Below are 56,942 nucleotides of genomic sequence, written 5' to 3'. Positions count from 1 at the left end.
CTGGTCCTGGCCGATCCGGAGCGGCTCGGTCCACTCGCGGCCGCCATGCTCGACGCCCCCTGGTCGGCGGGCGGCAGGGCGGTGACGCTGTCGCTGGCCACGGTGGTCTGCCCGCCCGGCAGCGTGGCCGACCACCGGCAGGCGGCGGCGCTCCTCGCCCCGCTCAAGAAGGCCGCGAAGGCGCTCACCGGGGCGAGTTGGGTGTGCGGCCAGGCGGGGCGCGAAGGTTTCGACGTGCGCCGCGGCGCTCGCGCGACCGCTGCCGCGCACGATCCGAGGGGAGCGCCGGCCACCGGTTAACCGTTGCCGTCCACGACCTTGACGCTCCAGTACGGCCGGTGAACACTTCCGGGTGTCAGTCGGCATCGCCGCAAATCGGCCCACCGCTGCTCGGGGCACCGCCTGTCCCAGGTGCGCTTTCCTGCCGGGTTGTGGCAGGTCAGGGCCGCTCCCCCACGTGTGGTTCCGACTGTGCGGGCACGCTCGTCACGGACGCCGGGCGGGGCGCGGGGCTTCCCTGCCCACGGCAGCCGTGGTTCAGAACCAGCCATGGAAACGCACCCTGCACGGAGGACCGGGGAGCACTGCCCCCGGGCGAGGGCCTAGGAGCCGCCATGAGCAACGGAGACATCTTCATCGGTGAGGTCATCGGCACCGCGATTCTGATCCTTTTCGGCGCGGGCGTCTGCGCCGCCGTCACCCTGAAACACTCCAAGGCGAGGGCCTCCGGGTGGGTCGTCATCGCGTTCGGCTGGGGCTTCGGCGTGCTGGCAGGCGCCTATACCGCCGCTCCGCTGTCGGGCGGTCACCTCAACCCCGCGGTCACCATCGGCATCGCGGTCGACACCGGCAAGTGGGACAAGGTCTGGGTCTATCTGCTCGGCCAGATGGTCGGCGCGATGATCGGCGCGGTCCTCGCCTACCTGGTGTATCTCGCACAGTTCAACGCCAACGTCGGTTCCGGCGAGGGGTCCGCGGAGGACGGCCCGACGCCGACGCTCGGCATCTTCTCGACGATCCCCGAGATCCGGAACCTGGTCGCGAACCTGCTCACCGAGATCATCGCGACGGTCGGTCTCGTCCTGCCCATCCTCGCGTTCGGGCTCACCAAGGGACTCGGCGAGTCGGGCACGCAGGTACTGATCGTGGCGCTCCTGGTCGTCGGCATCGGCCTGTCGCTCGGCGGGCCGACGGGTTACGCGATCAACCCGGCCCGCGACCTGGGCCCGCGCATCGTGCACCAGTTCCTTCCCATCCCCAACAAGGGGACGTCCGACTGGGGTTACGCTCTCGTCCCCGTCGTCGGACCGCTCGTCGGCGGCGCGCTGGCGGGGGTCATCTACAACGCAGCGTTCTGAAGCTCAGAGACACACTCGAACGTCTTCTTACGAAGGGGTAGCCATGCCCGACACTTCCGTGAAGTACGTCGCCGCCATCGACCAGGGCACCACCTCGAGCCGCTGCATCATCTTCAACCAGGACGGCGAGATCGTCGCCGTCGACCAGCGCGAACATCGCCAGATCTTCCCGAAGCCGGGCTGGGTGGAGCACGACGCCACCGAGATCTGGTCCAAGGTCCAGGCCGTGGTCGCGGGCGCGATCGCCAAGGCGGGGCTGCGCGCGGACCAGCTCAGCGCGCTCGGCATCACCAACCAGCGGGAGACGACGGTCCTTTGGGACCGGGCCACCGGCAAGCCCGTGCACAACGCGATCGTGTGGCAGGACACGCGGACCTCGGCGCTCTGCAACGAACTGGGCGGAACCGACGGGCAGGACCGCTTCCGCGACACGACCGGCCTGCCCCTGGCGAGCTACTTCTCCGGGCCCAAGGCGGCCTGGCTGCTCGACAACGTGCCGGGCCTGCGGGCCAGGGCGGAGCGCGGGGAGCTGGCCTTCGGCACGATCGACTCGTGGCTGATCTGGAACCTCACCGGCGGCACCGACGGCGGCGTGCACGTCACTGACGTCACGAACGCCGGGCGCACCATGCTGATGAGCCTGGAGACCCTCCAGTGGGACCCGTCGATCCTGTCGGCGATGAACGTGCCGGAGTCGCTGCTTCCGGAGATCCGTTCGTCCGCCGAGGTGTACGGCACGGCTGTCGGTCAGCTGGCCGGCGTCCCGGTCGCCTCGGCGCTGGGCGACCAGCAGGCGGCCGTGTTCGGACAGGCCTGCTACGACACCGGCACCGCGAAGAACACCTACGGGACGGGCAGCTTCCTGCTGCTCAACACCGGAAACCGGCCGGTGCCCTCGAAGAACGGCCTGCTCACCACCATGGGGTACAAGATCGGCTCCGAGGCGCCCGTGTACTGCCTCGAAGGGTCGATCGCGATCACGGGCGCCCTGGTGCAGTGGTTCCGAGACCAGCTCGGCATCATCAAGACCGCCGACGAGATCGAGACGCTCGCGGCGAGCGTGGACGACAACGGCGGCGCCTACATCGTGCCCGCGTTCTCCGGCCTGTTCGCGCCCTACTGGCGCTCCGACGCGCGCGGCGTCGTCACCGGCCTCACCAGGTACGTCACCAAGGCGCACCTGGCGCGTGCCGTTCTGGAGGCGACGAGCTGGCAGACCCGCGAAGTCGTCGACGCGATGTACCAGGACTCCGGCGTGCAGATCACGACCCTGAAGGTCGACGGCGGCATGACCAAGAACAACCTGCTGATGCAGCATCAGGCGGACGTCCTGGACGTGCCCGTGATCCGGCCCAGGGTCTCCGAGACGACCTGCCTGGGCGCCGCGTACGCCGCCGGGCTCGCGACGGGCGTGTGGAACGACCTGGACGAGCTCAAGGCGCACTGGCAGCGCGACGCCGAGTGGACTCCCGCGATGGACGCGGGCACCCGGGACCGCGAGTACCACAACTGGCGCAAGGCCGTGGAGAAGAGCTTCGGCTGGCACGAGGACGGAGACGGCGCGTAGGTCACATCCACGCGCGTATGTACGCGCGCGTGGTGACGTACAGCCATGCACGCGCGTAGGCGGCGGTTCACACCCCGGTCGGCGGGGGTGCGGACCGCCGCTGCACGTGCCGGGGCTCTCAGGTCGCGGCGGGCTGTCGGCGCTCGGCGGCTTCCGCGGCATGGCCGACGACCGCGATCAGCACGTCCTTCACCGATTCCTTGTCGCGCGCGTCGCACAGGATCACCGGGACGTCCGGGTCGAGGTCGAGTGCCTGGCGGACCGCTTCGGCCGGGTGGCGGTCGGCGCCGTCGAAGCAGTTCACTCCGACGATGAACGGTATGGAGCGCCGCTCGAAGTAGTCGACCGCGGCGAAGCAGTCCTCCAGGCGGCGGGTGTCCGCGAGGACGACCGCCCCCAGCGCGCCGGTCGCCAACTCGTCCCACAGGAACCAGAAGCGGTCCTGGCCCGGTGTGCCGAAGACGTAGAGCACCAGGTCGTCGCGGAGCGTGATCCTGCCGAAGTCCATCGCCACCGTGGTGGTGCTCTTGCGTTCGACGCCCACGGTGTCGTCCACGGGGCGCCCGGCCTCCGTCAGGACTTCCTCCGTGCGCAGCGGCCGGATCTCGCTGACCGCGCCGACCAGCGTCGTCTTGCCCACGCCGAAACCGCCGGCCACCAGGATCTTGAGCGTCACGGGCTCGACGGGGGCCTTACGGCGCTCAGAACGCCCGAAGATCATGACTGTGTCTCTCCTGCCTCGCTGGTGTCGCTGTCTCGGGTACTGCTGCTCGCCTCCGGCGGCCCGTAGCCGCCGCCTCCGGGCGTTTCGACGACGAGTACGTCGCCGGGGGCCACGTCGGCCGTGTCGCTGCCGTCGAGGCGGGTGACGGTGCCGTCCACGCGCTCCACGGAGTTGGCGCCGAGCGCTCCGGGGGCGCCACCCGCCATCCCGTAGGGCGGCACCCTGCGGTGCTGGGTCAGCGTGGAGACGGTCATCGGCTCCCGGAAGCGAATCCGCCGCACGGCGCCGTCCCCGCCCGGCCAGCGGCCCGCTCCCCCGCTGCCGCGCCGCACCGCGAACTCCTCCAGGAGGACGGGCAGCCGCCATTCGAGGACCTCGGGGTCGGTGAGCCGCGAGTTCGTCATGTGGGTCTGCACGACAGGCGCCCCGGGGAAGCCATCCCCGGCGCCGGAGCCGGAGGCCACCGTCTCGTAGTACTGGTGGCGCGCGTTCCCGAAGGTGATGTTGTTCATCGTGCCGGAGCCCTCGGCCTGCACGCCCAGCGCCCCGTAGAGGGCGCCGGTGATGGCCTGCGAGGTCTCCACGTTGCCCGCGACGACGGCGGCGGGCGGCTCGGGCGAGAGGAAGGACCCGGGTGGCACGACGATGTCGAGGGGCCGCAGGCAGCCGTCGTTGAGCGGGATGTCGTCGCCCACGAGCGTCCGGAAGACGTACAGGACGGCAGCGTTGACGACGGCGAACGGGGCGTTGAAGTTCGTGGCGAGCTGGTCGGAGGTTCCGGTGAAGTCGACGGTGGCGCGGCGCTGTGCGCGGTCCACGCTCACGCGCACGCGGATGACCGCGCCCGAGTCGGTCTCGTAGCCGAACTCGCCCTCCTCAAGGGTGTCGATGACGCGTCGTACGGAGTCCTCGGCGTTGTCCTGTACGTGCTTCATGTAGGCGAGCACGACGTCCAGGCCGAAGTTCTCGATCATGCGGGCGACTTCGTCGACGCCCTTCTGGTTGGCCGCGATCTGGGCGCGCAGGTCGGCGAGGTTCGTTCGCGGGTTGCGCGAGGGGTACGGCGCCTCGGTCAGCAGGCGCAGCGTCTCCTCCTCGCGGAACCGGCCGGCCTCCACGAGCAGCCAGTTGTCGAAGAGCACGCCCTCTTCGTCGATGGTGCGGCTGTTCGCGGGCATGGAACCCGGGGCGATGCCGCCGATCTCGGCGTGGTGCCCGCGCGAGGCGACGTAGAACAGGATCCGGTCACCGTCCGTGTCGAAGACCGGGGTGATCACGGTGACGTCGGGCAGGTGCGTGCCGCCGTGGTACGGGTCGTTGACGGCGAAGGTGTCACCGGGCCGCATGGTCGCGCCGCGGCGGCGGATGACCTCCTTGACGCTGGTGCCCATCGAGCCCAAGTGCACGGGAATGTGCGGGGCGTTGGCGACCAGGCCGCCGTCGGGGTCGAAGAGCGCGCAGGAGAAGTCCAGGCGTTCCTTGATGTTGACGGACTGCGAGGTCGACTCGAGGCGGGCGCCCATCTGTTCCGCGATCGACATGAAGAGGTTGTTGAAGACCTCGAGCCTCACCGGATCGAGTGATGCGTCGGCTTCCGCGCCCGGATCGGAACTCTCTGTAACCGCCGACCGTTCCATGATCAGGTGGCCGTCGTCCGCGAGGGCCGCCTGCCATCCGTCGTCGACGACGGTCGTCGAGCCGTCCTCGGCGATGATCGCCGGCCCCTGGACGGGCTCGCCGGGCGGGAGTTGGGCCCGGTGGTGGAGGGGCACATCGCGCCAGGAGCCGCCGGTGTGCAGACGGACGGTGGCAGAGGCGGTCGGTTCAGTCGGGGCAGTGGTGCGGGGTGCGAGGTGGGAGAGATCGGGGGGATCGGTCAGGCCAGTGGCTTCTACGGAGAGTGATTCGACGACGAGCGGTCGGTCCAGGGTGAAGGAGTAGTGAGCGCGATGACGTTCTTCGAAGGCGCGGGTCATGGCGTCGGGTTCGGCGAGTTCCACGGTGAGCGCGGTGTCCGTGCCGTCATAGCGGAGCTGGGCCCTGCGGACGATCCGGATGCGCTGCTCCGGGACGTCCTCGGCGCGCAGTTCCTCGCGTGCGGCGCTCTCCAGGTCGTCGGCGGTCTTGAGGATGTGCGGCATCGAGGCGGCGTCGACGGTGGCCTCGACGGACTGCTCCCGCATGGCCGTGGTGTCGGCGAGCCCGATGCCGAGCGCCGAGAGGACGCCTGCCATGGGCGGTACGAGGACCGTGCGGATGCCGAGTTCGTCGGCGACCTTGCACGCGTGCTGGCCACCGGCACCGCCGAAGGTGGTGAGGGCGTAGCGGGTGACGTCGTGGCCCTTCTGCACCGAGATGCGCTTCACGGCGTTGGCAATGTTGGCCACCGCGACCTGGAGGTAGCCCTCGGCCACCTGTTCAGAGGTGCGCGCGTCACCGGTCCGTTCGCGGATCTCGGCGGCGAGGGCGGTGAAGCGCTCGCGTACGAGAGCGTCGTCGAGCGGCTGGTCCCCTTCGGGGCCGAACACCCGCGGAAAGTGGGCGGGTTGGACGCGTCCGAGGGCGACGTTGGCGTCGGTGACCGTGAGCGGCCCGCCGCCCCGGTAGCAGGCCGGTCCCGGTACCGCGCCCGCCGAGTCGGGGCCGACCCGGTAGCGGCTGCCGTCGAAGTGCAGCACGGAACCGCCGCCCGCCGCGACGGTGTGGATGTCGAGCATGGGCGCCCGCAGCCGTACGCCGGCGATCTGCGTGGTGAGGACCCGCTCGTACTCGCCCGCGAAGTGCGAGACGTCGGTGGAGGTGCCGCCCATGTCGAAGCCGATGACGCGGTCGAAGCCGGCGCGCCCCGACATCCGGGCCATGCCCACGATGCCGCCCGCGGGCCCGGACAGGACGGCGTCCTTGCCGCGGAACTGCCCGGCCTCCGCGAGCCCTCCGTTGGACTGCATGAACATCAGCCGCACACCGGGGAGTTGATCGGCGACCTGGCGCACGTAGCGGCGCAGGACGGGCGAGAGGTAGGCGTCGACGACCGCCGTGTCGCCCCGTGGCACCATCTTCATGAGCGGGCTGACCTCGCTGGACAGCGAGATCTGCGGGAAGCCGATGCGCTCGGCGAGGGCGCCGATCGCGCGCTCGTGGTCCGGGTGGAGATGACTGTGCAGGCAGACGACGGCCACCGCCCGAATGCCGTCCTCGTAGACCCTGCGCAGGGAGACTTCGAGGGAGTCGAGGTCGAGCGGTGTGAGCACTTCGCCCTGCGCGTCGACGCGTTCGTCCACCTCGACGACGCGCTCATGGAGCAGTTCGGGCAGCTCGATGCGGCGGGCGAAGATGTGGGGCCGGTTCTGGTAGGCGATCCGCAGGGCGTCGCGGAAGCCGCGCGTGACGACGAGGGCGGTCGGTTCGCCGCGGCGCTCCAGGAGGGCGTTGGTGGCGACGGTGGTGCCCATGCGTACGGAGTCGACGGATTCCGCGGGGTCGCCCGGCCGACCACCGGACTCCGGCTCCGCGCCCTCGGCGAGGAGTTCACGGATCGCGAAGACAGCCGGGTCGGCGTAGCGCGACGGATGGTCGGAGAGCAGCTTGTGTGTGACCAGGCGGCCGTCGGGCCGTCGGGCCACGACATCCGTGAAGGTGCCGCCTCGGTCGATCCAGAACTGCCAGCCTGCCACTCGTGTCTCCCGCCGTCCGCCCCGTTCCTGTGCCTCGCAGGCTCCGCTGTCGGATCAGAGCGCTCTGAGGCCGTCGATCACGTCGCGGAGAATACTCGTGTCGGGCAGCTGGGCCGGTGGGACCGGCCGCGTCACATGGACGAGTTCGTCGTCGACGAGATCCCCGATGAGGACACGCACGACTCCGATCGGAAGATCGAGCTCCGCGGCCAGTTCGGCCACGGACTGCGGGGCGTCCTGGCAGAGCTCGACGATGTCGACGTGTTCCGGCGACAGCGTCTGGTCCTTCACGGGGTCGCCTTCGCGCTGTTCGGCGACGACGACCGCGATCAGGTCGAGCCGGTGCTGGGCCGCGCTGGTGGTGCGGCCGCGCGTCATGGCGTACGGGCGTACGACGGGACCCGCGTCGTCGTCGAACCAGTGATGCGTCTCGTGACCGTCTGGTCTCATGTCAATCCACTACCCTCCGGCGGGCAGATCCGTGCGCCTGGCCGTCCCCAGGTGCGCTCCGACGCGCTTGACCAGCAGGGTCATCTCGTAGGCGACGAGGCCGACGTCGGAGTCCGCGTCGGACAGCACCGCGAGGCAGCTGCCGTCCCCCGCCGCGGTGACGAACAGGAAGGCCTCGTCGAGTTCGACGACGGTCTGGCGGACGCCGCCCGCCTCGAAGTGCCGGCCCACCCCCTTGGCGAGGCTGTGGAATCCGGAGGCCACGGCGGCGAGGTGTTCGCTGTCCTCGCGGCTCAGGCCCTCGGAGACGCCTGTCGGCAGCCCGTCGCCGGAGAGCACCATCGCCTTGCTGATACCGGCGACACGCTCGACCAGGTCGTCCAGGAGCCAGTTCAACTCACCGACAACACCGTTGGTGGTCTGCGCATTGGCCTTCGGCGCGGTCATCGACCGTCCCCCTCAGAGTTCGTTCCTCGTGCTGTACCGTCGGCGCGCTCATCGCCCGCGGTGTTCTCCGCTCGCCCACGCCGCCAGCCGCGCTGGAGCGAGGCCATACGGCTGCGCACCTCGTCGGCGTCCCGGTCGGCGGGTTGTGCGGAGGGAGTCCTGTCCTCGGCCGGTGCCGCGCTGTCGCCGCGCAGGTCGGGGCCGTCCTTCAACTGCGGTGCCAGATTGGCCTGGCGGACGCGGCGGGGCAGTCCGCCGGGAGTGGTGCTGGGCGTGCCGTCGGTCCGCGGGGCGTCCGGCGCGGGTTCCGGGGGCTCGCTGCGCGGTGCCGGAGTCTCCTCCACCGCACGTGCGCGGCGCCTCCTGGGGAGGCCCACCGGGGCATCAGGTCGAGCGTCGCCGTTGCCGTCGCTGCCGGTGGTGTCGTCGCTGCCCTTGCCGTTGCCGCTGCTGTCGTCCCGGTCGTGGCGTGCGCTCGGTTCGGGCGCGGTGCGGTCGCCCTCGCCGGGGCGGCTGTGGGTCACGGGCCTGCCGTGCGAGCTGACGAGCTTGGGCACGCGTCGGCGCGGGAGCGGCAGCGGCCCCTCCGGAGAGGCCGCCGGATCCGGCGCATCGCGGTCCCCGGAGCGGCGCGGGCCGCCCGTGCGGCGGGAGGCGTCCGTGCCGTCGGTCCCGGCGCCGTCGTCGGCCTGCTGGTGCTGTTCGCCAGGAGGCCCGGCCACGGCGCGGCGGGGGCGGAACAGGCTGCCGCGCTCGCTGTCGTCGTCGCCCAGGGCCCCGGGGAACCGGGTCATGTCGGAGGTCGTCAGCGGGGCCTCGAGCTCGACGGGGCCGTCGACCACGGAGGCCGGCAGACCGGGCAGCCCGGCCACGGTGCCCGGCTGCGCGCGGGTCGCCGAAGGGGCCGTGCGGCGGAGCGCGTTGGGCCGGTCGAGACGGAAGCCTGCGCCCTCGGTGTCGGGGGCGTCCGTGAGCAGGGAGTCCGGGATGAAGACGACCGCGGTGGTGCCGCCGTAGGGCGACGGCTGGAGGGAGACGCGGATGTTCTGCCGCTGGGCGAGGCGGCTGACCACGAACAGACCGAGCCGGTCGGTGTCGGAGAGCTCGAACTCCGGTGTCTCGGCGAGGCGCAGGTTGGCGTCGAGCAGCGCGTCCGGGGCCATGCCGAGGCCCCGGTCGTGGATCTCCAGGGTGAAGCCGTTCGCGACGCGCTCGCCGACCACCTGCACGGCCGTGTGCGGCGGCGAGAACACCGTGGCGTTCTCCAGGAGTTCGGCCACGAGGTGGGTGAGGTCGGCGACGGCGGGACCGGTCACGGCGATCCGCGGCAGCCGCCGTACCTCGATGCGCTCGTAGTCCTCCACCTCGGCGACGGCGGCCCGCACGATGTCCATGAGCTGGACGGGTCGGCGCCACTGCCGGGACGGGGCGGCGCCGGAGAGGATCACCAGGCCCTCCGCGTGGCGGCGCATCCGGGTGGTGAGGTGGTCGAGGCGGAACAGGTCGGCGAGTTCGTCGGTGTCCTCGGTCCTGCGTTCCATGGTGTCGAGCAGGGTCAGCTGCTTGTGCAGCAGGACCTGGCTGCGCCGGGCGAGGTTGACGAAGACCTCGGAGACGCCGCGGCGCAGCTCGGACTGCTTGACGGCGGCTTCGACGGCGGACCGCTGCAAGGTGTTGAGCGCCTGGCCGACCTGCCCGATCTCGTCCTTGTCGTATTCGAGGCGCGGCGCCTCGGTCTCCACGTCGACTTCGTCCCCGGCGGCGAGGCGTCTCATCACTCCGGGGAGCCGCACGCCGGAGGCCTCGTGTGCCTCGAGGCGGAGCCGGCGCAGGTCGCGGACGAGCCCGCGGCCGATGCGTACGGACAGGTACAGGGAGAAGAGCAGGGCGAGCAGGCCGAGCACTCCCGCGACGCCTGCCCGGACCAGGACGTCGATGGCCTCGGGGCGAGCGCGGTCCTGGTAGCGCTCGGTCGCGGCGGTGTCCCGGTCGACGAGGTCACCGAGCACCGACTGCGACGCCTTGTCCCAGCTCCGCGCGGTGACGCCCCGGGGTGTGCCCGGGGAACCGTTCACGACCGCTTCCTCGGCGGTGCGCAGCGGGTTGGTGTCCGGGCTCTTCCAGTACCGCTGGTAGCTGGAGCGCTCGGAGTCGGGCAGGAGCGCGAGATTGCTCTCGTAGAGGAGGGAGCGCTGGGCGAGGAGGTCGGAGACCTGCCGCAGTTCCTGCTGGGTGAACCGGCGGGCGACGAGACCCGAGCCGACCACGGCGTCCTCCTGGGACAGGAGTTCGCGTGCCTTGAGTACGCCGACGAGGGCGCGTGCCTGGCGTTCCACCTTCGCGTTGTCGAGGGCCGTGAGGTCGAGCAGGAAGTCGTAGGTCGGCGCGACGAGCCGGTTGTAGAACTCGAGGGCCTGGGCGCGGGTCACGGTGCCTTCGTCGACGTTACGGCGCAGCGACGCGATGCCTTCCAGGCCCTCGACGGCGGTATCGAGGGAGGCCCGGGCGTCGCCGTCCAGGTCCTCGCGGACGGCGCTGTCGCGCACCTTCTCCTTGATCCGCGTGATCGACTCGTCGGCCGCGGTCCGCTTGGCCCGCAGCGCCGACTGGGCGTCGGAGGCACGGGGGTCGGCGAGGTACACGAGCGTCTGGCGGCGTTCCGCCTGCAAGGTGCGGCTCGTGGCGACCAACGGGTACGCGACCGAGTCGATCGCCTGGCCCGCGGTGATCAGCTGGACGGCAGCGCGGCCCGTAATCACCGTGGCGAAGGCCCAGATGGCCGTCAGGGACAACAACGGCACCAGCAACAACGCCACGATCTTCCGGCGGATGGACTTCCCGCGAAAGCGCATGGCCTCCCCCAGATCGACCCCTCTGCCTTCAGGGGCACACATGTGCGTCAACAAACGGCGCGAGCCTACTACTGAGACGGGAGCAACTCGAAGACCTGTCCGGATGACGTCCGGATGAACTGCGGTGCAGAGATCATGAGTTGTCCGGCATTGCGGGAGATTCCCTCCACCCTGGACCGGCCTCCACGTCGATCACAACCGGCGCGTGCGGCCGAAGAGTTGGCCGGAATCCTGCGCACCGCCCACCCGGAACAGGCAAGTTCGCCGGATCGGGAATCTTTCCGCCCCGCCGTTCGTCTTCATCAAGGGCAGACGACTCGACGGCGTAAAGCACGGCAATTCGGGCAGTCACTGTGCAGTGCCGGTGCGGGGGCATCGGCTTGAGGGTCGTTGAGGACCCACGAGCGGTGGGGAGTGACGTGGCGATGGGCACGGCGGATCGAAAAGGACTGTGGGTCGAGGAGCCGGCGCGACGGCGCCGCATGCCCGATCCCGTACGGACGTCCGCGGTGCGGGCCGTCCTCATAGTCGCGCTCACGCTGATCCAGGCCATGATCGCCGTGCTCTGCACGCTGACCGACTCCTGGCTGGCCTTCCCCATGGTGCTCAGCAGCGTGGGGAGCACAGTGGTGGCGACGTGGGGCGTCCTGGACGTCTGGGTGACCCGCCAGGTGTGGAACCAGCGGCACGGCGTCGTCTCGGTCCCGGCCAGCACGGCCCGGCAGCTGCGCAAGGAGCGCCGCCGGGCCCGCCGCGCCGCGAAGTCGCGGAGCGGCGGCGTCGCCCGGCCCGACTCGGTCGGCATACGCCGACGCGGCAGGTCCGGACAGCTGACCCACACCTGAGCCGCCCGCCCCGCAGGGGCAAGCGCCCGCCGCCCGGGCAGCCGCCGCCCCGCCGCGCGCTCCGGCGTCAGCCTTCGGCAGGCCGCTTGTACATCCGCGTGGCCGTGATCTCGCCGTGCACCGTCTCCCCCTCGGGATCCTGCTGCGGCAGCCCCGGACGCAGGTGCTCCTCCACGCTGATGTATTTCAGGCCGGCCCGAAGGTCCGCGTCGTTGCGCATCCGGATCACGAGGGGGAACTCGGCGAGTGCCGTCGTGTCGAACAGGCCGGTGGTGTAGAGAAGCTGGACGCCCAGTGCGTCGGACACCGCTCGCTGGAGTTCCAGCAGGTACGTGGCATTGGCGCGGCCGATCGGGTTGTCGAGGAACAGCGTGCCCGCGTGCCGGTGCTTGTCGCGGCCCCGGTCGTTGGAGCGCAGCGCGGCCATCGTGCAGTACAGGGCGATGGCGGCGGTGAGCAGCTGACCGCCGGAGAACACATCGCCCATCTGTCCGACCGGGACGCGCTCGGCGCGCAGCACCGCGTCCGGCTTGAGGATCTCGACGGCGACGCCCTTGGGCTGGAGGGCCGCGCTGACGCCGCGCAGCAGCAGGGACATTCCGTCGCGGCGCAGGTCGGAGTTCTTCTTCACGGCCGCGCTGGTCGCCTCGTCGATGACCTCGCCGAGCCGCTCGATCAGTGTGGCCTGGTCGGGCTCCTCGAAGCGGATCCGCAGGAACTCCTGTCCTGACCACTCGCCGAGCCCCTCCGGCAGCCGGGACAGGCGCTGGGCGGACCGCAGCGTGGCGAGCGAGGACTCCACGAGGCCGCGCAGCCGGTCCACGATCGAGTCGCGGTTGCGCTCCAGCTGGACCAGCTCGTCGGTGAGGACGCGCAGCCGGGGCGCGAACGCGTCGGCCCACTTCTGCGCGTGCTCGGGCAGGGCGGAGGCGGGCAGTTCGCGAATCTGCTGGCGGGCGGGCGTGCGCACCTGCTCGTAGCGCGTCGAGTTCGCGTGCCGTACGAGGATGTCGCTTGCCTCTCGGACGGCGGCCTCGGCGGCGGACAGGTCGGCGGCGCAGCCGCGCAGGGAGCGCCGGGTCTCGGCCGCGGCCTGGCGGGCCTCCTCCAGGGCGCCGGGGTAGGACTCGGTCTCGTCCTGCTCGTCGGACGGGTCCGCGTGATCGCGCAGCAGGTCGCGCAGGAGCGCGGCCGTCTCGTCGAAGCCGCCGGCCCCGTCCTCGGCGGCACGGTGCGCGTCGAGGAGCTCCGCGTGGGCGGCACGGGCGGTGCTCAACGCGTCGGTCCGGACGGCGAGTTCGGTGGTGGCCGTCCGCAGCAAGGTCTGCGCGTGCTCGGTGTCGGACGGGACGAGGTCCTCGGGCAGTTCGGTGTGCGCTTCGCCTTCCTCGGGCGCGTGCCGCTCGGCCTCGCCGCGCAGCCGGCCGAGCTGCTCGCTCGCGGTGGAGGCGCGGGTCTCCAGGAGCTGGACGAGTTCCTCGGCGCGGGCGGCGGCGGCCTGCCGGGAAGGCCCGTCGGCGCCTTCGGAGGTCTCCAGGAGGGTGGCGGCGCGGGTGCGCACCTTGTTGCTGAGCCGGTCCAGTTCGGCGAGTGCCGCCGATTCGTCGGACTCGGCACGGGCCTGCTCGGCCCGCAGGTCGGCACCGACGCCCACCTTCTCGTAGACCTGGGACGCGGCCCGGTAGGCCTCGCGCAGCGCGGGCAGCGAGGCCTGCGGAGGCGCGCCTTCCGGCATCTCGTCGGGGGCGCCCGCGATCTCGGCGCGCTCGGCGCGCAGCGTGCGGGCCGTGCGCCGGGCGTCGTCGGCGGAGCGCTGGGCGGCCCGGCGGTCCTCGTCGGCCGAACGCGCGTGCTCCAGGCAGGACTGGGCGCGGGCCTCCGACTCGACGGCCTCGTCGGCGAGTTCGCGGACCTTCGCCTGCCAGCCGGCGCGCTCGCGCAGGCGGAACGCGAGCCCGGCGAGCGCATCTGCGGCGCGGCGGGCCTTCTGCGCCGCCTCCTGCCGCTCGTCGCGCACACGGGTCGCCTCCGCGGCGGACTCGTCGGCCTCGGCGCGCACGGTGCGCGCCTCGGCGAGCTCGGCCTCGGACTCCTCGGCGAACGCGCGGGCCTCGCGGGCCACGGCGGCGAGTTCGGCAAGGCGGCCCGTGGGGCAGCCGGAGCGCCAGGAGGTGAGCCGCGCCGCCAGTTCGCGGTCCTTGGCGAGGCGCGCGGCGAGCGCCCGGATCTCCTCGTCGCGCCGGGCCGCGCGTTCACGCAGCGCCTGCCGCTCCTCGTCGGCGGCGTGCTCGTCGTGCATCGCCGGGTTCGGCGGTACGAGGAAGACGTCCCCGTCCGACGCGTTCTCGGCCGGGGTCGGGGCGAGCAGCGCGGCGGCGGTGCCCACGGCGACGGCGGAGCGGGGCAGCAGGGCCGCCCCGGCGAGCGCCGCCCGGGCCCGCTCATGGGCCGCCGAGTCGGTGATCACGACGCCGTCGACCAGCTCGGGCCGGGCGGCGAGCACGCGCGCGTGGTCGGTCGGATCGACGGACTGGGCGAGGTAGCGCCAGCCGGGCAGCGCCGGGATGCCGTGCTCGCCGAGAAACTCGACGGTGGCCAGCACGTCGGGGCCCGGCGGGAGCAGGCCGCCGTCACCGAGGGCGCCCAGGATCCGGGAGTCGTCGGCTGCGGCCGTGCGCAGTTCGAACAGCTGCCGCTCGGCGGACGCCACGGTGTCGTCGAGCAGCGTCTTCAGGTCGTCGGCGGCACGGTCGAGGTCCTCGGCGGTCAGCGCGCCCTCGGACGCGGCGGCGTCCTGCGCGGCTCCGCCGGATTCCCCGGCCTCGGAGGCGGCGGGCAGCCCGCCCGCACCGAGCAGTTCGGCGAGCCGTTCCTCACCTGCGAGGGCGGCGGCCGCCCGCTCCTCCGCCTGGTACGCCTGCTCCGCCGCGCTCGCGGCGTCGGCGGCGCGGGCCGCCGTCAGCTCGGCGCGCGCCTCGACGGAAGCGGCCTCGCGCGCGTGCTCGGAGGCCCGGCGGGCCGCCTCGCGCGCGGTGTCCCACGCGGCAACGGTGGTCTTCTCCGCGTCGGCCGCGGCCAGCGCGGCGCGTGCCGGGTCGGCGTCGGGCGCGCTGTCGTCGATCCACCCGGCGCGCACGGCCTCGGCGGTCTCCTGCTCGACCTCGGTCAACCGCTGGCGCAGGTGCCCGAGTTCACTGCGGGCGCGCTGCGCCTCGGTGGCGGCAGCCGTGGCGTCGCGGTGCGCGGTCTCGCCCGCCTCCTGGAGGACGGCCGAGCGCTCCTCCCCCTCGTTCGCGTGGGCCTCGGCCTGCTCGGCGGCGCCGTGCAGCGCCCGCACGAGCTCGGCCGCGGCCTTGGCGCGGGCCGCGAGCGCGGGAGCGGCGTCGCGCTCGGCCTCGCGGATGGCGACGGCCACGCGCGCGGAGCGGTCCGCGGCGGCGCGGTGGCGCAGGACGGCCTCGGCGGCCTGCCAGGCGGCGTGGAGGTTGCGCGCGTCGGCCAGCTCGCGCTTCTGTGCCGCGGCGGCCTTCTCGGCGCCGGCGAGCGCCAAGGAGGCGTGCCGGTAGGCGAGTTCGGCGGCGATCAGGGAGCTGCGCTCGCGCGCCGACTCCGCTTCGGTGACGGTGTGCGCGGCGGCGGTGACCTGCTGGGCCAGCTCCCCGGTGCGGCCGCGCTCGACGGCGGCGCGGGCCGACAGACGGCGGGCGAGCGTGCGCGTGCGGCGCTCGGCCGCGGCGTGGATGTCCCGCGCGCGTGCCCGCGTGTCGGCGGCCTCCACGATGCGGGTGAGCAGGTCGACGGAGCCCGCGGTGAAGTCGCGCTCGGCGATCAGCTCGGCGCGCCGTCCCAGCTTGTTCCCGAACCCGCTCACCAGGTCGGCGAGGCCGTCCGTGTCCCGCGTGTCGGTGACGGCGCGCAGCAGCAGGTCGGTGAAGTCGGAGTCCTTCTTGACGGCGAAGAGGCCCGCGGCCTCGCCCTCGTCCGCGTTCATCTCCCGCTGGTAGCGGAAGAGTTCGGGGTCGAGGCCCAGGTCACCGAGGTGCTCGTTCCACCGGTCGTGGATCTCCTCCCAGTGCACCTCGAGGTGCGGGTAGACCTTGACCGCCTCCATCAGCGCGTCGCGGAAGCCCTTCATGGTGCGGCGCCGCCCCCGCGCGCCCGAGGCGCCCTCGGCGGCGGGACGTACGGCGCTGGACTCGGCGACCGGCAGCGAGTCGAGGCTCAGACCGGGGCCCGGCCGGAAGGAGTACCAGGCCTCGGCGAACTTCCGGGGGTCGTTGGAGACCTGGCGCCCGCGCCACTCGCTGACCTTGCCGACGACGACGCACTCGCCGGTGAGCGTGTGCTGCCACTCCAGGGCGACGTGTCCGCAGTCGTCGGCGAGGAGGAACTTGCGCAGCACGCCGGAGCTGGCGCCGCCCAGCGTGTTCCGGTGGCCGGGCAGCATGACCGAGAAGATCAGCTTGAGCAGGACCGACTTGCCGCCGCCGTTCTCCAGGAAGAGCACACCGGCCGGCGCGGGGCGGCGCGGCGGGCCGACGGGCTCGTCCTCGAAGAACTCCGCCTGGGTGGGCGCGGGGTCGGGCACGGGCTCGCCGACTCCGCGCAGGTCAAGCACGGTGTCGGCGTAGCGCGCACCGGCGGGCCCGATGGAGTAGAGGCGAACCCGGGACAGCTCGTACATGGCGGACTCTCGTGGTAGGTACGGAAGTTCGAAAAGATCAGGAGTGGAACGGCAGGCCCGCGTCGGCGGCGAGCTCGGCGGCTTCCTCGTCCATCGGCGGCACCAGGCTCGCGGACCCGTCGGTGACGGGGACGACGCCCAGCTCGAGGAGTTCGGCCATCGCGGCCGTGCCGGCCATGTCGCGGACCTGGAGCTGGTAGCGGGCGGTGGTGCGGTACGTGCCGCCCGAGTCGTCGCCGGTTCTCTGCAAGAAGCCGGAGTCGGTGAGGAAGGCGACGGCCTTGCCGACGATGCCGGTCGTCGAACTGGCGAGTCGGCGCGTGTCCTTGGTGGCTCCCGTGGAGCTGCGCCGCGCCCAGATCCGCCAGGCGGCTTCGAGCCCGGGGGCCCCGGTGGCCGGGTCGGTGTTCTCGCCGGTCTCCTCGGCCCGCTCCTCCAGCTTCCGGCAGGCCTGCCGGACGAAGGCGTCCACGCCGTTGACGCTCACGCGGCCGATGTAGCCGTCGTCGGCGAGGTCCTCGGGGCGCGGGAAGGCGAGCGCGGCGACCGCGAGATGGGCGAGGCCGTGCAGGAAGCGGTCGGTGGAGTCGGTGGCCGCCTTGCGCGCGTAGTCGCCCATGCGGACCGCGAACACGGAGTCCTCGGCTGCGGTCACGGCCATCCCCGCGCGCGGGGACACCTCCAGGACGACGAGGCCGAGCCCGGTGGCGACAGCGTCGGCGAGCCGCGCGAAGGGCGGGTCCTCACGGTAGCGGCGCAGCAGCTCGCCGTACTCCTGGTCGCGGGACGGCTGGAGCTTCGGCTGGAGGCCGAAGGAGACGAGCCGGGCCGCGTCCGCGGCGTCGGCCGGGGTGACGGGCGCCTGGGCCCTGGCCGAGCCCGAAGCGTCGGGCTCGCCCCGCTCGGCGTGCTCTTCGGCGTACTCGGTCACGGGTGGTGCTCCTTCGTGGGTTCTGCGTGCTCTGCGTGCTCTACGGGGCCGTGGGTCGGCATCACGCGGCCTCCGTCCGGTCCGTGGCCATGCCGACCGCGTCGAGCAGGGCCGTGCCGACGATGAGGTCGGCGCCGCCGAACTCCGGGTCGTCGAGCTCGGTGCCGTCGTCCACGGCGAACAGCAGCTTCTCCTCGCCCTGGCGGTAGGCGGTGCCGACCGGCGGGCTCGCGGCGTGCACCGCCAACAGGGCGACCAGGTACGGCAGTTCGGCATCGCGCTTGCGGGCGTCGGCGAGCAGCCCGGACAGCCGGCGCGGCGCGTCCGACGGCAGGTCGAGCAGTTCCATGGCGCCCGCGAGCTGCTCGTCGCTGAACCGGCTGTCGTCCGGCGTGGCGATGAGGTCCGGCTCGGGCATCTCCGCGCCGAGGTGCTCGCGCTCCTGGGGAGGCGTGAGCAGTATGTCGACCAGGTCGCCGACGCGGACGGACACGGGCGTACGGAGCCCGGTGCCGCGCGCGAAGAACGCATCGGTCACCCTGCTCGCGCTCTCCACCGGAAGCGGCAGCAGTGGCGCGACGAGCTGCCCGTACAGGTCGAGGCCCGCGCGCGCGGAGGGTGCCGTGAAGGCCTGCCGGTCCTGCTCGGCGCGGAACAGCGGTCCGGCCTCCAGGAGGCGGGACTGCAACAGCGTGTGCCGTCGGATGCAGTCCTTGACGATGTCGACGAGCTCGGCGGCGCGACGCTTGTGCTCCTGGTCCTCCGACTCGTCGCGCGCCTTGCGGATGTTGGTCAGGATCGCGTTCTCGTGCCGGTAGCGGTCCGCCACGTGGTCGAGCGCCTCGGCGATCATGTCGGGCACGGCCTTCAGCCAGTCCACGGCGCGCACATTGCGCCGCGTCGCGTCCAGGGCCTTGCGGAGCGTCTCCGAGTACTGCACGGTCCGGTACCTGGCCTGCTCGGCGGCGAGCTGCGCGTCCGCGAGGCGGCCGCGGCTGATCAGCACCTCCAGCTTGACCTCGGCGGCGATCTGCGCACTGGTGACGTCCGTGTCGAGGGCGCCGACCAGCACGTTCACCGCCTCGTCCGTCGTGCGGAGGTAGACGCTGCCCCCGTAGCCGGGGACCTCCTCGATCAGCTTGAAGTCGTAATCACGCCGTACGTAGGAGCCGTCCGGCGCGAACGTGCCGTACACGGCGCGGAAGCCGCGGTCCACGCTGCCGACGTTGATCAGGTTCTCCAGGACCCAGCGGGCCACCCGCTCGTGCTCCGCGGCGGGCCGCTGCGGTGCCTGTGCCGCGATGCGCGGGACGAGCCTGGCCACTATCTGCTCGTGGTCGGCGCCCGTGTCGAAGTCCATGTTCAGGGTGACGAGGTCGATGGCGGACAGCGCCACCTCCGCCATCCCGTACGTCGAGTACTCGCCCGCGAGATTGGCCTTGCGCACGTCCAGGTCGTGCAGCGGCGCGGTGCACGCGAGCGCGCGGAGCCGCCGCGCGAGCCCCTCGTCGGCGGCCGGGCCCGGTGCGGGGCGCGGCCCCGCGCTGAGCTGGGGCGGAACGGATTCCGTGCTGGCAGGCGAAGTCACGGAGCACAGGGTATGCGCTGGGTCTGACAACGGTCGAAACGGCGCAGATGCGACGGCTTTCGGGCCCGCCCTCGACGGGCCCCGGCCGGCCGCTATCCGTCCTGCGGCATCCGCTGGCGGTAGGCCTCGACGAGCCCCTCGCGGGAGTCGTCGAGGTACTCGCCGAGCAGGGTCTCGGCCGTGTCCCTGCGCCCCTCGCGCAGCATCTCCACGATTTCCAGGTTGCGCGCCAGGTACGGCTCGTGGAGGCGCCGCGGATCGTCCACGACGTGGAAGGCGAGCCGCAGCTCGGCCAGGACACTGCGCATCAGTTCGTCGGTGCGCTCGCTGCGGGCCAGGGCGACGAGTTCGCGGTGGAAGTGGATGTTGGCGGTCGAGACGCTCTTCCACTCGCGGAGCTCGGCCGCCCGGTGTCCGCCGGCGACGGCCTCCGCGACCCGGTCGAGCGCGTACGGGGGATCTCCCAGGGACCGCACGACGGCGCACTCGACCATGCGCCGGGTCCGGTAGATGTCCTCGACGTCATCGACGCTCAGGACACGGACGAAGACCCCGCGGTTCAGCCGGTGTTCGAGCAGCCGCTCGTGCGTGAGCAGCCGGAACGACTCGCGGAGCGTGTTGCGCGACACCCCGAGGGCGCCCCCGATGCTGTCCTCCGACAGCCGCGTCCCGGGCGGGAAGTAGCCTTCCGCGATCCGGCTCCGCAGGATGTCCGCGACGCGCTCCGCGGTGCTGGTGCGTCCCAGCAGCGCGCGGTCGTCCGCGAGTGCGTTGAGTTCGTCCATGGCCACGGGCCGAATTCAAGCGCAGTTCCGGGAACGAGACAACGTAGGTATCGACGGATCGTTCAACGAGGCCTCCGAACGTCTCAGGACCCGAACCTCTCAGGACACGACCGCCTCAGGACACGACCGCCTCCAGGGCCGTGAGCAGTCGCTCGACGTCCTCCGCGCTGCTGTACGGGGCGAGGCCCACCCGGACGCCGCCCGCGTCCCCGAGGCCGAGCCGCCGGGAGGCCTCCAGCGCGTAGAAGGAACCGGCGGGGGCGTCGATGCCGTGGTCGGCGAGCCGCCGGGAGATCTCGGCGGGGCTGTGGCCCTCCACGGTGAACAGGAGGGTCGGGGTGCGCCGCTGCGCGCGCGAGTAGCGGGTAACGCCGTCGAGATCCGCGAGCCCCTGCTCCATGCGCCGACGCAGCGCGTCCTCGTGCTCCTCCAAGGCCGCGAAGGAGGCGACGAGGCGCTCCCTGCGGCTGCCGCCCGCCCCCGCGCCCAGGTCCGCGAGGAAGTCCACGGCGGCCCGCGCACCGGCCAGCAACTCGTAGGGAAGGGTGCCGAGTTCGAAGCGCTCCGGCACGGCGTCACTGGACGGCAGCAGCTTGTCGGGGCGCAAGGAGTCGAGCAGTTCGGCGCGGCCGGTGAGGACGCCCAGGTGCGGGCCGAGGAACTTGTACGGCGAGCAGACCAGCGTGTCCGCGCCGAGCGCCGCCAGGTCGACCGCTGCGTGCGAGGCGTAGTGCACCGCGTCCACGTGGAACAGCCCGCCCGCCGCGTGGGTGAGGGCGGCCAGGGCCGGCAGGTCGGGACGCGTGCCGATCAGGTTGGAGGCGGCCGTCACGGCCACCAGGCGGGTGCGGTCCGAGAGCACCGCTTCAAGGTGCTCGGGCCGCAGCTCCCCCGTCTCCGGGTCGAAGTCGGCCCACCGTACGGTGGCGCCCGCCGCCTCGGCCGCCTGGATCCACGGGCGGATGTTGGAGTCGTGGTCGAGCCGGGTCACGACCACCTCGTCGCCGGGCCGCCAGGTCTTGGCGAGCATCCGGGACAGGTCGTAGACGAGCTGTGTGGCGCTGCGCCCGAACACGACGGTCCCGGGTGTGGTGCCGAGCAGGTCGGCCAGCGCCTCGCGGGCCCCGGCGACGATGTCGTCCGCGTTGCGCTCGCCCTCCGTGGTCCGTCCGCGGTTCGCCAGGGGGCCGCTCAGCGCGGCGGCCACGGCGTCGATGACCGGCGCGGGGGTCTGGGTGCCGCCCGGGGCGTCGAACCGGGCCGTACCCGACTTCAGGGCGGGGATCTGTGCGCGGACGGCCGCGATGTCGAGGGCCATGACTCAACTCCTATGGTGCGTAGGCGGTGCGAGGCCGCCTCCCGGTCAGGGCAGACCGGTCAGGGCAGACCGGTCAGGGGCAGACCTCGCACGGCTGGCTCGTACCCGGAGCCGCTCCCGCGGCTCCCGTCACATGATCGCAACCCCGAAGCGGCACCTCCAGACCCGGGACCGAGGCGAGCGCCGCCGCGACACCGGCCGAGGCCCGCAGGTCGAGCCGGGAGCCGGTGCCCCGCAGGTCGTGCCGCACCTCGTCCGCGGCGAGCGCCAGGAGCTGGGGCAGCAGGTCGGCGCAGCGGCGCGCGACCCAGCCGGTGCCCGCCGTGGCGAGCCACCACAGGCCCGCGGCGCGGGTCGGCCCGGGCCGTTCCGGTTCGACGTCGGGCGCCGGGCCGCGCGCCTCCCCGGTGGCGGCGAGCACGGCGTGGAAGCGGGCCGCGAACCGGCGGTGCCCCCGTTCGCCGGGGTGCAGCCGGTCCGCGCTCCACAGGGAGCGGTCGGCCACCCAGTCGGCGTCGGCGGCGTGCAGATGGGCGGCTCCGTGGCGTTCGGACAGGGCGTGGACCACGGAGTTGACCGCGCGCTGGCGACGCGCGAGAGGACGTGCCAGGGCTCCTGGCAGGCCCAAGAGGCTGCCGGGGTCCGGCAGACAGGCGGTGAGCAGGAGGGCGCCCCGCCCGGTGAGCGCCCCGTACGCGGCGTCCAGGCGGGCGGCGACGGCCTGGACATCGAAAGCGGCGCGCAGGGTGTCGTTGACGCCGACCACCACGGACGCGACGTCGGGAGCGAACTCCAGCGCACGGGGCAGCTGCCGCGCGAGCACGTCGGAGGTCTGCGCCCCGCCGGCCGCGAAGTTGCGGAACTCCACGGGTACTTCGGCGGGCGTCAGGCCCTCGGCGAGCAGCGCGGCCCAGCCCCGCCATCCGCCGCCGACCGGATCGCCGACGCCCTCGGTGAGCGAATCGCCGAGGGCGGCGAACCTGAGCGCCTTCATGCGGCGCCCCCGAGCGGCAGCAGGGCGGGCGCGTCGTGCGCCGCCAGGAAGGCGGCCACGGCGGTGTCCCATCCGAAGCACTCGGCACGCGCGCGTGCCCGCGCCCTGCGCTGCCACAGGGGCCGTCCGAGCACGTCCCGGACGGCGGCCGCGAACGCCGCGCCGCTGCCCTCGGCCACCGCCCCGGCCCCGCCGACCACTTCGGGCAGCGCCGAGGACGCGCTGACGACGACCGGTGTTCCGCAGGCCAGCGCTTCGAGGGCGGCGAGCCCGAAGGTCTCGGCGGGCCCCGGCGCCAGGCACACGTCGGCCGTGGCCTGGAGGGCGGCCAGCGCCGCCGGGTCGGCGACGTGCCCGAGGAAGTCGACCTGCAACCGCCGTGCCCGCGCGCGTTGTTCGAGCCGGGGCCGCAACGGCCCGTCCCCCGCCACGACGAGCCGGGCGGGCACGCCGGACCGGCGCAGCCGCTCCACCGCGTCGAGGCCGATGCCCGGCCGCTTCTCCACGGACAGTCGTGTGCACATGAAGAGCAGCACCTCGTCCACGCGCGCGTACCGCGCACGCACCTGCCTGCTGTGCTCCCCCGGCCGGCACCGCACGAGGTCGACGCCGAGCGGGGCCCGCACCACGTTGCGCGCGCCGATCCGCACGAACTCGCGCTCGGCCCACTCCGTGGTGCACACCACGCGCGTGTAGGCGTGCGCCGTGCGGACGTTGAGCACGTCGGCGGCGCGCCGTGCGGCGCGCTCGGGCAGGCCCCACGTGCGCAGCACTCCGTGGGCGGTCTCGTGGGACACCATCACGGCGGGCACCCGTGCGCGGCGTGCCCACTCACCGGTCCAGCGCAGGGTCGTACGGTCCGACACCTCAAGCCGGTCGGGGCGCAACCGCTCCAACACCCGTGCCACGCGCTGCCGGTCGGTCAGGACGCGGTAGCCGCCGCTCGCGGGGAGCGGCGCCCCCGGCAACGTAATGACGCGCCCTTGTGGCGTCTCCGTGTCCGAGAGGCGCTCCCCCGGCACGATCAGCACCGGCTCGTGCCCCGCCGCCAGGTACCCCGCGCCCAGCTCTCGCAGCGCGGTCCGCAGCCCACCGGAAGCGGGTGCCACGAAGTTCGCGATCCGCACGATCCGCAGTCGCCCGCTCATGCCGCCACCGCGCCCGCCCCGGCCGCCCGCGCGTGCAGCACATCCTCGTAATGCTCGACCAGGAGGTCGCCCACGGCCTCCCAGCCGCGCCCGGCCACCGCGGCGCGACCGGCACTCCCGTATGCGGCGCGCCGCCCGGGATCAGCGGCGAGCGCCCGCACGGCGTCGCGCAGCGCCTCCGCGTCGCCGGGCGGTACGAGCAGTCCGGTCCTGCCGTGCGCGACGAGGTCGAGCGGCCCGCCGGCCGCCGGGGCGATCACCGGCACCCCGCTGGCCATGGCCTCCTGCACGGTCTGGCAGAACGTTTCGTAGGGACCGGTGTGCGCGAACACGTCCAAGGAGGCGAAGACCCGGGCGAGTTCGTCGCCGGTGCGCCGCCCCAGGAAGACCGCGCCCGGCAGCGCGCCGCGCAGGGCCGCCTCGCTCGGCCCGTCGCCCACCACGACGACCCGGACCCCCTCCAGACCGGACACCCGCGCGAGCAGCTCGACGTGCTTCTCCGGAGCGAGCCGCCCCACGTATCCGACGAGCAGTTCCCCGCGCGGCGCCAGGTCGGCGCGGAGACGCTCGCAGCGCCGCTCCGGCCGGAACCGCACGGCGTCCACCCCGCGCGGCCACAGCCGCACCCGCGGCACCCCGTGCGCCTCCAGGTCGCGCCGCGCGGCGGTGGAGGGCGCCAGCGTCCGGTCGGCGGCGGCGTGCACGGAGCGGATCCGCCGCCAGGCCGCGCTCTCCCCCGCCCCCACGTAGGTGCGCGCGTAGCCCGCCAGGTCGGTCTGGTAGACGGCCACGGCGGGCACGCGCAGCCGGGTCGCGGCGGCCATGCCGCGCATGCCGAGTACGAACGGGCTGGCCAGGTGGACGAGTTCGGCCCGGTGCGCGGCCACCGTCTGGGCGAGACGGCGCCCCGGCAGTGCGACACGGACCTGCGGATAGCCGGGCAGCGGGAGGGACGGCACCCGGACGACGGGGCAGGGCGCCGCGGTGTCCGCCTCAGGAGCGGCGGGGGTGGCGGGTGCGACGACGAGGGGGTCGTGGCCGCGGGCGGCGAGGTGCCGCGCGGTCTGTAGGGCGCAGTGCGCCACACCGTTGATGTCGGGAGGGAAGGACTCGGTCACGATGACGACACGCATACGGGCTTTGTCGCCCCGCCGGACGTGCTCACGTCAAAGTGGATCTTTCCTGGCGAGGAACGGTCCGTGAGCTTCAGCCGCCCGTCGACGTCCGGGGAAACAGCAGGAGGCGGCCCCCTCCCACGGGGGCCGCCTCCTGTACGTCAGCGCGTCACAGGGCCGTCGCGTCCGGCCCGATACGGCTGCGGACGGCGGTCTGCACCTCGTCCTCCTCGGCCGGGTCGGCGGCGAGGCGGCGCAGTTGGTCGACGACGCGGGCGTCACCCGTCTCGGCGTGCCGCGCGGCGACCTCGCGGGTGCTCTCCTCGCAGTCCCACAGGCATTCGACGGCGAAGCCGGCGGCGAAGGAGGGATCGGTGGCGGCGAGCGCGCGGGCGGCGCGACCGCGCAGGTGGGAGGAGGCCGTCTCGCGGTAGATGTGCCGGAGCACGGGGGCGGCGCAGACGATGCCGAGCCGTCCCGCGCCGTCGACGAGCGGCCAGAGGGCGGGGTCGTCGGGGCCCTCGCCGCGTACCGCCTCCCGCAGGGAGGCGAGGACGAGTTCGCCGTCCTGTGCGCTGCCCCGGCAGGCGAGCATGCGGCCCGCGGCGGCGCCGAGCGCGTCGGGCCGGGGGGCCCACTGGCGGGCCCGCTGCACGACGGCGGCGCTGCGCATCCGCTCGAAGGCGTCGAGCGCGGCGTCCACGACGGCGCGGGACGGCGCCTCCACGGCTGCCTCGATGAGGTCGAGCACGGCCGGATCGTGCATGTCGGCGAGATAGCGAAGGGCGGTGCAGCGGGCCCCGTCGGTCCCGTCCTGCGCGGCCCGCACGATCTCGGCGTGGTCCTCGGGACCCGCCACGGCGGTCAGGCAGCGGGCGGCGGGCACGTACAGGACGGCGCCCCGCTCGAAGCCCTCCTGCGCCCAGTCGAAGACGGCCTGGACGCTCCACTCGGGGCGCGGTCCGGCCGGCCGCATCTGGCGCTGCCAGCGGTCGAAGGAGCCTGCTTCCTGCGCGGCACGCACGCGTGCCCCCACATGGGGCCGCGGATCCTCGGCCCACAGGCGCCAGGGTCGCGGCTCGAAGGCGTCGCGCACGACGGCGGCGAGCTCCGCCTCGGCGTCCGCCGGAAAGCGGGCGAGGACCGGCTCGGCGAGCGCGCGCAGGCCCGCATCGTCGTCGCGCAGGGCCAGCTCGTCGAGCGCCCAGGCCCAGTTGCCGCCCACGGCGGCGTACCTGCGCAGCAGCTCCAGGGCGTCCCGCCTGCCGTAGGAGGCGAGGTGGCCGAGGACCGCGAGCGCCAGGCCCGTACGCGACTCCTCGGTGTCGAGGAGGTCCTCGGGGTCGAAGAGGTGCCGCTCGATCTCGTCGAGCTCGCCGTGGAGGTCGACGTAGAGCCGGGCGTAGTACAGCGAGCGGTTCTCCACCTGCCAGTCGTGGCGGGGGTCGCTCAGCACACAGTGATTGATTGCCGCGAGCGCCTCGGCTCGCGGCGCCGTCAGCGCGTGCAGCGTGCCGTCGCCGCGGCCCCGCTGGAGCAGGCCGAGCAGCGTACCGCTGGGCGCTATGACCGGTTCGAACATGGGAAACAGCCTCACATCAAGCGTCGACGCAACCGGGATGCTCACCTACCTGGCCACGCGACAACACGTCGGAGCGCCCGCCGTCTCTTGCTTGCTGCTACCCATTTCTCTGCCTCTCGTCCAAGGCCCGGAACCGGGCCGTTCACGGCCCGCTCTGCACGTGGGCACCACCTGCCCCGGCCTCGCGTCCGTAAATCACGCCGTCATCATGACCCAGCGGCGGAGCACACCGCGACCACATTTCCCGTACCCCCGTTTTGCCTGGTCAGAGCTAGTGTGTCAGGAGGCGCCGAAGAGGTCGACGAGCTCCGTCTTGCCGAACATCCGAGCCGTGTCGACCGCCGAAGGGGTCCCCGCGGCCGGGTCGGCGCCGCCTTCGAGAAGCGCGCCGATCACGTCGTCGGCGCCCTTGAAGACGGCACCCGCGAGCGGGGTCTGGCCCTTGTCGTTGGCGAGGTTGGCGTCGGCGCCGCGCTCCAGGAGGGCGCGCACCGCCTCCGCGTGCCCGTGGTAGGCGGCGAGCATGACGAGCGTGTCGCCCCGGTCGTTCGTGAGATTCGCCGGAACCCCGGCGTCCACATAGCCCGCCAGAGCCTCCGTCTCGCCGCGTCGCGCGAGATCGAAGATCTTGGTGGCCAGCTCCACGACCTCCGGGTCGGGGGCTTCGCTCATCGGGCGGACCGCCTTTCTCATACGTGCCGGTACGGCTGTGCAGCCGTACGAGTGAATCGACAGGGTACTGCCCGGTCGGGCACATGGCCCGACCCCGCCGAGGCAAAGATCACGGAGAGTGCGGACGACCGTCCGGCAGCACGCTCGAGCGGCTCAGCAGCGCCTCGCGAACGGGTGAAAACAACAAATTTCCACCCATTTGCACCTTTTGTCGTATAGATACATGCTGTGAGCCTGGAAGAACTCATGGTGACTGTCCCCATCAACCAGGAGAACCCTCATGATCCTGTCCATCTCGGGCGTCGTGCTGCTCGGCATCATCGTCTTCTTGTTCTTCCGCAAGGACGGCCTGAAGGCCTCGCACGCACTGGTCTGCGCCCTCTTCGGCTTCTACTTGGCGGGCACTGCCATCGCCCCGAGCATCAAGGCGGGCGGCCAGAGCCTCGCCAGCCTGCTCGGCGGGATCAAGTTCTGACGGACCACTCACCCGCACACACCATCAGGAGAACGACGTGGCCAGGCGCCCACTCCCCCGCATTCTGAGCAACGGCAGCGCCACGATCGCCCGGAGCCGGGACATGGCTCGGACGGCCGCCGACGGTGCCACCGACGTACTCCACCCCCTCATCACGGTCAGCCGTGGACTGCGCCGCCTGGCCGCTGCCGGGCGGCACAAGTGGGCGGACACCCCCAAGGAGCGGCGCGGAACGCTGCTCTTCCTGGTGGCCGCCGTCGTCCTGGTCGTGGTGTTCATTCCGTACGGTCCGCTGCTGGCGCTCATCACCCTGATGGCGGCGGCCGCATGGAAGGGGCGCGATCCGAAGCCGCCGGAGCAGACCGGCCCCGACGATTCGCAGGTACAGCGCCTCTCGTCCCTCTACGAGGCGCTCGTACCGTACTTCTCCGTGGCCGAGGACCCGAGCCCGCTGTACGCGCACGGGGGCGACTGGGAGAAGGCGTTCGAGACGTTCGACTTCGACGGCGACGGCCGGGTCGACCGGATCGGCATCCGCTACCCCGCCTACTTCACGGACGGCGAGGCGGCGTCGCGGGCCCGGATCGAGCAGCTGCTGCACGCCAAGCTCGGCCGGGGCCGCGAGTACCACTTCGCGTGGGACGAGGAGGGCAACCACCTGACGGTGAACGTGCTCGACCCGCTGCCCACGGACATCGCGGCCCAGCCCTTCGTGACCTCGCCCGGTGAGACCGTGCTCGGCTTCACCGACGGGACCGGCGTCCAGCGCACGCTGCCGGTCACGGCGGGCGAGGAGGAGCGGGACGTGCCGCCCGTCGTGTGGCGCACCGGCGTCCGCTCCACCGAGCCGCATCTGCTGGTCGCGGGGCAGCCGGGCAGCGGCACGACGACCTTCCTGCGCTCCGTGGCGCTGCAAGCCCTGCGGCACGGCGACGTGCTGGTCATCGAGGGCAGCGGGACGGGCGACTACGCGTGTCTGGTAGGCCGCTCCGGGGTGCTCGCCGTGGAGTGCGGGTTGGCCGGCGCGCTGACCAGCCTCGAATGGGCGGCACACGAGACGGAGCGGCGGCTGATCGCCGCGAACCGGGCGCGCCAGGCCGGGCATCCCACCCCGGACGACATCAAGCGCCCGCTGTGGATCCTCCTGGACCGTCCCAGCGCCCTGGGCCACCTCGCCGCCGCGGACGGCCGCAAGGACCCGCAGACGCTGCTCCAGGTGCCCCTCAGGCACGGCCGGGCGGCCGGTGTGACGGTCGTCGTCGCCGAGCAGCTCGACAGCCTCGACGCCCTGATCGACCCGGTCCGCCAGCACACTCGCGCGCGCGTGGTGCTCGGTCCCGCCGCTCCGGAGGAGCTGGGGGACGTGCTCGGCACCGTGCCGCAGACGACGCCCACCGCCGACACCCCCGCGGGCCGCGGCTACGCCCGCCTGGGCAACGGCCCCGTCCACCGCCTCCAGGTCCCCGCCACGCCCGATCCGTACGACGACGCAACGAGCGAGGCCCACCGGCAGGCGGTCGTCGCGCTCCTCCCCGAGCGCAGCACGCCGGCCGACGCGACGGTGGAGACGCCGGTCGAGGCGGTCCCCGACGAGGCCGAGGCCCTCTCCAAGCGCTGACCTCGCGCTCGGTCCCGGCCCCTACGCGATCAGGGTGCGCGGCACGTCCCCGCCCGCGCCCTGACCGTCCCTCACCAGCCGCGCCGCCGCCGCGAGCCGCGCCGCCGCCTCGTCGGCCACGGCGCCGCCCACGGTGAACGGCAGCCGGACATACCCCTCGAAGGCGCCGTCGACGCCGAAGCGGGGCCCTGAAGGCACGCGCACCCCGACCCGCTCGCCCAGCTCGGCGAGCCGAGATCCGGACAGGCCGCCGGCCTTCACCCACAGGGTGAGGCCCCCGTTCGGCACGTCGAACTCCCAGTCGGGCAGCTCCCGTCGTACGGCGCCCACCAGCGCGTCGCGGTTCTCCCGCGCCTGCTCGCGCCGCAGCGCGACGGCCTCCTCCCACCCCCCGGTGTTCAGCAGCCAGTTCACCGCCAGCTGCTCCAGGACCGGGGTGCCGAGGTCCGCGTACGCGCGCGCGGCGACCAGGCTGCGGATGACGTCCGGCGCGGCCCGCACCCAGCCGATCCGCATGCCCGCCCAGAACGCCTTGCTGGCCGAGCCGACCGTGATCACCGTGGAGCCCGCGGGGTCGAACGCGCAGACCCGGCGCGGCATGTCGAGGCCCGCGTCGAGGTGCAGCTCGGTCATCGTCTCGTCGACCACAAGGACGGTGCCCGCCGCGCGCGCGGAGTCGACCAGCGAGCGGCGCTGCTCCTCGTCGGCAAGCGCGCCCGTCGGATTGTGGAAATCGGCGACCACGTAGGCGAGCCGCGGCGCCGCCTCGCGCAGCACCTGCCGCCAGCGATCGAGGTCCCACCCCTGAAGCCCGTCGGCCATGGCGACGGGCACGAGCCGCAGGCCGGCCTCGCGCATCAGTTGAAGGATGTTGGCGTACGAGGGTGATTCCACCGCCACGCGTTCGCCGCGGCCCGCGAAGAGGTGGCAGATCGCGTCGATGGCGCCCATCGCGCCGGTCGTGACCATGATCTGTTCGGGCATGGTCGGGATGCCGTGCGCGGTGTACCGCTCGGCGATCATGGTGCGCAGCGCGGGCAGCCCCGCCGGGTAGTCGCCGTGCGTGTGGGCGTACGGCGGCAGCTCCTCCAGGGCGCCCTGCACGGCGCGGGTCAGCCACGGTTCGGGGGCGGGCAGGGCCGCCGTGCCGAGGTCGATCATGGAGCCGAGGGCCTCGGGCGGCAGGGGCTCCAGGCCACGCGCGGGCAGCGGGTTCCCGGCGGGCACGGCGGTCCAGCTGCCCGCTCCCCTGCGGGACTCCAGGAAGCCCTCGCCGCGCAGCGCCTCGTAGGCGGCCGCGACCGTCGTGCGGCTCACCGAGAGCGCCTGGGCCAGTTCGCGCTCGGCAGGCAGCCGCGTGGCCACCGGGACGCGGCCCTCCAGGACGAGCAGACGGATGCCGTCGGCGAGGGCGCGGTAGGCGGGCGGGCGGCGGGTGCCGGGGCCCGCGGGGCGCGGCTGCTGCGAGGTGAGCAGCCGGGCGAGCTGGGTCGAGCCGATCGCCGAAGTCCACTGGGCCATGCGAGCCAGTCCACCTTCCTCGGATTGGCCATGGTTGGCATCCGATTCCACGCCACAGAGTGTCATGCGTCAGGCCACTACCACCACAGAGGGGCTCACCTTGTCCGCGTCACCGTCCGCTCCGTCGCCCGGCGGCCCGCTCGTCCGCCGCCTCGTGCAGCTCTACGCGGGACTCGCGCTGTACGGCGCCAGTTCGGCGCTCCTCGTGGAGGCGGGCCTCGGCCTGGAGCCCTGGGGCGTGCTGCACCAGGGGCTCGCCGAGCTGACGGGCATCTCCATCGGCGTCGTGTCGATCATCGCGGGCGCGATCGTGCTGCTCCTGTGGATCCCGCTGCGGCAGCGGCCGGGCCTCGGCACCGTCTCGAACGTCTTCGTGGTGGGCCTCGCGATCGACGGCACGCTCGCGGCCGTCCCCGAAGCGCACTCCTACGGAGTGCGCATCCCGTTGATGCTGGCCGGCATCGTGCTCAACGGCGCCGCGACCGGCCTCTACATCGCCGCGAAGTTCGGCCCCGGCCCGCGCGACGGTCTCATGACCGGGCTCCACCAGCGCACCGGCCGCTCGATCCGCCTCATGCGCACGGTCGTCGAGGTGGCCGTCGTGGCGAGCGGCTTCCTGCTCGGCGGCACGATCGGCGTCGGCACGGTCCTGTACGCCCTGGCGATCGGCCCGCTCGCGCAGTTCTTCCTGCGCGTCTTCGCCGTCCCCGCGTCGCCCGCAGGTTCCACGGTGGTCGCCGGCGGCACATGGCGCCGGGCGATACTGCGACGGTGACCTCGCGCGTACGCCATCCCTACCTCGACCATCCGGGGCCGCTCGCCCTCGCCCACCGGGGCGGGGCGGCAGACGGTCTGGAGAACACCGTCACCGCGTTCCGCCGCGCGGTGGACCTCGGCTACCGCTACATCGAGACCGATGTGCACGCGACATCCGACGGGCGCCTCGTCGCCTTCCACGACGCCACGCTGGACCGGGTCACGGACGGCGGCGGCAGGATCGCCGACCTCCCGTGGGCCGCAGTGCGCCACGCGCGCGTGGCGGGCACGGAACCGGTGCCGCTCTTCGAGGAGTTGCTGGAGTCGTTCCCGGACGTGCGCTGGAACGTGGACGTCAAGGCGGAGCCCGCTCTCGTACCGCTCCTCGACCTGCTGCGCCGCACGCGCGCGTGGGACCGCGTCTGCGTCGGGTCCTTCTCGGAGGCGCGCGTCGCCCGCGCGCAGACCCTCGCGGGCCCCCGCCTCGCCACGTCGTACGGCACCCGGGGCGCACTCGGCCTGCGTCTTCGCTCGTGCGGGATCCCGGTGACGCTGCGCCGCTCCGCGATCTGCGCCCAGGTGCCGGTGACGCACGGGCGGGTCCGGGTGGTCGACCACCGCTTCGTGCGGGCCGCCCACGCGCGCGGGCTCCAGGTCCACGTGTGGACGGTGAACGACGAGAAGGAGATGCGGCGGCTTCTCGACCTGGGGGTCGATGGCATAGTTTCCGATCACATCGAGACGCTGCGGGACGTCCTCAAGGACCGGGGGACCTGGGTCTGACCGCCCTCCCGCGGCGCCGTACGGCGGGGACGGCAAGGGGACACGGGTGGGCACCGAGATCGCGCGGGAGACGCCGCCGGGGGCGTCGACCCCCGCCGAGCGCAAACGCGAGCAGCGCGGCTGGTACTTCTACGACTGGGCGTGCTCGGTCTATTCGACCAGCGTCCTGACGGTGTTCCTGGGCCCGTACCTGACCTCGGTCGCGAAGGCGGCGGCCGACCCGGACGGCTTCGTGCACCCGCTGGGCATCCCGGTCCGCGCGGGCTCGTTCTTCGCGTACTCGGTCTCCCTCTCGGTGATCCTGTCGATCTTCGTGATGCCCCTCGCGGGCGCTGCGGCGGACCGTACGGGCCGCAAGAAGCCGCTGCTCGCGCTCTGCGCCTACATAGGCGCCGCGGCGACGGCCGGGATGTTCTTCCTGGACGGCGACCGCTATCTGCTGGGCGGCCTGCTCCTCGTCGTCGCGAACTCCTCGCTCGCCGTCTCGATGGTGCTCTACAACTCGTACCTGCCGCAGATCGCGCCCCCGGAGGAGCGCGACGCGGTCTCCTCGCGCGGCTGGGCCTTCGGCTACGCCTCGGGCGCCCTCGTCCTCCTGGCGAACCTGGTGCTGTACACGGCCCACGACACCTTCGGGGTCTCCGAGTCGACGGCGGTACGCATCTGCCTGGCGTCGGCGGGCGTGTGGTGGGGCGCGTTCACCGTGGTGCCGCTACGCCGCCTGCGCGACCGGCGCACGGAGCCCACGCCGGGTGGTACGGCCTCCGGCCCGCGGCAGCTCCTGGCCACGGTGAAGGACATGCGCCGCCACCCGCTGACGCTCTCCTTCCTCCTGGCCTACCTCGTCTACAACGACGGCGTGCAGACGGTGATCTCGCAGGCCTCCGTGTACGGCTCCGAGGAGCTGGGGCTCGACCAGTCGACGCTCATCGTGGCGGTGCTCCTCGTGCAGCTCCTGGCGGTGGCCGGAGCGCTCGCGATGGGCCGCCTCGCGCGCGTGTACGGCGCCAAACGCACGATCCTCGGGTCCCTGGTGGCGTGGACGGTGACGATCGGGGCCGGCTACTTCCTGCCCGCCGGGGCGCCCGCGTGGTTCTTCGTGCTCGCCGCCGGGATCGGGCTCGTCCTGGGCGGCACCCAGGCGCTGTCCCGCTCGCTGTTCTCGCATCTCGTACCGGCCGGGAAGGAGGCCGAGTACTTCTCCGCATACGAGATGAGCGACCGCGGGATGAGCTGGGTGGGGCCTCTGGTGTTCGGGCTCGCGTACCAGCTGACCGGGAGTTATCGGGACGCGATCGGGTCCCTTGTTGCCTTCTTCGTGATCGGTTTTGTCCTGCTCGCGCGGGTTCCGGTCCAGCGGGCGGTCCGCGACGCGGGCAACTCCGTACCGGCCCGGATTTAGCACCTGAAGGCAAATCCCGGTAGTGTACGCGGTTGGCCTGCCAGGCGTACCGTTACTGCACGTCTAGATCGCGAAACGCCAGGTGACATCCTGCGTGAGATGTGACAAACCGGTCACGGGTGGGTACAACAAGGGGCGGCTACGACGGCGACGCATGACCCGGGAACCGGGAATCTTTACCGCCGACCGGACGTTGACCGGATGACGACGACAGCGACACCTGTCCTGTGGGCGACAAGCCCGGGAGGCACGATTCATGAGTGAGCGAGCTCTTCGCGGCACACGCCTCGTAGTGACCAGCTACGAGACGGACCGCGGCATCGACCTGGCCCCGCGCCAGGCCGTGGAGTACGCATGCGAGAAGGGACATCGCTTTGAGATGCCCTTCTCGGTGGAGGCCGAAATTCCGCCGGAGTGGGAGTGCAAGGTCTGCGGGGCCCAGGCACTTCTCGTGGACGGCGACGGCCCTGAGGAGAAGAAGGGCAAGCCGGCTCGTACGCATTGGGACATGCTGATGGAGCGGCGCACCCGTGAGGAGCTCGAAGAGGTCCTCGAGGAGCGTCTGGCAGTTCTGCGTTCGGGCGCGATGAACATCGCGGTGCACCCGCGGGACAACAGCGGACGCAAGTCGGCCTGAGTTCCACAGACACCGCAGCACAACGGCCGGGGCCGGACACACACCGTGTGTCCGGCCCCGGCCGTTCGTCGTGCGTGGCCCGTCAGGGCGTGAGCGGCGGCCGCTGGTCCGTGTCGTCCCCGCGCGGGCCCGGACGCTCGTCGTCCCTGATGACCTCGCCCTGGATCACGGTGCCGCCGGACTGCCGCATCCGGGCCTGCTGGAAGGCGTCACCGAACGTTCCCTGGCCCGCCGTCGCGCCCATCTTCCGCTCGACCTTGCGCTCGGTGTACCGGCTCAGCGCCGTGCGCAGCGGCGGCACGAGCAGCAGCAGGCCGAGAGCGTCCGAGATCAGCCCAGGGATCATCAGGAGGAGCCCGGCGAGCATCAGCAGCCCATTGCCCTGCGAGCGCTGCTCAGGGGGCTTGGAGGCCTCGGGAGAGCCACTCTGCTGGCGCTGGAGCGTCTCGGTGAGGTTCTTGAACGCGCGGCGCCCCGCGGACTTCATCACCACGGAACCGAACACGATGCCGGCCACCAGCAGGATGCCGAGCGTGAAGCCGCCGATCGCGCCCGCCACCACCGTGAGCAGCCAGATCTCCAGGACCATCCAGGCCGCGACGCCGAGCGGCAGATACCTGCGGAGCCGGGAGCGCCGGGCTCCGGTGGACGGATTACGAGGCGGAGTGCCAGTGGTCATGCCCCCAGTCTGCCTGGGGCCGGGTCCGATTGGCGTAAGCGGGGGATCAAGATCGCTCTCAGCGATCGCCGGGCTTGCGCCCCAGGACCTTGTCCACCCGCGCGCCGACGCCCCACGTGGTGACGCGCCACAGCGCTTCCACGACGATGTCCTTGCTCATCTTGGAGTCGCCCCGCTCGCGCTCGACGAAGGTGATGGGGACCTCGACGACGTGATAGCCCTCCCGCACCGCGCGCCGGGCCAGGTCGACCTGGAAGCAGTAGCCCTGCGAGGCGACCTCGTCGAGGCCGAGGCCCTCCAGGGTCTCCCTGCGGAAGGCGCGGTAGCCCCCGGTGACGTCGCGGAGCGGGACGTCCAGGAGGAGACGCGAGTACGTGGAGCCGCCGCGGGAGATGAACTGCCGGGACCTGGGCCAGTTGACGATGCGCCCGCCCGGTACCCAGCGCGAGCCCAGGACCAGGTCGGCGCCCTTCAGCGCGGTCAGCAGCCGTGGCAGCTCCTCCGGCTGGTGGGAGCCGTCGGCGTCCATCTCGACCAGCACGCCGTAGCCGTGCTCCATGCCCCAGGCGAAGCCCGCCAGGTAGGCGGCGCCCAGTCCCTCCTTGCCGGTGCGGTGCAGGACGTGCACCTGCTCGTCCTCGGCGGCCAGCTCATCGGCGAGTTTGCCGGTGCCGTCGGGGCTGTTGTCGTCGGCGATCAGGACGTGCGCGGCAGGCACGGACTCCCGGACGCGGCCGACGACGGGCTTGATGTTCTCCGCCTCGTTGTAGGTCGGGATGATCACCAAGGTCGTGCCCAGAGGGCCGAACTTCCGCCCACCGCCGTCGCTCACAGCTTCCCCTTAAAACTTCCGTCCACAGGGGGACCACCATAGCGAGCACCCCAGTTCACGCCGATAAGGCGCCCTGGATGAGCCGAATGAGCCGGATGAGCCGGCGCGGGCCGGAAACGAAACCGGTCACTGCGGATCGACGAATACTGCGGATCGGGGCCGGGCGTCCTTCGGGCCGACCTGGGGCCCGCTGGCTGCGGGTCGACCTAAAGCCGTTGTCTACTGAACGCCCGGGCCCCACCCGGGTCGCACCTGGCCGACCGGCCGGAACGTTCCAGCGCCCCGTGGCGCGGGCGCTGGGCCTGGCTCCCAGTGGTGGTACGCCGGTGCGGCGCACCACCCCCTGACCCAGCTGCGTTCTACGACTGCCTGGACTTCCCCGGTCGAACCTGGAGGTGGTGGACCCGGCCGAACCTACCCGTCGACCGCCGCGCCTTGTCAACAGGCGTTCGACCTGCGGCTCTCCGCGAACTCCGCTGGTCAGCGCGGAGGATTCGCAGGTCGCACGGGACCGTGTCGCCACAAGATCGAAGTCGTGGCGCCCCGGTTATCACTCGTCCGGCCCTACGAAGACCGTCTGACCGAACACCACCGTCCGCAGGCAGACCGGGAGTTGAACTCCCGGGGACAGGTCCGGCAGGCCGGGCGTGCCGGAGCGCGGATCCGTCGACCAGCGGGCCACGCGGTCGTCCGGTGCCTGCACGACCAGCTCGTCCGTGCGCCAGACGGCGTAGTCGGCGGGGGCGCCCGGGACGAGGATGCCCGCGTCGTCGCGGCCCACGGCACGCCAGCCGCCGCGCGTGTGGGCGGTGAACGCGGCGCGTACGGAGACGCGGTGTTCGGGCGTCCGGTGGAAGGCGGCGGCGCGGATCGTGCCCCACGGGTCGAGCGGGGTCACCGGGCTGTCGGAGCCGAAGGCGAGCGGGACGCCGGCCTTCAGCAGGGCCGCGTACGGGTTGAGGGTGCGCGCCCGCTCGGCGCCGAGGCGGTCGGCGTACATGCCGTCCGCACCGCCCCACAGGGCGTCGAAGGCGGGCTGTACGGAGGCGGTGAGGCCGAACTCGGCGAAGCCGGCGACGGTTTCGGGGGTGAGCATCTCCGCGTGCTCCACGCGGTGCCTGGCCGCGCGTACGCGCGCGAGGCCGACCTTCTCCGCCGCGGCGCGCATGCCGTCGACCACCGCGGTGACGGCGGCGTCGCCGATGGCGTGAAAGCCCGCCTGGAGGCCGGACTCCGTGCAGGCGACCACGTGGGCGGCGATGTCCTCGGCCGACATGTAGGCGGTGCCGTTGTGCGGCGCCGCGGCGAGGTCCGCGTAGGGCTCGTGCAGGCACGCCGTGTGGGAGCCGAGGGCGCCGTCGACGAACAGGTCGCCCGCGGCGCCCAGCGCGCCGAGTGCGCGGGCGCGTTGGATGTCGCGGTCCGCCCAGTAGCCGGCCACGCGCGGGCCCGGCTCCGAGCGGGCGAGGTCGAGCAGGCCGGTGAAGTCGTCCTCGGAGGAGATGTCGGGGCCCGCGCACTCGTGGACCGAGCCGATGCCGAGCGAGGCGGCGTGCCGGAGTGCGGCGCGCTGGGCCTCCGTACGTTGCTGGGGGCCCACGGCGGCGAGGGCCGCGGCGCGGACGGCGTGATGGGCGTCGCGGGTCAGGGGGCCCTCGGGGTCGAATCCGGGGCGGTCCGTGATGCCGGGGACGAGGTCGAGGAGGGCGGTGCTGACGGCGGCCGAGTGCACGTCGATGCGGGAGAGGTAGACGGGACGGCCCGCCGTGGCCTCGTCGAGTTCGGCGCGGGTGAGGGGGGTGCGGTCGGGCCAGCGGGCGGCGTCCCAGCCGTGGCCGAGGAGGACGCGGTCGGTGGGGTTGGCCGCGGCGTGTTCCCGTACGAGGGTCAGGGCTTCGGCGCGGGTGCGGGCGGCCGTGAGGTCGAGGCCGGTCAGGGCGAGGCCGGTCGACGTGGTGTGGACGTGGGCGTCGGTGAACGCCGGGGTCACCAGGGCGCCGTCGAGGTCGATCACCTCGTCCACGCCGTCCGTGAACGCGTCCGCCGCGCCCTCCGAGCCGACCCAGGCGACGTGGCCCGCCTCCACGACCATCGCGGTGGCGAACGGGTCGGCCGGGCTGTGGATCTCGCCTCTGCGCAGGAGGACGGTGCGGGGGGTGGAGGGCGTGCTCATGGTGACAGTTTCCCGTGTCGGTGGGGTGGGGTGCGTCGGGGGGTGTGCGGAGCCGTGGTTTTTCGACCTGTGCCGGGGTCGGGGCCTCCCGTCATGGGTGCGCGGCACCGGGGTTTTCGACCTGTGCCGGGGGGGCGCTTCCCGTCATGGGTGCGCCGCGCCGGGGTTTTCGACCCGTACCGGGGTCGGCGCCTCCCGTCATGGGTGCGCGGCACCGGGCGCCGCCTTGCCCACCCTGCCGCCCAAGGCGGCAGATTGCCCAAGGCGGGGGGCGGCCCGCCGATACGGGTGGGGAGCGTAGCGGAGGGCGGGCGCCGAAGGCGGGGGCGGCACCCCGTCAGGCCGACGCCCCCGGAGGGGGCGGGTGGGTGGGAGATGGGCGGGGGGGGAGGAGATGGCCCCCCGGGGGGAGGAGGAGATGGGTCCCGGAGGGGGCACGAGGCGTAGGTCCGGTGGGCCGCAACGGCGCGGACGCGCATCGGCCAGTCGCTCGCCGTCCGTCCGGAGCGAGGCCGTCGGGGCCGGGGAGCCGGCGCGGCCGTTCGCTAGACCCTCGGGGGCCTCGCCTCGTACGGGGTGGAGAGGACCACCGTCGTGCGGGTGGAGACGCCGGCCAGGGAGCGGACTCGGGCCAGGAGGTTTTCCAGCTCGTGGGGGGTCTCGACCCGCACCTTGAGGATGTAGTTCTCGTCGCCGGCCACGCTGTGGCACGCCTCGATCTCCGGCACGCCCGCGAGGCGCTCCGCGATGTCGTCGGGGGCGCTCGGGTCGAACGGTTTCACCGAGATGAACGCGGTGAGCGGCAGGCCGACCGACTCCGGGTCGACGACCGCGGCGTAGCCACGGATCACGCCGCGCTGTTCGAGGCGGCGCACCCGCTGGTGCACCGCGGACGTGGACAGGCCCGTGGCCTTGCCCAGGTCGGTGTAGCTCATCCGCCCGTCCTTGACGAGCAGCTGCACAATCTGTCGGTCGAGCTCCTCCATGCCGCTGAACCTACCCGTCCCTTGATCCTCACGGATACCTGAAGGAACGAGATGGGCGATACGTCTACCGCCGGACGGGCAAGTCCATTCGACATGTGACGAACACCACAGGCCTGGGGCCGTGTCCACCGGCATGGAGTGATTACCTCGACGAGGAGCCGGGAAATGCTTGCTGTGGCCGAGGCCGCCACTCATGGACATCAGCGGCCGGCCCACCCGAGGGGGAGAATCCCATGCAGAGTGTGAAGCGTTCCGGACGTTCTGGCGCGCGCGGACGGCAGCAGGCGATCGCCGAGCCCCAGCCGGAGGGCGTCGAACCCGACCTCTTCGGCACCGAGGGGGACGCGGGCGACGGATACGAGACGTTCGAGATGTACCGGGTGGCCTGCCCCGACTGCGGCAAGGCCATCGCCCTCCTCGCGGAGGAGGAGGTGCTGCCGGAGCACGCCCATGTCACGTCGCCCTGGGACCCGTTCGGGCTCACCGTCTGCGTCGGCAGTGGCAGGACCGTCACGGACGCCCTGCCCACGGACGACCTGATCGGCACCCAAGAGCAGGACGCCGCAATCCTTTTGACGCTCCCTCAGGGACTCGACTGGCGTACACAGCCGTTCTCGCACGCCGGTGGCCCCGGCTCGCGCCCCATCCGGGTGCCCGACCAGCCCTACCGCCGGGCCGCCGCCTGATCCGCTACGACCGGTCGGCCCAGTAGCTGCCCCGCACCATGGCCCGCAAGGTGTCGTGGTGCAGGATCAGCGTGTCCGGGTCCGCGGGCGCGGTGGCCTCGCCGAAATGGATCTGCCGGTAGGCGACGCGGAGCATGACGACGGCGTGCCGCAGGGCCGCGTAGAGCGTGTAGAAGTCCATGTCGCGCGGGGTGTGCCCGGTGAGTCGGGCATACCGGGCCTCGATGCGGTCGCGGCGCAGGAAGTCCGGCAGCCCGCGCTGCCCGAAGGCCTCGGTCAGGTCCTGGAAGAAGCGGTGCAGATACACCGTCCAGCCGAGGTCGACCTCGCGCGGGGCGAGCGCGGCCATCTCCCAGTCGAGGACGGCGGCGGGCGCGAAGCCGTCCTGCTCGTAGATGATGTTGCCGATGCGGGCGTCGCCCCAGTTGAGGACCGAGGGGCCCGGATCCCGGGGCCACAGCTCCTCCAGGCGCGCGAAGGCGCTCTCGATGAGGGGCGAGGGACTGCGGCCCTCCACCACCCATGCGTAGTAGGCGCGTTGGGCGTCCACGTGCCGGCGCAGCGGGCTGCCCTCCCCCGACAGCTCCAGGAAGGACGCCTCGGCCGCCGGCACGCCGTCGTGCAACCGCGCGAGCACCTGGATGCTCGCGTCCTCCAGGCGTTCCCGCTCGTCGTCGCTCGCCTCGTGCAGCCAGTTCCCCTCGTACGTATAGGGCATGACGTCGGGCGGCACGCGGCCCGCCACCCGTTCCATGACGAAGAACGGGGCGCCGAGCGGCCCCGGGTCCTCCTCCAGCCACAGCACGCGCGGAACCGGAAGGCCGGTGCGCTCGGCCGCGAGGCGCATCGTCCGGTACTGGCGCGGCATGTCGTACACCGGGAAGATCGTGTACGCCGACGGGTCCGCGGCGAGCCGCAACGCGCAGGCACGTACGGGCGGTTCGGGGTGCTCGATGTCGAAGAGCAGCGTCTCGCTGGACATGCCGTTGGACTCGGGGACGGTGACGTTCACCGCCTTCGCCCCGGGCAGCCGGCGGCCGAGCCACGCGGTCAGGCGCCGGGCGATCTCCTCGGGCTCGCGGGTGGACGTGCGGGGCCTGGGCTGTCGAGGTGCTGTCGCCATCGCCGAACTCCCTGTCCGTGAGGGGTGGTTACGACCGTTCGGGAGCCGGGGCCACCGAGTCGAAGCCCGTGAAGCCGCTCGGGTCGTGACGGCCGAAGGAGCCGTGCTCGAAGATGCCGTGCCCGACCTGCCCGTCGAGGGTGAAGCGGGCGGCGTGGTCGATGACCCCGAACGCGGCCCGGGGGTGGGCCGCCGGGTCGGCCAGGTCGTACGTCCGCCGCTCGCACCAGTCGCGGCCGCGCCAGGTCCCGTGCTGCCAGTCGTCGGCCGGCGGGTAGCCCGCGCCGACGGCGAGCGGGGAGGAGGCGAGGATCTCGACGCCCATGTCGAGCGGTTTGCGGTCGACCGGGTCCATGAGGTGGATGACCGCCCGCTCGGGGTGGCGGGTGCCGGGGCGATAGGTTATGTCGGTCTGCGGCCAGCCGAGTTGGCGGTCGCGGTGGCCTTCGCGGACGACCGTGGCGTCGTTCAGGGTGCGGTAGCCGTCGGCGTCCTCCTGGGTGATCACCATGAGGAAGCGGTCGTCGAAGCGGACCGGCGCCCAGATCCAGTGGAAGCCCTCGGTGGGGTACTCCTGTGCGATCCGGCCGCCTTCCTCCCCCGGTATCGGCCGCACGCCCCAGCTCCGGTCGCGGGTCCCGGTCCAGTCGCTCAGCCGGACCTCCCGGCCCCCGATCCGCAGCCATCCGTCGCACCGCCCGGCCTGCACGAACCGCTTGCCCTCCAGGGTGAGCCGCGCCCCCTTGCGCTGGGTGTGGTGCGGCTCCCACAGGGCCGGGAAGTCGGCGCTCCAGTTGATCTCGTACGAGAGCCCGTCGGGGTCGTCCGGATCGGCGGCGCAGGTGAGGACGAAGTCCTTCAGGGGGCGCTCGACCAGGATCTTCAACGGGCCGACCCGCATGTTCATCCGCGTATCGTCACTCAGGGCGTCCGAGGCGCGGACCGCGTGCAGGGTGTCGCCGACGCGCAGGGTGGCGTAGGCGTCGATCACGCCCAGGTTCGGGTAGACGCCGAGGCCGAGGATGAGCAGGAACCGACCCTCGGGGTCGAAGAGGTGGAAGATGCAGCGGTCGTAGGCGTTGCGGTCGCTGGTGGCGACGTGCTTCATCGACAGCGGGACCTGGTGGACGGGCCACTCGTCGAAGGCGACGGGACGGTCGACGGCCTCGTCTGCGGACACGGCAAACCTCCCTGGGAGCACGGCAGTTGACGTCGCCCGGAGGGGTGCGGCCTGCCCGGCGGCGGAGTTGACGGTACGTCAGCTCGGCGTTGCTGGCCAGACGTTCGACCGGCCGGCGCCACGCGTACGGGTATGTCGTGAACTGACGCTCGAATTCGTCAACCAGTGACCCGCCCATCCCTCTTTCGTTGAACGGCCATGACCTCGACGCAGACCTCGGCACCTGCGCCCACGGGACGACGCAGGCGCATCCTCGTACCGGTTACCGCAGAATCGGTTCACCAGGGGCGGCAGTCCCCCACGTCCCACCCGCTCCCCCAGGGCCAGCAGCCGCCTCAGGAACCGCAGTCCCCGCCCACGTCACAGGTTCGGCGCACCCCCCAGGCCGCACCGCCCCCGCGGCCTGCCGCGCCCCCGGCCGCACAACCCCCGGCGCTCCAGCCCGCTGCCCTCCAGCCCGCGGGACCGCAGCCGCTCCCCCGGCCGCAGCAGGCCCGGCCGCAGCAGCAGCCGCACCCGCAACCGCCCCAGCCGCGCCTGCACAACCCGCCGATCTACCAGGCGATGATCACAGCCTGGACCGAGCGCGGCAGGACGCTTCCGGGGTGCGAGGACCCGGAGTGGGCGCGGCTGATCGCGCCCACCGTGCGCACCGGCCAGTTCAGCGCGATGCAGAGCGCACGGCAGTAGGTTCCGCGGCGTCGCGGGACCTACTGCCGGCCCCTCTCAGGGCCGGCGAGGTGACGGGCGATGACCATGCGCTGGATCTGATTGGTGCCCTCGACGATCTGGAGCACCTTCGCCTCGCGCATCAGGCGCTCCACGGGGAAGTCGGCCGTGTAGCCGTAGCCCCCGAGGACCTGCACCGCGTCCGTGGTGACCTTCATCGCGGCGTCCGTGCACAGCAGCTTCGCCATGGCGGCCTGCTTGGAGAACGGCCTGCCCGCGTCCCGCAGCCGGGCCGCCGACAGATACAGGGCGCGGCCCGCCTCGGTCTGCGTCGCCATGTCCGCGAGCATGAAGCGCAGCCCCTGGAAGTCCGCGATGGGCCGGCCGAACTGGGAGCGCCCCTTCGCATAGTCCACCGCCGCGTCGAGCGCGGCCTGCGCGACGCCGACCGCGCAGGCCGCGATCCCGAGGCGGCCCGAGTCGAGCGCCGAGAGGGCGATCTGGAAGCCCTGCCCCTCGTCCCCGAGGCGGCGCGCGTCGCTCACCCGCACCCCGTCCAGGTGGATCTGGGCGGTGGGCGAGCCCTTCATACCCATCTTCTTCTCGGGGAGCGCCGCGCTCAGCCCCGCCGCGTCGCCGGGCACCAGGAACGCCGTGATGCCGTGCGCGCCCTCGCCGCCGGTGCGGGCCAGGACCGTGTAGAAGTCGGCGACGCCGCCGTGGGTGATCCAGGCCTTCGTCCCCGTGAGCACCCAGTCGTCGCCGTCACGGACCGCCTTGGTGCGCAGGGACGCCGCGTCGGAGCCCGAGGACGGCTCGGAGAGGCAGTAGGCGCCGAGCAGGCCGCCGCCCAGCATGTCGGGCAGGTGCTCGGCACGCTGCTGCTTCGTCCCGAAGTTCGCGAGGGCGTGGCAGGACAGCGAGTGCACGCTGACGCCGAGGCCCACCGTGAGACGGGCGGCGGCGAGTTCCTCCAGGACCTGGAGATAGACCTCGTACGGCTGCTCGCCGCCGCCGAACTCGGCGTCGTACGGCAGCCCGAGCAGTCCCGACTCGGAGAGGAGCCCGAAGGTCTCGCGCGGGAAGCGGCCCGCCTCCTCGTCCTCGGCGGCGCGCGGGGCGATCTCCCGCTGCGCGATGTCGCGGACGAGCCGCAGCAGATCCTGAGCTTCGTCCGTCGGCAGCTGACGCTCGACTCCTGGCTCCGGCATGGCGACGCTCTCCTCCCTGGGCGGGCCTGCGGCGACGGCCGCCGGGTGGGCGGGCGCCGCCGGGTGGTCACTGCCGGGCCGATGCTGCCCTTCCGGATCACGGAAAGCGCAGACCAAGCGGCCGCGGCGTGTTGAGTATTCCCGATCCGGAGCGCCCCGTCACTGGTTAACGACCGCTTACTCAAAGTTTTTCCGGGGCGGCCGAATTGGTTCGGACCATTGACCTCACTGGTCTAGTCCTTCTAAGGTGCGGCGCGCAGGTCCACAGCACGAACCCCCACGCTCCCCTCCCCCACGAGGAGACACGATGCTCAGACCGCACCTCCCCAGTACAGGCCTCAAGGCCCTCGTCTCCGCCGCGTGTTGCGCCGTACTCGGCGCGGGCTTGCTCGCCGGAGCGGGCGGCGCCTCCGCACAACAGCAGAGCGACACCGAGCCGAAAGCGGCCGGCTCGAAGGTCGTCGGATACTTCACCGAATGGGGTGTCTACGACCGGAACTACCACGTCAAGAACATCGAGACGTCGGGTTCGGCCGACAAGCTCACGCACATCAACTACTCCTTCGGCAACGTCCAGGGCGGCAAGTGCGCGATGGGCGATTCCTATGCCGCGACCGACAAGGCGTACACGGCCGATCAGTCCGTGGACGGCGTCGCCGACACCTGGGACCAGCCGCTGCGCGGCAACTTCAACCAGCTGCTCAAGCTGAAGAAGAAGCACCCGGACCTCAAGATCCTCTGGTCCTTCGGCGGCTGGACCTGGTCCGGCGGCTTCGGCGAGGCGGCCAAGGACCCGGCCGCGTTCGCGCAGTCCTGCTACGACCTGGTCGAGAACTCCAAGTGGGCCGACGTCTTCGACGGCATCGACATCGACTGGGAGTACCCGAACGCCTGCGGCCTCACCTGCGACACCAGCGGGCGCGACGCGTACAAGAACCTGATGGCGGCGCTGCGTTCGAAGTTCGGCGGCGACTACCTGATCACCTCCGCCATCCCGGCCGACGCCTCGGAGGGCGGCAAGCTGGACGCCGCCGACTACGCGGGCGCCGCCCAGTACGTCGACTGGTACAACCCGATGACGTACGACTTCTTCGGCGCCTGGGACGCGAAGGGCCCTACCGCTCCGCACTCGCCGCTGACCTCGTACGACGGCATCCCGAAGGCGGACTGGCACTCCTCGGCCACCATCGCGAAGCTCAAGGCGATGGGCGTGCCCGCCGGCAAGCTGCTGCTCGGGATCGGGTTCTACGGGCGCGGCTGGACCGGCGTGACGCAGGACGCCCCCGGCGGCACCGCGACCGGGCCCGCGGCCGGCAAGTACGAGCAGGGCATCGACGACTACAAGGAGCTCAAGAGCAAGTGCCCGGCCACCGGCACGGTCGGCGGCACCGCGTACGCGCACTGCGGGAACGACTGGTGGAGCTACGACACCCCGCAGACCATCGCGGGGAAGTCGGACTACAAGAACCAGCAGGGCCTCGGCGGCACCTTCTTCTGGGAGCTGTCCGGGGACACGCCGGACGGTGAGCTGATCAAGGCGATCGGCTAGCCCTCAGCCCCGAACACCCGCCCCCCTGACCACGCGCGTACGTGCGCGTGGTCAGGGGAGCACCGGCGCTGGGTGCGAGGGCTCGAACTCCTCGATCACCCGCAGGGTTTCGCCGAGCGTGCGCACCAACAGGGCGCGCACCGTGTCCCGTTCGAGCTTTTGGTGGCCGATCCAGTCGAGCGTGATGCCCTCGACGCTGCACAGCCAGCCGAGCAGCGCCGTCCGCGCGAGCAGCGGCACCTGTGCCGTCCCGTACGCGGCGCGGGCGATGGTGGCGATCAGCGCGTCCCGCACCTCGTCCCGGATGGCCTGCACCTGGGCGTCGAAGCCCACGCCGCCCGTGACGATCGTGCGGTACGCCGCCTGGTTGTGCTCCGCGTAGCGCAGATAGCCGTCCACCGTGCGGTGCACCCGCTCGACGGGGGCCAGGTCACCGACGCTGCTCGCGCCGTCGACGAGTTCGCCGACGGACTCCTCGATGATCGCCAGGTAGTAGCCGCGCTTGGACGTGAAGTAGTAGTAGATGAGCCCCTTGGCCACGCACGCGTGCTGCGCGATGTCGTCCATGGACAGCGCGTCGTAGGACGTGTCGGCGAACAACTTGCGGCCGATGGCGATGAGTTCGGCGCGGCGGGCGGTGGAGCGGTCGGCGCCGTGCGCCCGCTGTTGGCTGGTGTTCAATTCCGGCCCTGGTCTCGGACTCCGTGCGGATGCCGCAGTATGGCACTTCTCGCGGTGCCCTCAGGACTCCGAGGCGGGGCGCGTCACGTCGCGGTGGGCGACGGGGCGGTCACATCCAGCCGAGCTGGGTGACGAGCATCGCGAGGACCACGACGAAGGTCCAGCCCAGGACGTGTTCGAGGATCTTGGGCCCGTTGTCCTCGGGCCCGCCGGTGCGGGCGCGCGTGGCGGCGGTGGATGCGGTGGCGGAATTCGCGGTCATGGGTGTCTCGCTCGGGTCGCGGTGCTGGTCCTGACTCCCCCGGCTGCGCCCGTGCCCCCTGCGGCGCCCTCTCCACCTTGCCATCGGATCGCCGATCCGCGGCCGAGACCTTGGTCACGTACAACCGGGCCGCGGCGTCGCGCGTCCCACCTAGCGACGCGTTCCGTCCGACCGGAAGGTTCCCGATGAGTACGTACCGGACACCCCGCCGCAGAACCCGTCTCGCCCTCGCGGCGGCGATCACCGTCACGGCCGCGCTGACCGGCCCCGCGGCCGTCTCCCGGGCGGCCACGGATGCCGCGACACCGGGCGCGGCGGGCCTCGGCGACCCGATGTTCCCGCTCGACGGGAACGGCGGTTACACCGTGCGCCACTACACGCTCGACTTCGACTGGCAGGCGCCGAGGACCCCGTTCGCCGCCGCCACCACGATCAAGGCCACGGCGACCCAGGCACTGTCCCGCTTCGACCTCGACTTCGCCGGGAACGAGCTGCACTCGGTGACCGTGAACGGTCGCGCGGCGCAGACCCGGCGGGACGGCGACGAGCTGATCGTCACGCCCGCCGCGCCGATCCCCAGGGGCAGCGCCTTCACCGTGAAGGTCGGCTACACCGCCGACCCGACGCAGGTGCGCCACCGCGACGACGCGATCGAGGACTACGGCTGGATCCCGACGCCCGACGGGACGGTCCTGTACCCGCAGCCCAACGGGGCCAAGATGATCTTCCCGTCCAATGACCACCCGAGCCGGCGCGCTCCCGTCACGTTCCGCGTGACGACCCCGGCCGACCGGACGGCCGTCGCGAACGGGCGCCTCGTCGACCGCACCGAGCGGAGCGACGGCCGGGTCCGCTGGACGTACGACTCCGAGCAGCCGCTCGCAACGCAGCTGGTCCAACTGGCCATCGGGAAGTTCACGTTGGTCGACAGCAAGGGCCCCGGCGGGCTGCCGCTGCGCGATGTCGTGCCGGACGCGCTCGTGGCGCCGACCAAGCAGTACCGCGACCTGACGCCTGATCACCTGCGGTGGTTGCAGGAGAAGTTGGGCCCCTACCCCTTCAACCGGTACGGCGTCCTCGTCGGCGACACGGATCTCGGGGTCGCCCTGGAGACGCAGACGCTGTCCCTCGTCCCGAAGGCGGACCTGCTCGGCACGAAGGTCGACGCCGAGCGCAATCTCGTCCACGAGCTGACCCACCAGTGGCTCGGCGACAGCGTCGGGATCGCCACCTGGTCCGATCTGTGGCTGAGCGAGGGGCACGCGCGCTTCTACGAGCGCTGGTACTCCGAGGAGCACGGCGGCGACAGCTTCGAGGCCGCCATGAAGACGGCCTACGAGAACCACGACCAGTGGCGCCACGACTACGGCGCCCCCGCCGAGCCCACGGAGCCGAACCTGTTCAAGCGGATGCGCTACGACGGCTCGGCGCTCGTCCTGTACGCGCTGCGCGCGCAGGTCGGCGCGGAGACCTTCTCGAAGATCGAGCGGGCCTGGGTCACCCAGTACCGGGGAAGGACGGCGTCCACGGCGGACTACGTCAAGCTCGCCTCGAAGGCCGCGGGCCAGGACCTCACCGGCTTCCTGCACCCCTGGCTGTACGGCTCGAAGACCCCGCCGATGCCGGGCCACCCCGACTGGGTGGTGAACCCGGTCGTCACCGGCTGACCCGCGTCACCGGCCGGGAGCCCGCTCGCACACGACCCCGAAGTCCGTGTGCCATGCCTCTCCGTCCTTCGACGCCTCCCAGGCACCCGCGAGCGTGTCCCCGGAGGCGTCGAACCGGGCGGAGAAGCGCTGGTGGAAGTCCGGGGCGGAGCGCCAGATCCGCAGCTCCCCCTCGGCCAGGCTCAGCCCGTACACGCGTGAGACGCCGCGCCCGTCGGCGTAGAGCATCGTGAAGTGCCCGGCGGCGTCGTCGTAGCCGATGTAGGCGACCGTCGGGAACGGATGGTGCTCGCGCCAGCCCTGCGGCAGTCGGGCGGCGGTGTCCGGCGCGAGGTCGGCGCGCTGCACGAGGAAGCCGCCGTCGGGCGTGCGCGCGTACGAGGTCGTGACCGGACCGATCCGGCCGTCGGGAGCACCCTCGACGAGCGCCCACTGCCGCCACTCGCCGAGGAGCGGGTCCAGGGTGTCCAGGGCCGGATGGTTCGTGTTGTGCCGCCGCATGGTGGTCTCCTCACCGGGGATTCCCCCTACGGATGAGGAGACCACTGCGGACGGCCCGATTCATCGGTCCACGCGGTGCTCAGCGCACGCCCACCGCCGCCAGCGCCTTGCGCTGCTTCTCGGTCGGGTGGGCCGGGAAGTACAGGTAGCAGACGCCACCCGTGCCGGAGACGACCTTGCCGGTGGCGTTGTAGCGCTTGGTACGGAGCCAAATATTTTCCCACTCACGCCGCTTGTAGACGCGGCGGACCGCGGGGTCGCTGGGCGAGGCCGGGTCGTTGGCGATCACGTCGCCGTCGGCGGTGAAGCCGATGACCGTCATCAGGTGTCCCGACGTGCCGTACCCCGCGCCGGTCAGCTCCTCCTTGAGGAACGACTGGGACGTTATGGCCGGGATGCCGGCCGCGATCAGCTTCTCCAGGTCACCGAGGGAGGAGAGGCGGGTGACGACGCCTTGCAGGTCCTTGTACGTCGCCGCGTACGCCGCGTTGAACGGCCAGTTGCCGCAACCCTCGTACTGGTAGTCATACGTATAACGGGCGGCGTGGCAGACCTGCGGGTCGGCGAACGAGGGGTCCACCCAGGCCAGCTGCTCCGCCGTCGGCTTCCGGCCCCAGTACTCGATGATCATCTGCGAGGACGTGGGGCTGCACCAGGCCTCTCCCCCGTTGTCGTACTCGGGGTACTGGCCGACGTGGATGTTCTGCGAGTAGCGCGGGACCTTCAACTCCTTGGCGAGGCCCGGCGTGGACGCGGGGACCGTGAAGCGGTCCGGGACGTCCGAGCCCATGGCGCCCAGGCGCCACACCGTGGGCGCCGCCTTCGAGCCCGGCGCGCGCAGCAGCCTCAGACGCAGCCGGTACGAGACCAGGCGCAGGCCCGAGGCCGCGTCGTCGATGGAGAACGTGTCCGTCCAGATGCTCGACTTGCCGTCCGACTGGTCGTCCACGGACGTGCGACGGATGTCGGCGTCCTTGTCGTCGCCCGCGGTCCAGCGGCCCATGACGTACCAGGGGGTCGACGCGCCGTCCGTGTAGGTGCCCTGGAGTTCGATCTGGATCCAGGTGCCCTTCGGGGTGCGCGCGTTCCAGGAGGCGATGACCTCGGTGGCGGGCACCGACAGCGCGTGCACCGGGGAGAGCCACTCGGCGTACTCCCACTCGGCCGTCTTGTTCAGGTGCGGATCCTTGTACGTCGTCGTACCGGCGGGCGCGCCGATCGTCACGCCGGGGCGCGCGCCGTCCACGACGCGCGTGCCGTGCGCGGTGCCGGAGCGCCAGTCGACGGACGTCGTCCAGGTGCGGTTGTCCACGAGGCGGTTCACGGCGTCTTTCCGTGCGGTCGGTGCGGGCTGCCGCGCGGAGCCGGCGGCGCGTGCGGCGCCCGTCGCGGCCGTCGTGGCCAGCGCGGCGCCCGCGGCCGCCGCGAGAACGGTTCTCCGGGAGAGCGGGGACGGGGTTTCGGGTCGGGTCATCGGCTGATCCCTCGGTCGTCGGTTCTGACGGACGTGACGGAGACGGAGACTGACGTGACAGAGTGCGCCAACTATGGCCGCCGGGGCGGGATTTCCACCAGCGTTTCGCAGCGGCGCGCCCGCACGAATATTGGTCTTCACCACTGGCATGACCTGCGGCGGCGCGCGCGAAACCGATCCGGGCGGCGTCGTACCCTTGCGGCCGTGAGCTACCACCATGCGCCCCTCGCCGACTGCGCCGACCGGATCCGCCGGCTGCCGCCCTCCTGCGGCCCCGTGCGGCTCATCGGCATCGACGGGCACGCGGGTTCCGGCAAGTCGACCCTCGCGACACGCCTTGCCGGGGCGCTCGGCGGGGCTCCCGTCCTGCGGCTCGACGACCTGGCGAGCCACGACGCGCTCTTCGCCTGGACCGAACGCCTGCGCACCCAGGTCCTCGCCCCGCTCTCCCGCGGCGAGGCCGCGCGCTACGAGACGTACGACTGGCACGCCCGCCGCTACGCCGCCGTGCGCGAGCTTCCGGCGGCCGACGTCGTCCTGATCGAGGGGGTCGGGGTGGGCCGGAGCGAACTTCGTCCGGAACTCGCCATGTTGCTGTGGCTCGACATGCCGGGCGAGACCGCATGGGCGCGGGGGCGCGCGCGGGACGGGGAGGAACAGAGGGAGTTCTGGGACGGCTGGATCCCAGCGGAACGGGAGCACTTCAAGGAGAACCCGTCCCTCCCCTTCGCACACCTTTTGGTACGCGAGTGTCCAGAGGGATACGAGGTGCGAAAAGGGCCTGGTGGGATCCCACCCTTGAAGGAGACCATCACTCACCGTGACGGACCGCCAGCGGTCCGGTGAACCTGTGGAAACACACTTCCGCCACTTTCCACGAGAGCCCCAACTCTGCTTGACCGAGGGGCCGTACAGGACTTACGTTCTCAATGTGCGGCCTTTCGGGGCCGCCTACAGACGCGAAGCCCCCGGTTGTTCCCCCGTGATCGGGGGCTTCGTTCTGCCCTCAAGGCCCCTCGCCGAGCGCACCGAGCCGCCTTTCGCTCACCCTGGGTCACCATTCGGTACCGCGCTCACCTGCACCGAATCCCCCCGCTCGTGCCCCGATCCGACCGGGTCGCGCCCTACGGCCGAGCTCGCCCCCGCAGGTACGATGCCCTCGGTGCGGTCTACGGACGGCTCGCTGTCCGCATCGTGACAACTCCCGTCCATGACAGAGCGGTTCATCGGGGGCACGGTTTGTGGGGGACGTGATGGACTTCGGCACCGGTGCACAGGCCGGCCCGGCCGACCTCGCCTGGCTGCGAGGCGTCGACGCCTACACCATGGGCGCCTATCCGCAGGCGGAGGACGAATTCCGCACGGCGGTACGGATGGACCCGGGAATGGCCGACGGCTGGCTCGGGCTGCACGCCCTGCGCGTCGACACGACGACGGCACTGCTGCGCATGTTCCGGCACCGCGACCGGTTCGGCGAGCAGCGCATCCGACATCGGCGCACACTCAACTCCTGGTACTGGCTGGGCTGGTGGGTGCAGCCGGTCCTTGAACACCCGCGCGACCTGCTGCTCGCGCACGCCTCGCACTGGCTGGACGGGCGCCATGTCCCGGACCTGGACCGGGCGTTGGCCACCCTGCCGCCGTTCGACGCGGACCCGCAGGTGCGCTTCCTGCACGCCTGCCGCTCGTACCTGGTGAAGGACTGGGAGCAACTGGTGCGGCACACCGACCCGTTGACCGACGACCCGATGCTCGGCATCGAGGCCGGTCTCTTCGGGGGCATGGCCCGGGTGCGCCTGGAGATGTACGGGCAGGCGGAGCCGCTGCTCTCCTCCGCCCTGATGCGCTGTCGCAGCGAGCAGCCGCAGCGCAAGGAGCTGCGCTACTGGCTGGCCAGGGCGCACGAGGGCACCGGGCGTTCGGCGGCCGCGCTCCCCCTGTACCGGGCGGTGCACCGCGTCGACCCCGCCTTCATGGACACCTCGGCGCGGCTCGCGGCGATCGCCGAGGGGGACGGGTACGGGGACTTCGGGGACGGCTCCGACCTCACGACGCTGACGATGACCGGGTATCCGGACGGGCTCGACGGCGACACGGGCGACCCGCTGTACGAGAGCGACGAGCGCAACCTCAAGGTCACCGACCCCGATCTGCCGCCTCCCGGCGGCGCGGCCGCCGACGACGCCGACATGGTGCGGGAGAAGGCCGTGGTGCCGGTGCCCGCGCCGCCGCCGGTCAGCAGCACGGATCCGGTGCTCCTGGAGGAGGCGCTCAGCGAGCTGGAGCGGATGGTGGGCCTCGAGCCCGTGAAGCGCCAAGTGAAGGCGCTCTCCGCGCAGTTGAACATGGCGCGGCTGCGGTCCGGGCAGGGCCTTCCGGTCCAGCCGCCGAAGCGGCACTTCGTCTTTTCCGGGCCTTCGGGTACGGGGAAGACGACGGTGGCGCGGATTCTCGGGCGAGTGTTCTACGCGCTCGGGCTGCTCGGCGGGGACCACCTGGTGGAGGCGCAGCGGGCGGATCTGGTCGGCGAGTACCTGGGGCAGACCGCGGTCAAGGCGAACGAGCTGATCGACTCCGCGTTGGGCGGCGTGCTGTTCGTCGACGAGGCGTACGCGTTGTCCAACTCCGGTTACGGCAAGGGCGACGCGTACGGGGACGAGGCGCTTCAGGTGCTGCTCAAGCGCGCGGAGGACAACCGGGACCACCTCGTGGTGATCCTCGCCGGGTATCCGGAGGGGATGGACCGGCTGCTCGCGGCCAACCCGGGGCTTTCGTCGCGGTTCACGACGCGGGTCGACTTCCCCTCGTACCGGCCGCTCGAACTCACGTCCATCGGCGAGGTGCTGGCCGCGGAGAACGGGGACGTGTGGGACGAGGAGGCGTTGGACGAATTGCGGTCCATCGCCGGGCACGTCGTCGACCAGGGGTGGATCGACGAGCTCGGGAACGGGCGGTTCCTGCGGACGCTGTACGAGAAGTCGTGCGCGTACCGGGACCTTCGGTTGACCGGGTATGTGGTCGAGCCCACGCGGGATGATCTGGCGACGTTGCGGTTGCCGGATCTGATGCAGGCCTACGGTGAGGTGTTGTCCGGGCGGGGGCCGTCCGCCGGGTGACTTTGTGGCGGACGGCCCCCGTGCGCCGGAAGCGGGGTTGACGTCGCGGGGCTCTGCCCCGGACCCCGCGCCTCAATCGCCGGCGGGGCTTGAGGTACCCGCCGAACCGGACCCCGCTCGCTCTCACCCCGAAGGCGGGACTTGAAGTACCCACCGAACCAGACCCCCCTGACTCTCACCCCGAAGGCGAGGCTTGAAATACCCGCCGAACCGGGCCCCACTGGCTCTCATCCCGAGGGCGGGGCTTGAACTGGCCCGGTCGGCGGCGGTGCCTGCCTGCTTGTTTGTTTACGCCAGTGCGCCCTCGCGGTTGCGGGCGACCGGGACCCGGGGGTGGGGTGTTTCGCGGTGGGTCGGGTCGTTGACCTCGCCGACCAGGAGTTCCAGGACGTCCTCCAGGGCGACCAGGCCGAGGACGCGGCCGGAGGCGTCCGCGACCTGGGCGAGGTGGGTGGCCGCGCGGCGCATCACCGTGAGGGCGTCGTCCAGGGGGAGCTCCGAGCGGAGCGTCGCCATCGGGCGCCAGAGCTGCTGCGGGACCGCGCGGTCCGTGTCGGGGCCGTCGATCAGGTCGAGGACGTCCTTGACGTGCAGATAGCCCATGAAGGCGCCGTCGTCGGAACAGAGCGGGAAACGGGAGTAGCCCGTGCGGCCCGTGAGGTCGATGATCTCGGCCGGGGTGACCGCGGGGCCCACCGTCACCAGCGAGGCGCGGTCGAGCAGTACGTCCGTCACCGGGCGCGAGCCCAGCTCCAGGGCGTCCTCCAGGCGTTCCTGCTCCTCGGGGGCGAGGAGTCCCGCCTGGCCCGAGTCCTCGACGAGGCGGCCCAGCTGCACGCTCGTGAAGACCGCCTCCACCTCGTCCTTCGGCTCGACCCCGAAGAGCTTGAGGATCAGCCGGGCGCAGGCGCCGAGGGCGAGGGTGACCGGCTTGCAGAGGCGGGCGAAGGCGACGAGTCCCGGGCTGAACCACAGCGCCGTCCGCTCCGGCGCCGCCATCGCCAGGTTCTTCGGGACCATCTCGCCGATGACGAGGTGGAAGAAGACCACGGCCGCGAGCGCGATCACGTACCCGAGGGGGTGGATCATGCCGTGCGGGACGTGGGCCGCCTCGAAGACGGGCTCCAGGAGGTGGGCCACCGTCGGTTCGGCCACCGCGCCCAGGGTCAGTGAGCAGACGGTGATGCCGAACTGGGCCGCCGCCATCATCTGCGGCAGGTGCTCGAGCCCGTACAGGACCTGCTTGGCGCGCTTGCCGGGGATCGGTTCGATCTGGCTGCGGCGCACCGAGACGAGGGCGAACTCCGCGCCGACGAAGAAGCCGTTGGCGAGGACCAGCAGGGCGGCGAAGACGAGTTGCAGGGCGGTCATCGGGCCGCCTCCAGGACGGGCTGCGGGGCGGGCGCCGGCTCGTGGGGCTCCGCGGCCCTGACGAAGCGGACGCGTTCGGCCCGGTAGTGGTCGACGGCGCGCACCGACAGGCGCCAGCCGGGGAGTTCGGCCTTGTCGCCGGGGGCCGGGATGCGGCCCAGGAGATCGGCGACAAGGCCTGCCACGGTCTCGTACGGGCCCTCGGGGGCCTCGAGTCCGATGCGGCGCAGGATGTCGACGCGGCAGCCGCCGTCGGCGTCCCAGGCGGGACGGCCGTCCTCGGCCGGGGCGACCGCCAGTTCCGGCAGATCGAGCCCGTCGTGCTCGTCGCGGACCTCGCCGACGAGTTCCTCCACGATGTCCTCCAGGGTGACGACCCCGGCCGTGCCGCCGTACTCGTCGACGACGACGGCGATCGGCTGCTCGCTGCGCAGGCGCGCCAGGAGAGGCTGTACGGGGAGGGTCTCCGGGACCAGGAGCGGGGGCTGCGCGATGCGGCTCACCGGCGTGCGCAGCCGTTCGTGCGCCGGCATCGTGAGGGCGTCCTTCAGGTGGACCATGCCGATGATCTCGTCGATCCGCTCCCGGTAGACCGGGAAGCGGGACAGACCCGTGGCACGGGTCAGGTTGACCACGTCCTCGGCGGTCGCGGACGACTGGAGCGCGCTGACCTTCACGCGCGGCGTCATGACGTGCTGCGCGGTCAGCTCGGCGAGGGAGAGGGTGCGGACGAACAGGTCGGCCGTGTCCTGTTCCAGGGCGCCCGCCTGCGCGGAGTGCCTGGCCAGGGAGACCAGCTCGCCCGGGGTGCGGGCGGAGGCCAGTTCGTCGGCGGGCTCGACGCCGAGGGCCCGGACCAGGCGGTTCGCCACGGCGTTCAGCAGGGCGATCACCGGGCGGAACAGGCGGGAGAAGGCGTGCTGCGGGCCGGCCACGAACCGGGCGACCTGGAGGGGTTTTGATACCGCCCAGTTCTTCGGGACGAGTTCGCCGATCACCATTTGCACGGCGGAGGCCAGGAGCATGCCGACGACGACGGAGATGCTGCCGACGGCGCCCTCGGGGATGCCGATGGCGGTGAAGGGGGCGTTCAGCAGCTGGGCGAGGGCCGGTTCGGCGAGCATGCCGACGACCAGTGAGGTGATGGTGATGCCGAGCTGGGTGCCGGACAGCTGGAACGACAGCTGCTTGAGGGCGGCGACGACGGTGCGGGCGCGCTTGTCGCCCGCGGCCGCGGCCTTCTCGGCGTCGGGGCGCTCCACGGTGACGAGGCCGAACTCGGCCGCCACGAAGAAGCCGTTGGCGAGGATCAGGAGGAAGGCGGCCGCAAGGAGCAGCAACGGGATGGTCATGCCGCCGCCTCCGGGGACGTGCGCGCCTCGGGGGCGCTGTGTCGGGAGGGGGCGGCGCAGGTACTACCGGACGATCCGTCCATCGCTGGAGGGAGTCACTCCTTGGTTAGCAGGAGCCCTTGGCTCCGCCGGTTTGGCGGGTGGGGCGGGGCGGCGCGGTGGGCGCGCCCCGGAACCAGATTAATCAAGCCGGGGGGCGATGTGGCAGGGGCTGCGCCCGCTGGAGTCCTCGGCACCGGGGTTGCGGTCGCGGGACGCTGCCCCGGACCCCGTGCCTCGATCGCCGGCGGGGCTCGAAAACGCTCAGCCGCCGCTGGGGCCCGATGAGGTGTGCGCGGATTCCGTCAAGGCGCGCAGCGCCTTCGCGTCGCGGATGGCCGATTCCTTGGCCATGCCGGGCTGGATGCCCATGGCGGCCATGCTCGTGCCGTCGGTGAGGTCGAGGAAGACCCAGGGGTCGCCGGGGCGCAGGTTGACCCGGACGATCTCCGCCCAGGTCAGGCGGCGGCTGCGCGCCACGTTGACCACCGTGACGCCCTCGGCGTCGGCGACGACCTTGGGCCGGGCAAGGAGCCAGAGCACGGCCCAGAACACTGCCCCGGTGAAGACGAAGCTGGCCTTCTCCCCCGGGCTCAGGCCGCCGAGCAGCAGCGCGACGACCGTGATCACCACGAAGGAAGCGGCGCCGAGCGCGTGCAGGATGGCGCGGGTGCGGCCCGGCCGGAAGGTGACGGGCAGGCTGGGGTGGTCGGACATGGGATGCGTCCTCAGAGGCGGCAGGCGTGGATGGCCGTGGTGAGGATGGCCCGCGCGCCGAGGGCGTACAGATCGTCCATGATCCGCTGCGCGCCCTTCGACGGGACCATGGCGCGCACCGCGACCCAGCCCTCGTTGTGGAGGGGCGAGATCGTCGGGGACTCCAGGCCGGGAGTGAGGGCGACCGCCTTCTCCAGGTGTTCGGCGCGGCAGTCGTAGTCCATCATCACGTACGTCCGGGCGACGAGGACGCCCTGGAGGCGGCGCAGGAACTGCTGCACCTTGGGGTCGTCCGACGTGTCGCCCTTGCGGCGGATCACGCACGCCTCGGAGCGCATGATCGGCTCGCCGAAGACCTCCAGGCCCGCGTTGCGCAGCGAGGTCCCCGTCTCGACGACGTCGGCGATCGCGTCGGCGACACCGAGCTCGATGGCGGTCTCGACGGCGCCGTCGAGGTGCACGACGTTGGCCTCAACGCCGCGCTCGGCGAGGTACTTGGCGACGATGCCCTCGTACGAGGTGGCGATCGTCCGGCCCGCGAGGTCCGCGAGGTCCTTGACGGCCCCGGGGCGCGAGGCGAACCGGAAGGTCGAGCGGGCGAAGCCGAGCGGCAGGATCGTCTCGGCCTCGGCGCCGGAGTCGATCAGCAGGTCCTCGCCGGTGATGCCGATGTCGAGCTTGCCCGAGGACACGTAGATCGCGATGTCCTTGGGGCGCAGGTAGAAGAACTCGACCTCGTTGTCCGGGT

General features: G+C 72.3%; 46 protein-coding genes and 1 pseudogene (2 of these 47 cut by a window edge). 16 read left to right on the top strand and 31 right to left on the bottom strand.

The window, feature by feature from the left end:
* The 3 genes from ACNYS0_RS33450 to glpK all read left to right on the top strand — a co-directional run.
* Nucleotides 1-300, top strand: the final stretch of a protein-coding gene (locus tag ACNYS0_RS33450) for a GGDEF domain-containing protein (protein WP_422478965.1). Its footprint begins 1,350 nt before the window's first position; the window shows 300 of its 1,650 coding nt (coding positions 1,351-1,650); its start codon lies beyond the left edge, outside the window; its stop codon occupies nt 298-300.
* A gap of 314 nt (nt 301-614) precedes the next feature.
* Nucleotides 615-1,358: an MIP/aquaporin family protein gene (locus tag ACNYS0_RS33445; RefSeq protein WP_422478963.1), complete on the top strand. Its 744-nt coding sequence runs from the start codon at nt 615-617 to the stop codon at nt 1,356-1,358.
* A 43-nt stretch (nt 1,359-1,401) separates the two neighbouring features.
* Entirely contained in the window at nt 1,402-2,925 is a 1,524-nt protein-coding gene (gene glpK / locus ACNYS0_RS33440) for a glycerol kinase GlpK (protein WP_422478961.1), read from the top strand.
* 118 nt (nt 2,926-3,043) lie between these two features.
* Here glpK and ACNYS0_RS33435 read toward each other — a convergent pair whose 3' ends face one another.
* The 5 genes and pseudogenes from ACNYS0_RS33435 to ACNYS0_RS33415 all read right to left on the bottom strand — a co-directional run bounded on the left by ACNYS0_RS33435 (nt 3,044) and on the right by ACNYS0_RS33415 (nt 11,072).
* Nucleotides 3,044-3,646 carry a GTP-binding protein gene (locus ACNYS0_RS33435; protein WP_422478959.1) on the bottom strand — a complete coding sequence of 201 codons (603 nt, stop codon included), beginning with the start codon at nt 3,644-3,646 and terminating at the stop codon, nt 3,044-3,046.
* A pseudogene (locus ACNYS0_RS33430) lies at nt 3,627-7,323 on the bottom strand (hydantoinase B/oxoprolinase family protein). The gene ACNYS0_RS33435 and the pseudogene ACNYS0_RS33430 overlap by 20 nt, the downstream one beginning before the upstream one ends.
* 54 nt (nt 7,324-7,377) lie before the next feature.
* Nucleotides 7,378-7,773 carry a DUF742 domain-containing protein gene (locus ACNYS0_RS33425; protein WP_422406033.1) on the bottom strand — a complete coding sequence of 132 codons (396 nt, stop codon included), beginning with the start codon at nt 7,771-7,773 and terminating at the stop codon, nt 7,378-7,380.
* Between the two features lie 9 nt (nt 7,774-7,782).
* Nucleotides 7,783-8,220, bottom strand: a complete 438-nt coding sequence (locus tag ACNYS0_RS33420) for a roadblock/LC7 domain-containing protein (RefSeq protein ID WP_422478957.1) — start codon at nt 8,218-8,220, stop codon at nt 7,783-7,785.
* Nucleotides 8,217-11,072 carry a sensor histidine kinase gene (locus ACNYS0_RS33415; RefSeq protein WP_422478955.1) on the bottom strand — a complete coding sequence of 952 codons (2,856 nt, stop codon included), beginning with the start codon at nt 11,070-11,072 and terminating at the stop codon, nt 8,217-8,219. Before ACNYS0_RS33415 ends, ACNYS0_RS33420 begins: the two co-directional genes overlap by 4 nt.
* A 407-nt stretch (nt 11,073-11,479) precedes the next feature.
* Between ACNYS0_RS33415 and ACNYS0_RS33410 the strand changes: the two genes are divergently transcribed.
* Nucleotides 11,480-11,917: a hypothetical protein gene (locus ACNYS0_RS33410; protein ID WP_422478953.1), complete on the top strand. Its 438-nt coding sequence runs from the start codon at nt 11,480-11,482 to the stop codon at nt 11,915-11,917.
* 67 nt (nt 11,918-11,984) lie between these two features.
* On the opposite strand, the gene ACNYS0_RS33405 is transcribed toward ACNYS0_RS33410, so the two are convergent.
* From ACNYS0_RS33405 to ACNYS0_RS33360, 10 genes are all read right to left on the bottom strand, one after another.
* Nucleotides 11,985-16,601 carry a coiled-coil domain-containing protein gene (locus tag ACNYS0_RS33405; RefSeq protein WP_422478951.1) on the bottom strand — a complete coding sequence of 1,539 codons (4,617 nt, stop codon included), beginning with the start codon at nt 16,599-16,601 and terminating at the stop codon, nt 11,985-11,987.
* Between the two features lie 37 nt (nt 16,602-16,638).
* Entirely contained in the window at nt 16,639-17,532 is an 894-nt protein-coding gene (locus tag ACNYS0_RS33400) for a hypothetical protein (protein WP_422478949.1), read from the bottom strand.
* Nucleotides 17,533-17,593: 61 nt separating this feature from the next.
* Nucleotides 17,594-19,120 (bottom strand): hypothetical protein, encoded by a 1,527-nt coding sequence (locus ACNYS0_RS33395; RefSeq protein WP_422478947.1) that lies wholly within the window; start codon nt 19,118-19,120, stop codon nt 17,594-17,596.
* A gap of 92 nt (nt 19,121-19,212) precedes the next feature.
* Nucleotides 19,213-19,905, bottom strand: coding sequence for a GntR family transcriptional regulator (locus tag ACNYS0_RS33390; protein ID WP_422482845.1), 693 nt, complete (start codon nt 19,903-19,905; stop codon nt 19,213-19,215).
* Between the two features lie 115 nt (nt 19,906-20,020).
* Nucleotides 20,021-21,223, bottom strand: coding sequence for a cysteine desulfurase-like protein (locus tag ACNYS0_RS33385; RefSeq protein WP_422478945.1), 1,203 nt, complete (start codon nt 21,221-21,223; stop codon nt 20,021-20,023).
* Between the two features lie 73 nt (nt 21,224-21,296).
* Nucleotides 21,297-22,217 (bottom strand): SGNH/GDSL hydrolase family protein, encoded by a 921-nt coding sequence (locus tag ACNYS0_RS33380; protein WP_422478943.1) that lies wholly within the window; start codon nt 22,215-22,217, stop codon nt 21,297-21,299.
* A complete protein-coding gene (locus ACNYS0_RS33375) occupies nt 22,214-23,365 on the bottom strand; it encodes a glycosyltransferase (protein ID WP_422478941.1) in 1,152 nt (383 codons plus the stop codon). The genes ACNYS0_RS33380 and ACNYS0_RS33375 overlap by 4 nt, the downstream gene beginning before the upstream one ends.
* The gene (locus ACNYS0_RS33370) at nt 23,362-24,498 is read right to left on the bottom strand and encodes a glycosyltransferase family 4 protein (RefSeq protein WP_422478939.1); all 1,137 of its coding nucleotides are present in this window, start codon (nt 24,496-24,498) and stop codon (nt 23,362-23,364) included. Before ACNYS0_RS33370 ends, ACNYS0_RS33375 begins: the two co-directional genes overlap by 4 nt.
* Before the next feature lie 151 nt (nt 24,499-24,649).
* Nucleotides 24,650-26,062, bottom strand: a complete 1,413-nt coding sequence (locus ACNYS0_RS33365) for a HEAT repeat domain-containing protein (protein ID WP_422478937.1) — start codon at nt 26,060-26,062, stop codon at nt 24,650-24,652.
* Between the two features lie 279 nt (nt 26,063-26,341).
* Nucleotides 26,342-26,734: an ankyrin repeat domain-containing protein gene (locus ACNYS0_RS33360; protein WP_422478935.1), complete on the bottom strand. Its 393-nt coding sequence runs from the start codon at nt 26,732-26,734 to the stop codon at nt 26,342-26,344.
* Between the two features lie 280 nt (nt 26,735-27,014).
* Here ACNYS0_RS33360 and ACNYS0_RS33355 point away from each other — a divergent pair, with 280 nt between their 5' ends.
* Complete coding sequence (locus tag ACNYS0_RS33355) at nt 27,015-27,209, top strand: hypothetical protein (RefSeq protein WP_266598445.1); 195 nt, start codon at nt 27,015-27,017, stop codon at nt 27,207-27,209.
* A 37-nt stretch (nt 27,210-27,246) separates the two neighbouring features.
* A complete protein-coding gene (locus ACNYS0_RS33350) occupies nt 27,247-28,827 on the top strand; it encodes a DEAD/DEAH box helicase family protein (protein WP_422406046.1) in 1,581 nt (526 codons plus the stop codon).
* A gap of 21 nt (nt 28,828-28,848) precedes the next feature.
* On the opposite strand, the gene ACNYS0_RS33345 is transcribed toward ACNYS0_RS33350, so the two are convergent.
* Entirely contained in the window at nt 28,849-30,348 is a 1,500-nt protein-coding gene (locus tag ACNYS0_RS33345; protein WP_422478933.1) for an SCO1417 family PLP biosynthesis transcription factor, read from the bottom strand.
* Nucleotides 30,349-30,412: 64 nt separating this feature from the next.
* Between ACNYS0_RS33345 and yczE the strand changes: the two genes are divergently transcribed.
* The 4 genes from yczE to ACNYS0_RS33325 all read left to right on the top strand — a co-directional run bounded on the left by yczE (nt 30,413) and on the right by ACNYS0_RS33325 (nt 33,926).
* The gene (gene yczE / locus ACNYS0_RS33340; protein ID WP_422478931.1) at nt 30,413-31,123 is read left to right on the top strand and encodes a membrane protein YczE; all 711 of its coding nucleotides are present in this window, start codon (nt 30,413-30,415) and stop codon (nt 31,121-31,123) included.
* Entirely contained in the window at nt 31,120-31,887 is a 768-nt protein-coding gene (locus ACNYS0_RS33335) for a glycerophosphodiester phosphodiesterase family protein (RefSeq protein ID WP_422478929.1), read from the top strand. Before yczE ends, ACNYS0_RS33335 begins: the two co-directional genes overlap by 4 nt.
* A gap of 46 nt (nt 31,888-31,933) precedes the next feature.
* Complete coding sequence (locus ACNYS0_RS33330) at nt 31,934-33,289, top strand: MFS transporter (RefSeq protein WP_422406050.1); 1,356 nt, start codon at nt 31,934-31,936, stop codon at nt 33,287-33,289.
* A gap of 256 nt (nt 33,290-33,545) precedes the next feature.
* Nucleotides 33,546-33,926 carry an RNA polymerase-binding protein RbpA gene (locus tag ACNYS0_RS33325; RefSeq protein WP_266721963.1) on the top strand — a complete coding sequence of 127 codons (381 nt, stop codon included), beginning with the start codon at nt 33,546-33,548 and terminating at the stop codon, nt 33,924-33,926.
* A gap of 82 nt (nt 33,927-34,008) precedes the next feature.
* Here ACNYS0_RS33325 and fxsA read toward each other — a convergent pair whose 3' ends face one another.
* The 4 genes from fxsA to ACNYS0_RS33305 all read right to left on the bottom strand — a co-directional run bounded on the left by fxsA (nt 34,009) and on the right by ACNYS0_RS33305 (nt 38,596).
* Entirely contained in the window at nt 34,009-34,605 is a 597-nt protein-coding gene (fxsA, locus tag ACNYS0_RS33320; RefSeq protein WP_422478927.1) for an FxsA family membrane protein, read from the bottom strand.
* Between the two features lie 58 nt (nt 34,606-34,663).
* Entirely contained in the window at nt 34,664-35,437 is a 774-nt protein-coding gene (locus ACNYS0_RS33315) for a polyprenol monophosphomannose synthase (RefSeq protein ID WP_422478925.1), read from the bottom strand.
* Between the two features lie 550 nt (nt 35,438-35,987).
* The gene (locus ACNYS0_RS33310) at nt 35,988-37,610 is read right to left on the bottom strand and encodes an amidohydrolase (protein ID WP_422478923.1); all 1,623 of its coding nucleotides are present in this window, start codon (nt 37,608-37,610) and stop codon (nt 35,988-35,990) included.
* A gap of 545 nt (nt 37,611-38,155) precedes the next feature.
* The gene (locus ACNYS0_RS33305; protein ID WP_327664359.1) at nt 38,156-38,596 is read right to left on the bottom strand and encodes an Lrp/AsnC family transcriptional regulator; all 441 of its coding nucleotides are present in this window, start codon (nt 38,594-38,596) and stop codon (nt 38,156-38,158) included.
* A gap of 233 nt (nt 38,597-38,829) precedes the next feature.
* Here ACNYS0_RS33305 and ACNYS0_RS33300 point away from each other — a divergent pair, with 233 nt between their 5' ends.
* Complete coding sequence (locus ACNYS0_RS33300; RefSeq protein ID WP_422478921.1) at nt 38,830-39,282, top strand: hypothetical protein; 453 nt, start codon at nt 38,830-38,832, stop codon at nt 39,280-39,282.
* Between the two features lie 4 nt (nt 39,283-39,286).
* Here ACNYS0_RS33300 and ACNYS0_RS33295 read toward each other — a convergent pair whose 3' ends face one another.
* Together ACNYS0_RS33295 and ACNYS0_RS33290 are read right to left on the bottom strand one after the other, a co-directional pair.
* Nucleotides 39,287-40,405, bottom strand: coding sequence for a phosphotransferase family protein (locus ACNYS0_RS33295; RefSeq protein WP_422478919.1), 1,119 nt, complete (start codon nt 40,403-40,405; stop codon nt 39,287-39,289).
* Nucleotides 40,406-40,433: 28 nt separating this feature from the next.
* A complete protein-coding gene (locus ACNYS0_RS33290) occupies nt 40,434-41,585 on the bottom strand; it encodes an Rv3169 family protein (RefSeq protein ID WP_479685801.1) in 1,152 nt (383 codons plus the stop codon).
* A gap of 564 nt (nt 41,586-42,149) precedes the next feature.
* On the opposite strand from ACNYS0_RS33290, the gene ACNYS0_RS33285 reads away from it, so the two are divergent.
* The gene (locus tag ACNYS0_RS33285; protein ID WP_422478917.1) at nt 42,150-42,275 is read left to right on the top strand and encodes a hypothetical protein; all 126 of its coding nucleotides are present in this window, start codon (nt 42,150-42,152) and stop codon (nt 42,273-42,275) included.
* Nucleotides 42,276-42,295: 20 nt separating this feature from the next.
* Here ACNYS0_RS33285 and ACNYS0_RS33280 read toward each other — a convergent pair whose 3' ends face one another.
* On the bottom strand, nt 42,296-43,465 hold the full coding sequence (locus ACNYS0_RS33280; protein ID WP_422478915.1) for an acyl-CoA dehydrogenase family protein: 1,170 nt from the start codon (nt 43,463-43,465) through the stop codon (nt 42,296-42,298).
* A gap of 307 nt (nt 43,466-43,772) precedes the next feature.
* Between ACNYS0_RS33280 and ACNYS0_RS33275 the strand changes: the two genes are divergently transcribed.
* A complete protein-coding gene (locus ACNYS0_RS33275; RefSeq protein WP_422478913.1) occupies nt 43,773-45,014 on the top strand; it encodes a glycoside hydrolase family 18 protein in 1,242 nt (413 codons plus the stop codon).
* Between the two features lie 51 nt (nt 45,015-45,065).
* Here ACNYS0_RS33275 and ACNYS0_RS33270 read toward each other — a convergent pair whose 3' ends face one another.
* Nucleotides 45,066-45,695 carry a TetR/AcrR family transcriptional regulator gene (locus tag ACNYS0_RS33270; RefSeq protein ID WP_422478911.1) on the bottom strand — a complete coding sequence of 210 codons (630 nt, stop codon included), beginning with the start codon at nt 45,693-45,695 and terminating at the stop codon, nt 45,066-45,068.
* Nucleotides 45,696-45,804: 109 nt separating this feature from the next.
* Nucleotides 45,805-45,957: an SCO1431 family membrane protein gene (locus ACNYS0_RS33265; RefSeq protein WP_422406060.1), complete on the bottom strand. Its 153-nt coding sequence runs from the start codon at nt 45,955-45,957 to the stop codon at nt 45,805-45,807.
* Nucleotides 45,958-46,142: 185 nt separating this feature from the next.
* Here ACNYS0_RS33265 and ACNYS0_RS33260 point away from each other — a divergent pair, with 185 nt between their 5' ends.
* The gene (locus ACNYS0_RS33260; RefSeq protein WP_422478909.1) at nt 46,143-47,624 is read left to right on the top strand and encodes a M1 family metallopeptidase; all 1,482 of its coding nucleotides are present in this window, start codon (nt 46,143-46,145) and stop codon (nt 47,622-47,624) included.
* Between the two features lie 6 nt (nt 47,625-47,630).
* Here ACNYS0_RS33260 and ACNYS0_RS33255 read toward each other — a convergent pair whose 3' ends face one another.
* Both ACNYS0_RS33255 and ACNYS0_RS33250 read right to left on the bottom strand, forming a co-directional pair.
* Entirely contained in the window at nt 47,631-48,125 is a 495-nt protein-coding gene (locus ACNYS0_RS33255) for a hypothetical protein (RefSeq protein WP_422478907.1), read from the bottom strand.
* A 79-nt stretch (nt 48,126-48,204) separates the two neighbouring features.
* Nucleotides 48,205-49,599 carry a peptidase C39 family protein gene (locus ACNYS0_RS33250; protein WP_422478905.1) on the bottom strand — a complete coding sequence of 465 codons (1,395 nt, stop codon included), beginning with the start codon at nt 49,597-49,599 and terminating at the stop codon, nt 48,205-48,207.
* Nucleotides 49,600-49,803: 204 nt separating this feature from the next.
* Here ACNYS0_RS33250 and ACNYS0_RS33245 point away from each other — a divergent pair, with 204 nt between their 5' ends.
* Together ACNYS0_RS33245 and ACNYS0_RS33240 are read left to right on the top strand one after the other, a co-directional pair.
* Entirely contained in the window at nt 49,804-50,445 is a 642-nt protein-coding gene (locus tag ACNYS0_RS33245) for a uridine kinase family protein (protein WP_422478903.1), read from the top strand.
* Between the two features lie 407 nt (nt 50,446-50,852).
* Nucleotides 50,853-52,715 (top strand): AAA family ATPase, encoded by a 1,863-nt coding sequence (locus tag ACNYS0_RS33240; protein ID WP_422478901.1) that lies wholly within the window; start codon nt 50,853-50,855, stop codon nt 52,713-52,715.
* A 288-nt stretch (nt 52,716-53,003) separates the two neighbouring features.
* Here the strand turns inward: ACNYS0_RS33240 and ACNYS0_RS33235 are convergent, their stop codons facing one another.
* The 4 genes from ACNYS0_RS33235 to hisG all read right to left on the bottom strand — a co-directional run.
* Nucleotides 53,004-54,086, bottom strand: coding sequence for a hemolysin family protein (locus ACNYS0_RS33235; RefSeq protein WP_422478899.1), 1,083 nt, complete (start codon nt 54,084-54,086; stop codon nt 53,004-53,006).
* Nucleotides 54,083-55,438 (bottom strand): hemolysin family protein, encoded by a 1,356-nt coding sequence (locus ACNYS0_RS33230; RefSeq protein WP_422478897.1) that lies wholly within the window; start codon nt 55,436-55,438, stop codon nt 54,083-54,085. The genes ACNYS0_RS33235 and ACNYS0_RS33230 overlap by 4 nt, the downstream gene beginning before the upstream one ends.
* 303 nt (nt 55,439-55,741) lie before the next feature.
* Nucleotides 55,742-56,194, bottom strand: coding sequence for a PH domain-containing protein (locus ACNYS0_RS33225; RefSeq protein ID WP_422478895.1), 453 nt, complete (start codon nt 56,192-56,194; stop codon nt 55,742-55,744).
* 11 nt (nt 56,195-56,205) lie between these two features.
* Nucleotides 56,206-56,942, bottom strand: the 3' portion of a protein-coding gene (hisG, locus tag ACNYS0_RS33220; RefSeq protein ID WP_422406068.1) for an ATP phosphoribosyltransferase. Its footprint extends 112 nt past the window's final position; the window shows 737 of its 849 coding nt (coding positions 113-849); its start codon lies off the right edge, out of view; the stop codon is at nt 56,206-56,208.

Origin of the sequence: Streptomyces anthophorae (assembly GCF_049310305.1) — a bacterium.
Classification (GTDB): Bacteria; Actinomycetota; Actinomycetes; order Streptomycetales; family Streptomycetaceae; genus Streptomyces.
This window is presented reverse-complemented; position numbering and strand designations above follow the sequence as displayed.

Coding starts and splice junctions, on each gene's coding strand:
- ACNYS0_RS33445 (WP_422478963.1), top strand. CDS start 615: ATGAGCAACGGAGACATCTTCATCGGTGAGGTCATCGGCACCGCGATT.
- glpK (WP_422478961.1), top strand. CDS start 1,402: ATGCCCGACACTTCCGTGAAGTACGTCGCCGCCATCGACCAGGGCACC.
- ACNYS0_RS33435 (WP_422478959.1), bottom strand. CDS start 3,646: ATGATCTTCGGGCGTTCTGAGCGCCGTAAGGCCCCCGTCGAGCCCGTG.
- ACNYS0_RS33425 (WP_422406033.1), bottom strand. CDS start 7,773: ATGAGACCAGACGGTCACGAGACGCATCACTGGTTCGACGACGACGCG.
- ACNYS0_RS33420 (WP_422478957.1), bottom strand. CDS start 8,220: ATGACCGCGCCGAAGGCCAATGCGCAGACCACCAACGGTGTTGTCGGT.
- ACNYS0_RS33415 (WP_422478955.1), bottom strand. CDS start 11,072: ATGCGCTTTCGCGGGAAGTCCATCCGCCGGAAGATCGTGGCGTTGTTG.
- ACNYS0_RS33405 (WP_422478951.1), bottom strand. CDS start 16,601: ATGTACGAGCTGTCCCGGGTTCGCCTCTACTCCATCGGGCCCGCCGGT.
- ACNYS0_RS33390 (WP_422482845.1), bottom strand. CDS start 19,905: ATGGACGAACTCAACGCACTCGCGGACGACCGCGCGCTGCTGGGACGC.
- ACNYS0_RS33385 (WP_422478945.1), bottom strand. CDS start 21,223: ATGGCCCTCGACATCGCGGCCGTCCGCGCACAGATCCCCGCCCTGAAG.
- ACNYS0_RS33380 (WP_422478943.1), bottom strand. CDS start 22,217: ATGAAGGCGCTCAGGTTCGCCGCCCTCGGCGATTCGCTCACCGAGGGC.
- ACNYS0_RS33375 (WP_422478941.1), bottom strand. CDS start 23,365: ATGAGCGGGCGACTGCGGATCGTGCGGATCGCGAACTTCGTGGCACCC.
- ACNYS0_RS33370 (WP_422478939.1), bottom strand. CDS start 24,498: ATGCGTGTCGTCATCGTGACCGAGTCCTTCCCTCCCGACATCAACGGT.
- ACNYS0_RS33365 (WP_422478937.1), bottom strand. CDS start 26,062: ATGTTCGAACCGGTCATAGCGCCCAGCGGTACGCTGCTCGGCCTGCTC.
- ACNYS0_RS33360 (WP_422478935.1), bottom strand. CDS start 26,734: ATGAGCGAAGCCCCCGACCCGGAGGTCGTGGAGCTGGCCACCAAGATC.
- ACNYS0_RS33355 (WP_266598445.1), top strand. CDS start 27,015: ATGATCCTGTCCATCTCGGGCGTCGTGCTGCTCGGCATCATCGTCTTC.
- ACNYS0_RS33345 (WP_422478933.1), bottom strand. CDS start 30,348: ATGGCCCAGTGGACTTCGGCGATCGGCTCGACCCAGCTCGCCCGGCTG.
- yczE (WP_422478931.1), top strand. CDS start 30,413: ATGCGTCAGGCCACTACCACCACAGAGGGGCTCACCTTGTCCGCGTCA.
- ACNYS0_RS33325 (WP_266721963.1), top strand. CDS start 33,546: ATGAGTGAGCGAGCTCTTCGCGGCACACGCCTCGTAGTGACCAGCTAC.
- fxsA (WP_422478927.1), bottom strand. CDS start 34,605: ATGACCACTGGCACTCCGCCTCGTAATCCGTCCACCGGAGCCCGGCGC.
- ACNYS0_RS33310 (WP_422478923.1), bottom strand. CDS start 37,610: ATGAGCACGCCCTCCACCCCCCGCACCGTCCTCCTGCGCAGAGGCGAG.
- ACNYS0_RS33305 (WP_327664359.1), bottom strand. CDS start 38,596: ATGGAGGAGCTCGACCGACAGATTGTGCAGCTGCTCGTCAAGGACGGG.
- ACNYS0_RS33300 (WP_422478921.1), top strand. CDS start 38,830: ATGCAGAGTGTGAAGCGTTCCGGACGTTCTGGCGCGCGCGGACGGCAG.
- ACNYS0_RS33295 (WP_422478919.1), bottom strand. CDS start 40,405: ATGGCGACAGCACCTCGACAGCCCAGGCCCCGCACGTCCACCCGCGAG.
- ACNYS0_RS33285 (WP_422478917.1), top strand. CDS start 42,150: ATGATCACAGCCTGGACCGAGCGCGGCAGGACGCTTCCGGGGTGCGAG.
- ACNYS0_RS33280 (WP_422478915.1), bottom strand. CDS start 43,465: ATGCCGGAGCCAGGAGTCGAGCGTCAGCTGCCGACGGACGAAGCTCAG.
- ACNYS0_RS33275 (WP_422478913.1), top strand. CDS start 43,773: ATGCTCAGACCGCACCTCCCCAGTACAGGCCTCAAGGCCCTCGTCTCC.
- ACNYS0_RS33265 (WP_422406060.1), bottom strand. CDS start 45,957: ATGACCGCGAATTCCGCCACCGCATCCACCGCCGCCACGCGCGCCCGC.
- ACNYS0_RS33260 (WP_422478909.1), top strand. CDS start 46,143: ATGAGTACGTACCGGACACCCCGCCGCAGAACCCGTCTCGCCCTCGCG.
- ACNYS0_RS33255 (WP_422478907.1), bottom strand. CDS start 48,125: ATGCGGCGGCACAACACGAACCATCCGGCCCTGGACACCCTGGACCCG.
- ACNYS0_RS33250 (WP_422478905.1), bottom strand. CDS start 49,599: ATGACCCGACCCGAAACCCCGTCCCCGCTCTCCCGGAGAACCGTTCTC.
- ACNYS0_RS33240 (WP_422478901.1), top strand. CDS start 50,853: ATGGACTTCGGCACCGGTGCACAGGCCGGCCCGGCCGACCTCGCCTGG.
- ACNYS0_RS33235 (WP_422478899.1), bottom strand. CDS start 54,086: ATGACCGCCCTGCAACTCGTCTTCGCCGCCCTGCTGGTCCTCGCCAAC.
- ACNYS0_RS33230 (WP_422478897.1), bottom strand. CDS start 55,438: ATGACCATCCCGTTGCTGCTCCTTGCGGCCGCCTTCCTCCTGATCCTC.
- ACNYS0_RS33225 (WP_422478895.1), bottom strand. CDS start 56,194: ATGTCCGACCACCCCAGCCTGCCCGTCACCTTCCGGCCGGGCCGCACC.